The following is a 54,434-nucleotide window of genomic DNA, read 5'->3' on the forward strand; positions in this document are numbered from 1 at the left end:
AACGTGGTGACCCACACCGACACCACACGCTACGGCAAGGCCGAGGCGACGGCCTGGGACCGCATGCACCCCCGCCGCCCGGCACCGCACCCGGTTCTTCGACCACCGCATCCCCTCCCTCTACGCCGGCCGGTACCGGATCGACAACCGGCAGATCCTCCGCGCCGTCGACGGCGCCGACCGCGTCATCGATGCCACGCCGCAGCCGTTCGACGTCGTCCAGCCGCGCTTTTCCGTCAGCCCGGCCGGCATCAACGCACGCTTCCCCGTGCCCGACGCCGTCGGCACGTACAGCCAGACCCTCCCGCACCTCAACCTCGACGCCCCCGGCCTGCCGTGGAGCCGCCGGCTCGGACCGGACCACCCGGGCGACGTCCCCTGGACGGCCTTGCTGTTGTTCCGGGAGGACGAACTGCCCGAGGACCGCGAGGCCGTCGGCACCGTCGCCGTCGGGACCGTGCGCGAGTACCTCGACGGCCAACTGGGCCCCGGCAAGACCCCCGTCCTGCCGCCGGAGAGCTTGCGGCCCGACGAGTACGACGAGCACTGTGCGACGGTCCTGGTCCCCGCGGCGCTCTTCGACGCGGTCGCACCGCTGCCCGTGGAGATGGGTTACCTCGCCCACGTCCGGGAGGGCGGTCCGCCCGACGCCACCCGCGCCGGGGACGACCCGGAACCGGACGAGAAGGAACTCAACGCGGTCGTGGTGGCGAACCGGTTCCCTGCCGCCACGGGCGGCCGGCACGTCGTGCACCTCGTCTCCCTCGAAGGCTTCGACGCGTATCTGACCGCCCCGGCCCCGTCCGAAGGCGTCCGGCTGACCTCCCTCACCTGCTGGACCTTCACCAGCGAGGCGGACTCCGGCGTCGGCTTCGGCGATGTCTGCCAGAACCTGGCCACCACCGACGGCAGCACTCCGCGCCCCGAAGCGGAGCTGCGGCTGCGGGTGCCGGCCGCCGCGCCGGACCGGCCAACGGCCCCGCAGCAAGAGGCCCTCGACCGGATGGCAGGCGGCGCCGTCGCGCTGCCGCAGCGCCTGGAGACCGGGGAGCGCACCGTCGCCTTCCACCGCGGCCCGCTCACCGCCCGGCCCGCCCACGAACTGCCCGCCCCGGCGGCGACCCGCCTGGAATCCCCCGGCGAAGCGCTCATCTACCTGGAGAAGTACGGGGTCTTCGACACCGCCTACGCCGCCGCCTTCACCGCCGGACGCGTCCTCGCGCTGGCCGATGACCGGTTCCGCAGCGCGCTGATGGCGTTCCGGTCCGCCGCCCGCACCGCCGTACGCCGCCTGGCGGCCCACCCCGAACTCGCCGACCGCGCCGCCGTGTCGGCCCGTTCGCTCACCGCGCCGCCGGCCTGCGCATCCTTCGACCGGATGCTGCTGGACGGCGACGGCGCCCGCTTCACCCGGGCGGTGGACGGGGCCGGGCCGGATCTGCGGGCCGGCCGGCGCCGGTCCCTCGCCACCGGCGTCCGCCGCACGCCCGCGGATCCGCGGGCGCTGCTCGCCGAGCCGGGCGTTGCCGAGGTCCTGACCCGCGCCGCCGCGGACGAGTTCACGACCGTGACCGGCTGGCTCGACCGGCTGCGGCGGCTGGAGATGCTCGGGCTGGAGCACCTGGTGCCCGACGACCGGGCCCTGCCGCCGGAGAGCATCCGTTTCGCCTACGTCGACCCCTGCTGGATCCGGGCCGCGGTGGACGGTGCCCTCAGCATCGGCGTCGGTCACGCGCTGGACGCCGATCTCAACGCACTGGCCACCACCGGCGGACCGGTCCCGGCCTGCGCGGTGCTGCTCCACTCGCACCTGGTCCCCGACTGGCCCCGCACCATCGTCACCGCCTACTCCGGCGGCACGCCCGTCGAACCGCTGCGCAGCGCCGTCTACGGCACCGACATCCAACTGCTGCTCTACCCCCGCCTGATCGACCGCTTCGAGCTGGCCGAACCGCCGCGCGGGATCTGCTTCGGCATCGGCGACGTCGGCACCATCGAGCTCCGCGAGATCAGCGGAGACCGCATCGGCTACCCCAAGGGCGAGTTCCCCCGGCCGGCCGGCTTCGGCCGCTTTCTGCGCCCCGGCGGCCGCGATGTGCTCAACGTCCACGGCAGCGGTGACGCCCTGGTGCCCGCCCTGTCCGCGGCGCACGGGGTGCCGCGGATCTCGTCCGCGCAGTTCGCCCTGCAGTTGATCAACGCCCCGCAGGTGCAGACCTTCTCCCGGCCGTGACCGCCACCCGCTGAGCGACGAACGAAAGGACCCACCGGACCATGTCCGTGGACACCACCCTGGTCGTACCGGTCGAGGTCGCCGCCCTGGCCGTCAACCGGCAGACCCGCGACACCGGCGACGAGCACGTGATCAACCGCTGGATCACCAACTACAAGGACATCGGCGACGGCGTCCCGCCCGAGCCGGAGCCCTTCTCCAGTCCCGAGGAATGGACCGGCCGCGAGGACCGGCTCGGCGTCTACCTCCAGTGGGAGCTCCCCGCCGCGCTCACCCGCGGCCGGCACGACGAGGAGGAAGGCGTCGGCGACTTCCCGCTCGTCCCCAACCGGTGGCTCGTCGTCCGCCACACCGACACCACCCGCGCCCTGACGGCGTGGGTCGTCGAGAGCGACTACCTCGACCCGATGGACGGCACCGTCTCCTTCCAGGACCCGGACAGCGCCGAACCGGCCGCCACGCTGATCGGCAAGTGCCACGAACTCACCGGCCCCTGGCGCGAACCGGCCACCGCGCACGCGCCCTTCCTCACCGCGATCGGCCCCGGTCTGCTCACCTTCTCCGTCTTCCAGCCGTACAACACGAACGTGTTCTCCCTGCACGACACGCTGGAGGGGGTGGCGGACACGGAGCGGCTGAGCTACTTCGTCGCCGGCTGGTACGCCGATCCGGACAGCGACATCCTCGCCGGAGCCGACGACCTCACGGCCCTCCTGGACCGCTTGCAGTGGACCAGACCCCCCGGTTCCGGCAGCGGCATCCGCACCTCCGTCTACACCGGAACCGTGCTCGGCCTGGACTGGGACCTCACCGGCCCGGTCCCGGAATCCGACTGCCCCCGCCGGGGCGACGTCACCGCCATCGTCGCCAACAGCGTCGCCGAGGCGGCCGCCGAGCTGGGGGCCCAGGCCGCCGGCGACGGAGCCTTCGACGCACCGGAGGCGGAACTCTTCCGCGCCTTCCTCCTCGGCGGCATCGACGCCCTCGACGAACGCGACCGTCCCGAGGCCGACATCCTCACCGACCGCCGCGCCCATGACACCGGCTTCGGCCCGGTCCCGGGCGGCTACCGCTGGTTCATCGGGGAACGCGGTGACGACCCCGGCCGCGCTCCCACCCCACCGGCCGCCCGCGCGGAAGAGGCGGCCACCGTCGCCGAACTCAACCGCAAGCAGGCCGAGCACGATGCCACCGAAGCCGCTCTCGACGCCGCCCGGGAACGCCTCTACCACCTGTGGTGGCTCAGCCAACTGCCGCGGCAGTCCGACGAGTTCCGCGACCGGATCGACGACGAACTCGACCTTGAGTACGCCGAGGGCGCCGCCGGCCAGGTCGCCGCCCTCGCCCGCCGGCTCGCCGAACAGCGCCGCACCGTGCCCTGGGGCAGGACCGAGGACGAGCTGGCCGCGCGGACGGCCGCCCTCTACCCCGCCCACGGTCCGCGCGCCGCCCGCCGGCTGATCCGCGTCCCCGCGCAGGACTACGACTACAGCGCCGACCCGGTCCTCGCCCTCGACGGCGCCCACCTGCACGCCCCGCTCACCCGGGACACCCCCCTGCCGTGCCGCACCCCCGAGCGACTGGTCACCCGCGCCTCGGGCATCACCACCGCCGACGTCGCCGACGTCGCCCGCCAGCTCGACCTCACCCACCAGCCCGCCTGCTTCCCGGCCCTGCTCAGCGAGTTCCTCATCCTCGACCGGGCCCTGAGGACCGGCGCGATCAGCGATGTCACCGGCACCCTGCCCGCCTACGGCACCACCGCCTGGCGCATGCCGTGGCAACCGCTGTACCTGCTGTGGAAGGCCGAGTACTTCCCGCTGCCGTTCCGCGAAGGCGACACCGACCACTGGGCGTTCATCGAGCGCTCCCGCTACCAATGGCAGGGCACCGGCGAACCCGGCACCCCCCTGGTCGTCTCCGGACGGCAGACGCTCGCCCCCGCCGCCGGGCACTGTCTCGACGGCGCCCTGGAGAGCTACGCCCGCCTCCGCGCCGGCCTCCCCGCCGACACGATGCGCCGGCTGCGCGCCGGCGCCCGAGGCCGTGACCTGCTCTCCCAGACCCTCGACGGGTTCGGCGCCGCCCTCGCCCAACGCCGGCCGCTCTCCGGTCTCCAGCCCACCGGGGAGACCGCCGCGCTCATCGGCAACGGCGACTACCCGCCACCGGACCCCGGCGGTCTGCCCGCCAGCGACTGGGACGAGTGGCCCCCCTCGACGTTCCAGGAACTGCGCGCCGGCCAGCTGGCCTTCCTCGACCTGGCCGTCGTCGACCGGTTCGGCCGCGCGGTCAACCTGATCGGCGACCCGAGTCACTTCCGGCCCGAGATGTCCCGCACCATGCGACCGGCCCACCCGGTCAGCGGCTACGACAGCGAACGCCTCGTCGAACTCGGCCCGCGGTTGCTCCAGCCCGCCCGGCTGCGCTTCGGCTTCCTGTCCGCCGCCGAGGACGACGACGTCGACCTGACCCCCGGTGCCAACCCCGTCTGCGCATGGCTGCTGCACAACCGCCTCGACAGATCCCTGGTCGTGTACGCGCCCGACGGCGCCGCACTCGGCGAACTGCGGGTGACGCTGAACGACGCCGGACGGCGCGAGGTCTCCTGGTCGGTGCTGCCCGGCTCGGAGGTGACCGACTTCGACCAGCTGCGGGACCGCTCGCGGCACGCGCACGCCCTGCTGGACGCGGTCCGGAGCCGTGGCCCGCAGACCTTCGACGCGTTCCGGGCCACGGTCGACCGGACCCTGGAGACCATCGACCCGGACGGCCCCGCCGACCCGGGCCTCGGCTTCTTCCTGGGCCGGCCGCTCGCCCTCGTCCGCACGCGGCTGACCATGGACCTGCACGGCCCGCTGCGTACCGATGTCAGCTGGCGGGCCCTGTTCGACCCGCCGCGGCAGGACCTGCCCGACCACCCCTGGGCGATCCGCCTCGGCGAGGCCGGACAGACCGACGACGGCCTCGTCGGATACGTCCTCGACGACGATTACGACCACTTCGAGACGGTGATCGACCCGGCCGGGGGCAGCGGCGAGTATCTGCGGCCGATCGGCGACGACCCCAGCCTGCACCTGAACTTCGGCGACCACCGCACCGCCGTCGCCACCATGCTGCTCGATCCGCGCGCCGCCGTGCACGCCACCACCGACATCCTCGCCACCCGGCGCGTCCTCGTCCCCCAGGAATTCACCGACCGGGCCGTCGCCCGGATGACGGTGGCCTTCCGTACCGGCCCCCTGCTGGCCGCCACCACCGGACTGCGGGGCGACCGGGACGAGGTCGAGGAAACCGTGCTCATGCCCACCCCGGCCGGAGTCGTGGGCACGTGGACCTGGACCGAGCGGCGCGGCGACGCCTGGGAGCAACTCCCCGTCCTCAGCCAGGACCAGTACGACCTGCCGCCGGCCCGGCCCGAGCTCCGCTCCGGCTTCCTCACCCTCGACGACGCCGCCGCGCACAGCCGCACCGACCGCTGAGACCGCATCACCACGCAGGCCGCGCCGCTCCTCTCCTCGGCAGCGGACGGCGCGGCCCCTGACGGTTGAAGGAGCATTCGATGAGCCTGGTTTCCCCGACCCGCACCGTAGACACCACCGCCAACGAACCCCTGCTGGCGTACACCGTCACCACCAGCCCGGACCCGTTGAAGGCCTCGCCGGAGAATCCCCAGGCGCCGGAGGAGACGGGAGAGCTCCAGATCGTCGGGTCACGGCACAGCGGTACGCCCGCGGACGTGCAATGGATCAAGGTCAAGGTTCCGGCCGGGCCGATGTCGCCGGACCTCGCCACGGACCTGGCCAAGGTCACCCCGCGGATCAGCCTGTCCGGCTGGACGGCCCGGCTGGACGCCGCCGCGAAGGAATTCGTCTTCTCCCCGTCGGCCGGCCATGCGCCGATCGGCCCGGAGACCGGATTCACCATTCAGCTGTCCGATATCCCGGTCAACCGGAAGGTCGGTACCTCGCCGATCACCGTCACCGAGAGTTCCCGCACCGGAACGAGCGCTTTCCAGTCCCGGGCCACCACATTCCACGTGGGCAAATTCCCCGCGGACTTCTACCTGCGCAACCTCATCTGCACGCCCCTCATCATCAACAACGGCGGCGAGGTCACCTTGACCTGGGAGCGCTCCGCCAACGCCACCTATGAGCTGCTGTACGGCGACACCAATCTGGATGTCACCAAGGACACCAGCAAGCGCATCACCAACGTGAAGTCGGATACCACGTTCTATCTGCGGGGCACCACAGGCGACGCCTCGAACCCCGTGGTGCGGATCCTGTCCGCCCAGGTATCCGTCATCAAGCCGGACCTGGAGATCGGCAACCTCACCGTCCACGGCACCACCCGGCTCAACGGCGCGACCACCACCAAGGACCTCACGGTCAATACCGCAAACACCCTGCACGTCCGGACCATCGAAGGCAGTGGTGCCTACGGGTCGCTCGCGATCGGGGGCCGGCTGACGCTCTCCACCGAGGGCCGCGAGGTCAATGTCCTGAGCAAATTCACCGTCGCCGGCACCACTCAGCTCAATGGGGCCACCACCACCAAGAACCTCACCGTCGATCCCGGGGCCGACGGATATCTCTGGCTCAAGACGGGCCGCCTCGACACCGCCGCGGGAACGAACCTCAATGCCTACGGCGCCGTCGGAATCTTCAAGAACAGCTCGCAGACGCTGCATTCCAACTACATCTCGTCCGGCTTTCGAGAAACCACGTACCGGGCGGATGGTGCCGGTTTCCTCACCGTCGTCCTGACGTGTCTGTCCTTCACGTCCAACACCGGCTGGCGAGAGCTCAATGCATACTTCGCCGCCAAGGCGACCACCGCCGGCGTGACACATACCATCGCCGTACCGCAAGTGACGTTCAGCGGTTCGCCGTCGGCGACGAACCAGATGTCCGTTCCCGTCGCAAAGGGCGGCACCGTCAAGGTGTCCCTCAACAACACCAAGCTCCCCAATGGCGCCGGGAACGGCTTCATCTCCGTGTACTGGACCCCGCTCGGCGGTGGTCCCAACCTGACGCAGGTGGCGGCTGCCGATATGCCGGAGGAGGACGAAACGGCTGAGGAAGAGGTCTTCGAGACCTTCACCGCGGACGCCGGCGCAAAGCCGTCGGAAGGGTGACGGGGCCGCGCGACGCATACTGGAACGATGCTGTACGCGGAAATCGAGATCGGCTCGTTCCTCAAGGCGCGCCGCGCGGCGCTCGACCCGGCCGAGCTCGGCCTGCCCGGCGGGGTGGGCCGACGCCGGGTGCGCGGGCTGCGGCGCGAGGAGGTCGCCCAGCTCGCCGGCATCAGCGTCGACTACTACACCCGGATCGAACAGGGCCGGGCGCACGCCATCTCCGACTCCGTCCTGGACGCCATCGCCCGGGCGCTGCGGCTGTCCGGCGGCGAGGTGACGTATCTGCGCAACGTCGCCGTGCCCCGGCGCCCGGGCGCCGTCGATTGCCGCCCCGCCGCCTTGGGCCCCACGCAGACCGTGCGCCCGGAGATCCGGCAGCTGCTGGACGCGATGGAGACCACGGTCCCGGCCATGGTCATCGGCCGCGGCCTGGACATCCTGGCCTGGAACACGCTCGGCGGCCGCTTCGCCTTCGACCTGGAGGCGCTCGCCCCGGACCGGCGGAACACCGCGCTGCTGGTCTTCCTCGACCCGGTGGCGCGGGCGCTGCACCCGGACTGGGAGGCGAAGGCCGTGGAGGTGGTCGGCAATCTGCGTGCCGACAGCGGCCGGCACCCCGACGACCCGCGGATCTGTGCGGTGGTCAATGAACTCCTCGACCACAGCGCGGACTTCCGGCGGCTCTGGGAGACCCAGGCGGTGTACGAGTGCCTGCGCGGCACCAAGCGGCTCCTGCATCCGCACGTCGGCGAGCTCGTGATCACCTTCGAGAGCTTCCGGCTGAGCACGGACCCCGACCAGTCCCTGGTGACGTACACGGCCCCGCGCGGGTCGGAGACGGAGCGCCGGCTGCGGGAGCTCGGGGCGCGGGTGGCGGAGGAGCAGCGGGCCATGGCGGCCGCGGGGGCGGACGGGTAGCTACGGCGGACGGCCGGCCGCCGCGGGGCGCTCAGCGCCTGGGGGCCAGGGCCTCCCACCGCACCGTGACCTCGCCCTGGCGGCGGCGCCGGGGGTCGCCGGCCAGCGGCCAGTCCGTGGCCAGAGCCTGGACGGCCGCGCGCCACCGCTGGCGGGCGCCCAGCGCGCCCAGCGGGGCGGCCGTGGCCCAGGCACGGTCGAAGTCCCGGAGGAAGGCATGCACCGCTTCGCCCGGGACATTGCGGTGTATCAGCGCCTTCGGGAGGCGTTCGGCCAGGTCGGAGGGTGTCCGCAGGGAGCCGAGCCGGGTGGCGAAGGTGACCGTGCGCGGCCCCTCGGGACCCAGCGCCACCCAGACGTGCCGCCGTCCTATCTCGTCGCAGGTGCCCTCGACCAGCAGCCCGCCGGGGGCCAGCCGCGCGCACAGCCGCCGCCACACGGCGGCCACCTCGTCCTCGTCGTACTGCCGCAGCACGTTCGCCGCCCGTATGAGGACCGGTGCCCCGGTACGCGGGCCCGGCAGCGGCACCTCGAAGCCGCCGTGGACGAAGTCCAGCCCCGGCCGCTTGTAGGACCGGGCGGCCTCGACCCGCGCCGGATCTATCTCGATGCCGACGACCCGGGCGTCCGGCCGGACCGTACGCAGCCGGCCGAGCAGCTCGACCGCGGTCCAGGGCGCCGCGCCGTACCCCAGGTCGACCGCCACGGGGTCGGCGGCGCGGCGCAGCGCGGCACCGTGTTCGGCCGCTATCCAGCGGTCCATGCGGCGCAGACGGTTGGGGTTGGTGGTCCCGCGGGTGGCGTTTCCGACGGGTCGGGACGGTGCGGAGGCCGGGGCGGCGAGGACGGAGGGGCGGCGGGCCATGCCGTCGAGAGTATGGGGTGGCCGGGAGCGGGCCGCCGCCGCGGTACCGCCGGCCACTCCGGCCGGCCGCGCCACCGAGGTGCTGGGCCGGCCCCTCCTTCCGACGAACCGCCCCGCGGTACCTCCGACCTGCCCTGAGTCACGCTTTGGCAAAGTATGGGTGAAGGGCATCGGACGGAAATGGATGACCGGGGTCTGTTGTTGGACGGGGTCGGAGGCGTGCCGCCCGCCCCGCCTAGGAGGTAGCTCGACGTGAGCCCATACGTGTCCCGGCTCCGCAGCCGTCCCCATGGCCAGTTCCCGGGCCAGGCCCGGCTGCGCCTGCCCGGCGCCACCCGCCGCCCGCGCCGGGTGGCCATGCTCAGCGTCCACACCTCCCCGCTGCACCAGCCCGGTACCGGCGACGCCGGCGGCATGAACGTCTACATCGTCGAGCTGGCCAGGAAGCTCGCCTCGATCAACATCGAGGTGGAGATCTTCACCCGCGCCACCACCGGCACCCTCCCGCCCGCCGTCGAACTCGCCCCCGGCGTCCTCGTACGGCATGTGGACGCCGGCCCGTACGAGGGCCTGGCCAAGGAGGAGCTGCCCGCGCAGCTGTGTGCCTTCACCCACGGCGTGATGCAGGCCTGGGCCGGCCAGCGGCCCGGCCATTACGACCTGGTCCACTCCCACTACTGGCTGTCCGGCCATGTCGGCTGGCTGGCCGCCGAACGCTGGGGCGCCCCGCTGGTGCACGCCATGCACACCATGGCCAAGGTCAAGAACGCCGCCCTCGCCGACGGTGACACCCCCGAGCCCGCCGCCCGGGTCATCGGCGAGACGCAGATCGTGCGCGCCGCGGACCGGCTGATAGCCAACACCTCCGAGGAGTCGGACGAACTCGTACGGCATTACGAGGCCGAGCCCGACAAGGTCGCGGTGGTCCACCCCGGCGTCAACCTCGACCGCTTCCGGCCCACCGGCGGTGCGGTCGCCGAGAGCCGGGCCGCGGCCCGGGCCCGTCTCGGCCTGCCGCAGGACGCGGTCATCCCGCTCTTCGCCGGCCGCATACAGCCGCTGAAGGCGCCCGACATCCTGCTGCGGGCGGTCGCCGCGCTGGTGAACGAGGACCCCTCGCTGCGCTCCCGCCTGGTGGTGCCCGTCGTGGGCGGCCCCAGCGGCAGCGGGCTGGCCAGGCCCGAGGGCCTGCAGAAGCTGGCCGCCCGGCTCGGCATCGCCGATCTGGTGCAGTTCCGCCCACCGGTTGGCCAGGAGCAGCTCGCCGACTGGTACCGCGCCGCATCCGTGCTGGTCATGCCCTCGTACAGCGAGTCTTTCGGGCTGGTCGCCATCGAGGCCCAGGCATGTGGCACCCCGGTCGTCGCGGCCGCGGTCGGCGGTCTGCCGGTGGCCGTACGCGACGGCGTCAGCGGCTTCCTCGTCGCCGGCCACGACCCCGCCGACTACGCCCGCGCCCTGGGCCGTTTCGTCGCGGACCCGGCCCTGCCCGCCCGGATGGGCACGGATGCCGCCCACCACGCCCAGTCGTTCGGCTGGGACACGGCCGCCGCGGCGACCGCCGAGGTGTACACCGCCGCGATGCAGGAGCGACGCCGTCACCTACGATCACCCCATGGCTGACGACGCGCGACAGGTGATCGAGGCGACTCTGGACGACGCCGGCCTGGAATGGGAGAGCCCCACCGACGGCACCTACGTCGTCAAACTCCCCGGCACCCGCAAGCTCTCCACGACCTGCTCGCTCATCGTCGGCAGGCACTCCCTCTCCATCAACGCCTTCGTCGTCCGCCACCCCGACGAGAACCACGACGCCGTGCACCGCTGGCTGCTGGAGCGCAACACCCGCCTGTACGGCGTCGGTTACGCCATCGACAAGCTCGGCGACATCTACCTCGTCGGCAAACTCCCGCTCGCCGCCGTCACCCCCGACGAGCTCGACCGCATCCTCGGCACCGTCCTGGAAAACGCCGACGGCAGCTTCAACACCCTGCTCGAAATGGGCTTCGCCACCGCCATCCGCAAGGAGTACGAGTGGCGGGTCTCCCGCGGCGAATCCACCCGCAATCTGGACGCCTTCGCGCATCTGACCCAGGGGCGCGGACGGTCGGCGGGCTGAAAGCCGCGGGCGGCCGGCGGACTGACAACGAGAAGTATCCGGAGGCCGGAAAACGAGAAGTATGGGGCGGGATATTCCACGCCCCATACTCCCGCTACCGAGAAACCCTCACGGCTCCCGGTCCAAGGCCCTAACCCAGGAAGTGCGTCACCAGGTTGGAAATGATCGGGCCGATGGCCGAGACGAGGGAGCTAACCCAGTCCATGTCCGTGTCCTTTCTGTGCAGGGATCGAACCGTGTGCTCAATCCCCAAAAACCCCTGTTCTCCATTCAGGCACCGCAATACGCACCGGGGCGCCACCGGGGTACGCAGAATCTGAACGGCCGATGTGCACCTCGGCCAGGAGTTGCCAGAACCGTAGCACCCGAATGTCGCCCTTTTGAAGCGCGTTCCGCCGATTTCCTTCGGGCGTTTCTTTCGGTAACACCGTGTATGCGACGCGTTATGCTTCCGCCCTCTCCTCAATAAATCCAGGCCCCTCGGCACCCCCTTTCTTAAGGATTCCTGAATTCCTGAAGAGGTCCTGAATTCCTGAAGGAATTCTGAAGGGTCCGGAAAAGCAAAAAAGGACCTGACACCGGATCGGCCGGTGGCAGCCAGGCGGCCAGGCGCGCAGGCGGGCGGGGCGGGGCGGCGACTGCCTCCGCGTCGGCGGACGCACCGGCCGCCGGGCCGCGGCGGCTCACGACACGTCAAACACCAGGAGCTCTCAGCGAACAAACCCGCCCCGGCCTGCCGTTCGGCCTGACGGGTCAATTACGCATGCAGTCCACCCGGAAAGCTCAGCTCGTCGCTCGTGGATGACGTGCTTGCGCGAGAAAACGTGGCATAAAGGCTGACTGTGGGTCATATCACTACTGTGAGTCAGATGGCCGACGCTGTGTCTCCCTTCGCAGTAGGCAGAAAGGAACATCTCCTATGCGCACTGCCCGTACCCTGTTCGCCTCCGCCGTCATCACCGCGGTGTTCGCGGTGACTCCGACCGCGTTCGCCTCCTCCGCGGTCGAGGGTCCCGCCACGGACAGTGGATCCTCGGTGGCGAGCACCCGCCACGACGATCGCTGGAGAGGTGACGACCACCGCTGGGGTCGCCACCACGACAAGTGCAAGCACCACCACCACCGGCGTCACCACCACCGCCACTACCGGCCGATCGGCGGCATCCACACCGGCGGCGGAGCGATGGCGCACACCTTCCGCTGAGCCGACTCCCTCCCGCTCGTGACCGACGGAGACGGGAGTGAGCCGTGCAGGACGCCGCCGGGGCCTCGAATGGGCCCCGGCGGCGTCGTCATGAGCGGACGCGACGGCCGCGTCGTCATGAGCGGACGCGACGGCCGCGTCGTCATGAGCGGACGCGACGGCCGCGTCGTCATGAGCGGACGCGACGGCCGCGTCGTCATGAGCGGACGCGACGGCCGCGTCGTCATGAGCGGACGCGACGGCCGCGTCGTCATGAGCGGACGCGACGGCCGGCCCCGCCGTCGGCGGCTACGGGATGTCGCGCCGCACTGACGCCCCGGGCGGTGTGCGGGTCCGGCCCCGGCAGTCTCCGTAGCAGCAGCCCGTAGCCCACCGCGGCCACCGTGCCGACGGCCGCGCACCCGGCCCACAGGGCGTCGGCTCCGTAGTGGTCGATGACCGTGCCGCCGAGCAGAGGGGCCGTCAGGGAGGCGATGGACCAGGACAGTGCGTACATCCCCTGGTAGCGGCCACGGCCGTGCACCGGCGAGAGGCGGATCACCAGGCCCATCTGGGTGGGGGAGTTGATGATCTCGCCGAGGGTCCAGACGGCGACGGCGACCGCGTACATGGCGACCGAGCCCGCCAGCGCCGTGAGCCCGAAGCCGTAACCGGCCAGCAGGGCCGAGCCGACCAGGAGCATCGCCGGGCTGCGGTGCTCGATGAACCGCGTCACGGGGATCTGCAGCAGGACGATCAGGATGCCGTTGACCGCGATGACCATGCCGAAGTCCGCGCTGGAGAAGCCGTCCTGACCCATCGACACCGGCATCGAGACATACGCCTGCTGGAAGAGCAGGGCGAGCAGCAGATTGAGGCCGACGACGGTCATGAAGCGGCCGTCGCGCAGAACGGTGCGCAGCGAGACGGCCCCGGGCGCCGGACCGCCGGCGGCGCCGGCCGGGGCGTCCGTGCCGGGGCGGGTCTCCGGCAGTTTCCGGAAGACGACCAGGGCGCAGGCCAGGACGAGCGTGGACTCGCCGAGGAAGAGGGCCAGATAACCGTGCTGGGCGATGAGTCCGGCGGCGGTGGAGGAGATCGCGAAGCCGAGGTTGATCGCCCAGTAGTTGAGGGAGAAGGCGCGGACGCGGTCCTCGGGAGCGACGATGTCCGCCATCATCGCCTGCACGGCGGGGCGGGAGGCGTTGGACGCCATCCCGACCACGCACGCCACCCCCGCGATGGCCACCGGGTCCGTCAGGAAGCCGAGCAGCGCCACCGAGGCCGCCGTCGACAGCTGCGCGATCAGCATCGTCGGCCGGCGGCCGAGCCGGTCGGTGAGCACGCCGGCGCCCACGGACGACAGCACCCCGCCGAGTCCGTAGAGCGCGCCGACCAGGCCCGCGTACGAGGCGGAGTAGCCGCGCTCGACCGTCAGATAGAGGGCGAGGAAGGTGGCGACGAAGGCGCCCAGCCGGTTGATCAGGGTGCTGGTCCACAGCCACCAGAACTGTCGGGGGAGCCCGGAGACGCTCTCCACGGCGGCGCGTCGCAGACGGGCCGGCAGGGTCGGCCCAGGCGGCGGTATGGATGTGGGCATGACAGTTCCCCCGAGGAATGGTGCGGCGTGGTGCGGTGTGGTCGTGGGTCGTGAGAGAGGCGGGTGGCGCCTGCGCGGCGACCGGCTGGACGTAAGTGGCGCAAGCGACCAGGGCAACCTACTTTCGGGGCGGTCCGCCTCGCCACTCAATTGACCGGAAGTGTCAACCGTCATCCGGGAGCCCAGGTTCTGGACCGCCGCGGGGCCCTCCCCGGGGTTCGATTACGCTCGACGCCATGGCCGACGCACCGTACAAGCTGATCCTCCTCCGCCACGGCGAGAGCGAATGGAACGCGAAGAACCTGTTCACCGGCTGGGTGGACGTCAATCTCAACGAAAAGGGCGAGAAGGAGGCAGTCCGCGGCGGAGAGCTGCTCAAGGACGCCGGCCTGCTCCCCGATGTCGTGCACACCTCCCTCCAGAAGCGCGCCATCCGCACCGCGCAGCTGGCCCTGGAGTCCGCCGACCGCCACTGGATCCCGGTCCGCCGCAGCTGGCGGCTGAACGAGCGCCACTACGGTGCGCTGCAGGGGAAGGACAAGGCGCAGACGCTGGCCGAGTTCGGCGAGGAGCAGTTCATGCTCTGGCGCCGCTCGTACGACACCCCGCCGCCCGCGCTGGAGGACGGCACCGAGTTCTCCCAGAGCGACGACCCGCGCTACGCCGACATCCCCAGCGAGCTGCGCCCGCGCACCGAGTGCCTCAAGGACGTCGTCACGCGCATGCTGCCGTACTGGTACGACGGCATCGTCCCGGACCTCCTCACCGGCCGCACGGTCCTGGTCGCCGCGCACGGCAACAGCCTGCGTGCCCTGGTCAAGCACCTCGACGGCATCTCCGACGAGGACATCGCCGGCCTGAACATCCCCACCGGCATCCCGCTCGCCTACGAGCTGGACGCCGACTTCCGCCCGGTCAACCCCGGCGGCACCTACCTCGACCCGGAGGCCGCCAAGGCCGCCATCGAGGCAGTGAAGAACCAGGGGAAGAAGAAGTAGCTTTTGTGATCATGCCTCCCACCTGCGCGTTCGGCGCGGATGGGAGGCATTTTCATGCGTTGGAACCTCTCTGAAACCTCAGTCCGTGGGGTCCTGCGGCCGGAGGGCTCGCCCGAGGGCTTTCCGGGCCCGGTCTCGACTGCTCGGCATGAGGTGCGCGTACACCTTGAGGGTCAGGCCGGGGTCCGAGTGTCCGAGGTACTCGGCAAGAGCCTTGATGCTCTCCCCGGCGTCCAGGAGCACGGACGCGTAGAAGTGCCGGAGCGCGTGCATGCCGTGCTCCCGGGCGGCGGCGTGCTCGCGGCTCTTGGCCTTGGGGATGACACCGGCCTTGGCGAGCGCGGGCTTCCAGTGGTCTTCGTTCAGCGACGTACGCCAGACGTGCCCGCCGTTAGGGCCCGTGAAGATGAGCCGCCGCGTCACCGGCTGGCCGTTCGCTCGCATCCAGGGGAGCTTGATCTCCACAGGCGGGAACCGCTTGATGTGCTCCTGTAGCGCCTCTGCCACGGGATCGGGCAGCGGCACGTCACGGAGCTTGCCGCCCTTCGGGGGAGCGAACACGGCCTTGCTCAGGCTCAGCTTGAGTTGCTGCACCACGTGCACGGTGCCGTTGTCGAAGTCGATGTCATCGATGGACAGGCCGAGGATCTCGCCTTGCCGCAGGCCGCACCCTGCACCGACGTCGACCATGGGCCGGAAACGCTCGACCATGGCGGCGCGCATGGCGAAGACGCGCTCAGGCTCCCAGGGGACGACCCGGCGCGCACCGATGGCCGGCGGGGTCACCGTGCGCGAGTTGCAGGGGTTCCGGCGTAGGCATCCGTCCTCTACGGCGGCCGAGAGCACGGCGCGGACGTTGGAGAAGATGACGCGCGCGTACGCGCCGGACATGCCGGACGCTTCGAGCTGCGTCACGAACTCACGGATGTGGCTCGGCTAGAACGATCCGAGCTGGCGCGACCCGATGCGGGGGAAGGCGTGCAGCTTGAGCTGAGACTCCATCGAGGCACGAGTGTTGGGGTCGCCGCTCTGGCTCGCGAGCCACTTCTCCGCGAACTCTTGGAACGTCGTACGGGACGCGTTCGGGTCGATGAAGTCGCCGCGGGCCACGTCGGCTTGCATGGCGCTCAGCCACTGCTCGGCGATGCGCTTCTGTCCGTCGGGGAAGGACTTGTTCTTTCGCTTGCCGTCGGGCGTGAGGTAGCGGGCTTGGTAGCGCATCCCTGTGCCGTAACGGTCGGTCCTGACGCGGACGGTCTTGCCGTCGGCGTCGGTGGTGGTCTTGATCCAGCGGTCGAAGATGTGGCCAGCCATGCGGGCTGACTCCCTTCTCGGTAGCAGCGGCACGGCGGGCCTGGCGGGGCTCGTCCGGCCGGTTTCGGGGTGTGCTGGGCCAGGCCCGCTACTTGCTACGGGCCTGATCACTGGGGGTTTGGGCTGCTAGCGGGGCTGCTACCGGTAGCGGGTGTGACTGCTACCGGGAGCACCTGTCGGGCGGGTCTCAGGGAGGCGGAGACAGGGGTCTCGGGTGGCTTCCTGAGGGGGTTTTCGGGGGTGTTGGAGGCGTGCCTTCCTGCCTCCCTGAGAGGCCGTATGTGCTGGTCAGGCAGAGGGAGGCGGGCAAGGGAGGCGGTCAGGGAGTTCTCCCTGCCCCCCTCGGCCGGCGGGTCGTGCCTCCCTGCCGCGCGGCGTGCGTCGGGGCACGGCGGGGAGGTAGAGACAGGGGCTTGGGAGAGCTTCCAGAGGGGGTTTTCGGGAGGCTTCCGGCGGCGCCTCCCCGCCTCCCCGAATTGTTGTTTGTGCTGATCAGCGTGGGGGGTGCGGGCCGGGGAGGCGGTTGGGGAGTTCTCCCCGCCTCCCCGGCCCGCGGGTGCTGCCTCCCCGCTCCGGCGGCCGGGTCTCTAGCGAGCGGGGCGAGTCGTCCGGCAGGTGCGTCCGGGCCGGAAGGCGTTTCCCGGAGCCGGGTCGCTAGACGCTAGATCGCAGGCCAGAGGCGGGATCAGCCGCTAGCGGGGGCGCTAGACCTAGCAACCGTGCCCGCTAGGTCTAGCAACCCTTCACGCCGCGTCGGGGAGGGTGCTCTGCTCGGCCACCCAGGCCCGGACGGCGGCCGGGTCGTAGCGCAGGTGTTTGCCGACGCGGAAGCCGGGCGGTCCGATGCGCTTGCGGCGCCACTGGTAGACGGTCTCGACGCTCGGGAGGCTGAACATGGTGACCAGGTCTTCGGGGGTGAGGTAGCGGTCCGGGAGGCCGCCGCGCAGGGCGGCGCGCGGGTCGGTGGTCTCGGTGGTGGCCATGGCGCTGATGACTCCTCGTGTCCGTGGGAGCGGTGCGTGGGAGTGGTGCCGGTCGCAGTCCTAGAGAGTTGGTGTATTTCAGCGTCCGCAGCGTCCCAGCGTCCGCACGGCCTTGTTGTCGCAGGCCAGTGGAGGTGAGGGTTGCGGACGCTAGTGCGGACGCTGCGGACGCTGGACGGCTGTAGCGTCCACAGCTTCGACGTGTCCGGGCCGCTGGTGTGCGGCCCGGCCCGGCGGGTCTTCCGGCTACGTCAGGGCTGTTCAGGCGGGGTTCTGCCCTCCCCAGTGGGCGCCGCCTCCGGCCAGAGAGAGGCTTGGTCGGGCGCGGACGCTGGCTTCTGTTCGTCGGGTGCGCGGGAGAGGATCAGGAGCTTGTGTCGGTGCCGGTCGCGGCTACGTTGCGTGTCGTCCACGGTGATTCCGATGGACCGCAGCAGCGGCGCAAGGCGCTTGACCCGGCCGCCGGCGCGGGTGGCGTCCTTGGGCCAGTTCGGCGGCCGGACCAGCGGTGCGGGCAGCACTTCGAGCAACTGGGCGGCCGTGCCCTGCCACGTCCCGGCCTTGTCGACCAGAGCCGCGATGGCCATGGCGAACGGGTCGCCTTCCATCGCATCGGTGGCGACGTTGGCGGAGGTGGCGAGATAGTCGTCCAGGGTGTTCCAGCCCTGGGTCTGGTCGACTGCCGCGAGCACGCGTGCGAAGTCGGCCATGCGCGGCATGGAGTCCAGCTGCACCGACGGCAGCACCGCGAGCGCGCAGGCGAGCACGTCGAACAGGGCCCCGAGTACGGCAGGCCGCACGGCCGCGAAGGTGGCGTCCAGTTCCTCTTCGGAGCGGCGCCGGGTGGAGTCGATGAGCTGCAAGTCCAGCAGCAGCACGCGTTCGGCCAGGTCTCCGGCGAGAGCTCCCGCGTCGATCGTGGTCATGGCCAGCACCCGCTTGAAGGTGAGCACGACCACGTCGTCATCGGTGTAAAGGGCGCGGTCGACCACACCGTCACCAGTCACGGCCTTGCACAGAGTGTCCGACAGCCACGGCGGGATGGTGGAGATGTTGTCCAGGCACAACGCCCACGAGCTGAACGCCTGCCGCGACCACGCCTTTTCGTCCCGCGGCTGACTGCGCTTGGCGGCTGGCGACGGGTCGATGAGGTTGATGAACATCTGCGCGGCCTTGGACTTGCCCGTGCCCTGCTCGCCCTTGCACACCAGCGCCGGGTGCGGGATGTCCGGGATCCAGGCCGCGACCAGCCAGGCCACGAGCTGATGGAACGCAGACTCGTCCATGTTCAGCAGCGCGTGCAGCTTGGCCAGGCCGTCACCGTCCAGCACCGGTTCGGGCATCGGGGCCATGGCACCGGAGCGGCGGAAGAGCACCGGGGCGCGGTCGACCACCTGCCAGCCCAGACCGGTCACCACGACCGCGCGGCCGTCGGCGCTGCCCAGGTCGACCACGATCGCGCCGTCCGGGGCCCGGCCCACCCGCAGGTTCACCGGTACCGGGTCGCTGTCCTCGGCCATGCCTTCCAGGACCGTCATGGCGTCCGCGAGCGCGGACTGTGAGGCGACCTCTCCGGGGTAGGCGTCCGCGAACTGCCGTGCCAGACGCTGGCGCACACCGGCCTTGCCCCTGAGCGGGAGGGCGATGTTCGGGCCGTTCACGGCGACCGCGTAGGGGCGGCCGTCGGTGGACATCACGAACCGGTACTGCTCGCGCGCCATGGTCACGATCCGTGCGGCGGCGGGCGGCTTCTTGTCCTCTCCCGCACCGTGCGGTTGCCGTGCGGGCGTGCGGTCCGCACGGGCGGATGGGTGTGCGGGCGTGGTGTTCACGGTGCGGCCCACCGTGTTCACGACACGGGCCGCCCCGTCCACGGTGCGGTCCACCGTGTTCACGACACGGGCGGCCCCGTCCAAGGTGCCGTTCACCGTGTTCACGGGTCGGGTCGATCCGTTCACGGGACCGTTCGCGGTGTTCACGCGGGAACCTCCTCTCCGGTCGGGCCCGCACACACCCGCACGGGTCGGGGCGCGCGCAGGCAGTCGGGCCGCACGGTCGACCGCACACAGGCGTGCCGGGTCGATTCGTGCAGGGTGGGGGTAGACCGTTCGCCCGTCGGGTCGACCGGTCGGGGCGTGACGCCGGGTGTGACGCGGGGAGTCACGCTGGTCAGAGCCGTGTGGTGGGCGGCGGCGATTCGGGCCAACAGGGGCCAGTCGACCGGGCGGACGATCGGTGCAGTCGGGTCGGCCCACGCCAGCAGGACCAGGGCGAGCGAGAGCGGGAAGCGGTCGGCTTTGGCCTCGTTGCAGGGTCGGCAGGCCAGCACGAGCGAGGAGACCGACCAAGAGCGCCACAGGCTCACAGGGGCGATGTGGTCGGCGCTGGCTTCTCGGAGCTCTCGGAAGGGACGGCGGCAGTAGTAGCACTGCCGGCCGTCGCGGGCGGCGAGCTGCTGCTTGCGGGCTCGCCGCCGGTGCGCGTTCAGGTGCGGAGGACGCTGGCTCACGCCGCCACCGCCAGGTCACCGGCGGCCGTCGCGCGGAACAGCCCGTACGGGCGGCGCAGGACGACCAGACCCTCCGCGCGCAGCGCGTTCATGGCGGCACGCACGGTCTTCGCGGAGCACTGGAAGCGGACAGCAAGGTCGCGTGACGCCGGCACCCGCTCGCCCGGCGGCAGGGCTTCCACCTCGCCGCGCAGCGTCTCCCTCAGCGCGCGGGCAGCAGCGCCCTTCTCACGGAACGCGCCCTGGCCTGTGACCTGTCCGGCCGTCTTGAGCGAGGTGGCGCAGGAGTACATGCCCATGATCAGGTTGCGGTCGACTTCCAGCCGGGCGGCGATCTGCTTGCTGTCCAGGCCCTCGCTCAGGTGCAGGAGCAGGACCTGACGCGGCAGGTCGTCGATGCGCAGCAGCGCCTCACGCCGGGTGTCGTCCAGTGTGGCCAGTGCCTCACGCTGCCAGGCCGGAAGGGACTCCAGCCGGACAGGCTCGCGCGCCATCTCCGGGTGGCGCATCTGAAGCCGCACCAGCGCAGCGTCGACCAGCCGACGGCCGGTCGTCATGCTGCACCCCAGCCGGTCGCCCAGGACCAGGTTCGGGCAGCCGTCCAGCCGCAGCAGCAGCGCCTCGCGCTCCCGCTCGGGCAGGTCGGCCAGCAGCCGCAGCAGCTCCTCGGACGGATCAGCGAGGGGGCACTGCTGGCACTGCTCCTCCACCATCGGGGCCAGGACGTAGCAGATGACCGGGTCGCTGAAGTCAATGGGCCGCTCGTGCGAGGACGACCGCTTGAAGTGCTTGCCGAGCTGCGTCTTTACCCGCGCGTAGAGGATGAACCGCGTGTCGCTCTCGCTCAGAGGCTGCTCGCGCAGCAGGTCCTTTGCGCCCGTTCGCGAGATCTCGACCCATGCGTTCTGGGCGATGTCCTCCGCCAGCGTCTCCGCCGAGGCGAAGCTGAAGCCGTAGTTGATCAGCTTGCGCCGCGCGTAGCCGACCAGGTGGGCACCGTGCCGCTCGTACAGAACGCCCAGGCGCTCCGACTGCTCGGCCGTCAGCGGAATGTCCTCACCCTGACGTAACCGCCGGCCACCGGGACCATTGCCCTGTCGCGTCCCCTGCTCGGCCCTACGTTCCGCGATGGTTCCAGGCATGATGGAAGTACCCCTTCAAGGGTCAGGGAGCGGCTATCTGCTTGGCGGTAGGAGCCGCTCCTTGCTGTTTCCTGGCCTTGACCAGGACGTTTCGCCGTTCAGCGCACGCCAGACAAGCGGTCTCCGATCGACCGATCCGCCCGGCGGGCACATCCCTAAGGTTCCCTAGGGCACCCTAGGGTGCCAAGCGGTACGCTAGGGAAGTCATCGACTGAGACAAGGGAGCTGACGTGATGTCGGATCAGGCCGACAATCGGGCGCCGTATGCGCAGATTGCCGCCCACTACACGGAGCTGATCACGTCCGGTGCGCTGGAGCCGGGCACGCTTCTGCCGAGCATCAAGAACCTCGCCCAGGAGTGGAAGGTCAGCACCGCGACCGCCGAAAAGGCGTTGCGGAAGCTTCGTACCGATGGGCTTGTCAGGGGCATTCACGGGATCGGGACAGAGGTGCTCGACCGCCCCTCTCCGATGTCTTCGGGATCCCAGCGGCAGGACCGAGGCCGCCGCAACGGGTCAAGCTGGGGATCCGGCGAACGGTCCGACTCCCACCAGGCCGCCGTGGTGCCGGCACCCGCAGATGTGGCGCGCGCACTGGACATCACGCCCGGTTCGGATGTGATCAGGCGACGTCGCGTGTATCGCGACCGGCATGGCATCGTCGCGCACTCCACATCGTGGATTCCCGCCCGCTACGGGAAGTTGGTCCCAGAATTGGCGACGAGCGAGCGCTTGACTGGCGGAACGTCGCTACAGCTCATCGCGCAGGCCACCGGCCGACCGATCACTCACAGGATCGACACCGCGTCAGCGCGCCTACTGACGTCCGAGGATGCGGAACTCCTGGAGCTGGACCCCGCGAAGCCGCCGGCGGAACCCGTAGTCGTGATGACCGCGAAGTTCGTCGACAGCGAGAGCAATGTTGTGGAGTACGGCGTTGACCTTGGGGGCCCTGGCCGTACATGGCGCACCGAATCGGAAGTTACCCAGTGACGGCCGCCAACAACGGCTCCCGGCCGCTCTGCGTGCTGATGGCAGGACTCCCCGGCTCCGGCAAAACGACGCTTTCCCGCGTACTCACCGCCCGCGGCTTCGTACGGCTTTGCCCTGACGAAGAGATGTTTCGTCGACATGGCGTGTACGGGGTCGACTTCCCGCGAGGCGTCTTCCCGACTCTCGAAAAGCCGGTACTGGAAGAGATCTCCAAGGAGCTCCGCGACCAACTCCGGGCCGGGCATGACGTGGTGGTCGACCACGGCTTCTGGACACCGGACGACCGTGCTCGTTGGCGTTCGATCGCGACCGACGCCGGCGCAAGCACGGTGCTGGTCTACCTGGAAACGAGCCACGAAGAACTCTGGGCCCGCGTGAGCAAGCGGAATGCCCAGCATGAGGCCGATCCGAACTCGATCTACTTCGCCGAAAGCGACCTGCTCCGCTACCGGACCCGGTTTGTACCCCCCGGGCCAGAAGAGCCCCACCTTGTCTATGCCGGTGACCCCGAGTCGGTGCTCAAGGTGTTGGAAGAGAGATAGAAGGTGCGGCCTGCGGCCGCGCGACCCTTGGCAGCTCGCTCCGCTCGCGCGCGGCGGCCAACAGCGGTCCAAGCGCCGTCGCGCACCGCGTCGCGAGACCGCGTTGAAGAGACCACCCCCAGCCGCCGGGGGTGGTCTCTTCGGCATTCCGGAGTCGTCAGCGTCCGCAGCGTCCGCAAACCGCCCCCGCTAAGTGCCGTCTTGACCTGCTAAAACACGCTCTTAGTAACGGAGCGTGCCCGGACGCTGCGGACGCTAGCGGACGCTAAACATTTTGTTTAGCGTCCGCAGGAAAAGTACAGGTCAGAAGGGGTGAGCGATGCCCGGCGGACGCTGCGGACGCTATTTTTCTCAACTCTCTAGGAGAGAGGATAGGGACGGCTTTTCAGGGGGGCGGGATCGCGGTGTAAACGGCCGCCCACCCCCTCCTGAAGAGCCGTGGTAGCAGTCCAGGCCGGGGGGGCGATGGGTTACGCCGCGCGGCGTCTGCCCGCCTGGACTGCCACCAGACGGCCTTTACCGGCGGGGCAGCCAGAGCCTTGCCCCGGAGGGTAAGCGCCGTCCTCACGCGCGCACAGAGAGCGCCTCAGCCGCGAACGGCGCTGACTGTGGACGCCCTGCACAAGCAAGAAGAGCACCACGGTCCAGGCGTGCTCCTCTTGCTCTTCGGCGGCAACGCCGCCGCCCGATGGTCGCGCCGCGAAGCGGCTCCTTCTTGCCCTTCCCGATGCGACTGCCACCGAGCCACTTGTCGCTTGTCGCCCCCTCATGCGTACATCGGCCCCAGAGACTCGTATGGGGGGCTACAAGCGCTCTGACCTGCGAGCCGACAAGCGACAAGACAAGACAAGCGACACCAGACGACAAGCGACGCGACAAGCGGCAAGGCGTCGACGGCCTGTACCCAGCCGGAGTTGGGAGCTCCCGACGAGCCTGGCGCCGGCCGACGTGCGAGCGCGCCGAGCGCCAGTCATTGGGTTAGTTCCGATGCGGCGACGGAAGGATGCGGACATGCCCAAGCCGAAGGGTTTCACTGCGTGGCTGAAGACCCATGCCGATCAGCACAACGCCATCGGGGATCTCGCTCGGGACGTCTCCGCTGATCCAGACTGGCCCTCATGCAAGGGAAGGCAGGGCCAACTTGACTACCTTGAAGAATGCGGCGCCATCGAGGCGGTCGCCGCCCCCTATTTAGGCAGATTTTCGGCGGGGTCCGGAATATTTGGGCCGAAATTGCCCCCGGACTCGCCCGAGGGGCCGGCCGGTCCGGGGCCCTCACCTCCAGGGCCGTCTTCGCCGATGACAACGGTTGTGGGGCCGTCGTCAGTAGGGCCGTCATTGTCGTCTTTGGTGGGGCCGTCGTCGTTAGGGCCGTCATTGTCGTCTTTGGTGGGGCCGTCGCCCTCGGTACCCGCGATGGTGTCGTCGTTGGTTCCCCAAAAAGCGCTGGGGTCACGCTCCTCGGGGCCAAGATCGATGTCTTCCGGTACAACCTCCCCATTGGGTTTGACGGTATTCCGTCGCCCGCGGCCGGAGGCGTCGATGGTCTCTGTGATGACCGTCGACTCGCCCGTCGGAGAGATCCGAGATGTCGTAACAGTCAGATTGCCATCGCGGTCGCCCACCCAGCTCTGGCGTTCTTCGACCTCTCGGCCGCCGTCTTCAAGGTACGTCCTTTCCGCGTGTCCCGAAACTGTACGATTGTCAAGGTCGATCTCCTTCTCCACCTTCTCGCGAAACAAGATTTTCCCCGAACTGCCACCCGGAGAAAACTCTATGATGGTTGTTTCACGACTTTCCGGAATTCGCTCACCGTGGAGGGGGCCCTGACTTTCATGGGTCGTCACCGTCTTGACGATTTGACGGCCGCCGACGTAGTCGTCGGTTGTGGTGGTCGTGATACTTCCGTCTTCATTCCACCGGTTGTCTTCCCGGCTCCTTACGGGCGCTGTTTTGTCGGACATGACACACCTCTTGCAATTGGCCAGTCTTCACCTCAATCTTCTCACCGCGGGGCGAGTGGTGCATCTTGGCGTGGTCCGCGCCCCGGGCATTTTCGTCTTGGAATCCCGTTTGTGAAGCCATTGACGAACCAGTCCGCCCGCAAACCGGAATGTAGATCATGCCGTCCGGGCCGGGAAAAAGAGAAGTCTATGCGGCATGGAGGTGGAAATTCCCGAAATTGAAGGAGTGATGTGGATCACCGAAGAAGAAGACTTTCAAGGCATCTAATCTGTACAAAGTGCAGCAGACAGCGTCGAAGCCAGAAGTCGGGAATTAGGCCCGATCTTTTTCCGAGTGGCCGGCGGAACGACTTTGGCCGGGAGCTACTTTGGCGCGGGTGATCACGGCCCCGTAAGCTTTCGGCGCGCAGGGCAGTCTGTGGACTTGCCCGGAAAGCACGACGTTGGGGCCATGACCTTCGAGGCTCGAACGCGCCTGGACTCAGTACGAGGCATACCAGGCAGCCCAGAGCGATGCCTGAGCGGTCGACGGACGGCACCCGCCGGGTCGGAGCCGGAACCTGTCTGGAACCTCCGAGGTCAACAAGCAACGACAGACGACGACCACCAACAACCACCCAGCCGCAGGCCAGTTGAGGTGCCCACCCTGCTGACCAGCCCCAAAAAACGGGCGGTCGAAACCCAGGGGAAGAAGAAGTAGCACCCGCCGTCGAGCCCCCTGCCTGCGGATTTCTCCGTCGGTGGGGGGCTCGTTGCGGTGCGGGGGCGGGCGGCCGCCCGGGGTGCGGCTCGACCCGGCCTACCGCGGCCCGCGGGCCGCGGTAGGCCGGGGACGACGGGACCGAGACGTCGGCCACGGCAGCGGCCCCGACCGGAAGATCAACCGGTCGGGGCCGCCGTCGAGCTGTGCCGTCGGGGTCGCGCTGTGCCGTCGGGGTCGCTAGCAGCCGCCGCCGCACTGGCACGGCCCGCCCGACTGGCAGCCGCAGCTGCAGCCGGGACCGCAGCCGCAGGCGCCGAGCAGCGGGAGCCGTGGGCGCTCGACGGCCGTCGGGTCGTCGGCGTGGGGCGCAGGGTTGGGGGAGTCCGCCATGGGTGCCATGCATTGCCTCCTAGGGGTCACCTGGTGCCCATTGCATGCCCGGGCGAGCAGGCGCGTCAACGGCGCGCGGAGGCATGAGTCAACCGCGCGCGGTGGCACCGGAAATGGACTCCCGCCCTTCGCCCGCCGCCGCGGTCAGGCGCCCTCCACCGCCGTCGACGAGGCGATCTCGTCGGCGTGCTCGCCGGTGACGAGGTAGACGACCCGCTTGGCGACGGAGACCGCGTGGTCCGCGAAGCGCTCGTAGTAGCGGCCCAGCAGGGTCACGTCCACGGCCGTCTCGATGCCGTGCTGCCAGCGGTCGTCCATCAGGTGCTGGAAGAGGGTGCGGTGCAGCATGTCCATCGCGTCGTCGTCCTGCTCCAGCTGGAGCGCGAGGTCGACGTCCTTGGTGATGATGACCTCGGCGGCCTTGGCCATCAGGCGCTGCGCCAGCTGCCCCATCTCCAGGATGGTGGCGTGCAGATCTTGCGGTACGGCCGTCTCCGGGAAGCGCAGCCGGGACAGCTTGGCCACGTGCTGGGCCAGGTCGCCGGAGCGCTCCAGGTCCGCGCTCATCCGCAGCGAGGTGACGACGATCCGCAGGTCGGTGGCGACCGGCTGCTGCCGCGCCAGCAGGGCGATCGCCCGGGCCTCCAGGTCGCGCTGGAGGTCGTCGACCTTCTCGTCGGCGGCGATGACGGCCTCGGCCAGCTTGAGGTCCGCGTCGAGAATCGCCGTGGTGGCGCGCCCGATCGCGGAGCCGACGAGCCGGGCCATCTCGACCAGGCCCTCGCCGATCGAATCAAGCTCCTCGTGGTACGCGTCCCGCATCTGTGACCTTCTCTCGCATCGAGTGGTGGTGTGGGAGGTGGCACGGGGTACAGGTGACCTCTGCCCACGCTCTCACGGTCGGTGCCCGCACGAGCCGGATCCCAAGAGGGCGATGGCCCACAGAGCAACCACTCCGCGGTGCCGGTGTACCGGCGGGGCCGACCCCGCGGTCACTCCGGGTGTCCGGTCGCGCGACGGTGCGGAATTGCTCCGGCACCCGCACCGTCACCCTGCGCGCGCCGCGCGACCTGCGGTGCCACCGGGGGTGAACCGGCACCGACACGAAGGTGAATTCTGGGCGACGCATCGCCTGCCGCGGGGCCGGCCGCGCGGTTCACCTGGCCACCCTCCGGCCGGGCGCGGATCGCGCGGCGTATCCCCAAGGGACACCCGGCCGGCAGCCGCCCGCCCGCGTCCGACCTCCGGAGTGAACCAGCGCGGACGCCACGGTGAACTCTGGGCGACGGGTGCTGGGGCAGCGCCTCGCAACCCTGGGGAAGTGTCCGACCCGGCGCATAACCTGGAGTCATGAACGTGGATGCGGCCGTCGCCGCAGTGGCTGCGATCGCCGGGCTCTGCACCGGCGTCTTCGCCATGCTGGCGTTCCGCTGGAGCGAACGCGACCAGGCCAAACCCACCCGTACCTCCCTGCACACGGACGCCGTGCTGCCGCCCGGGGTCGACACCGTACTGTCGGTGCTCCGCTCCTCGGCCGTGGTGCTCGACGAGGCCGACGCCGTCGTCAAGGCCAGCTCCGCCGCGTACGCCCTCGGGCTGGTCCGCGGCGGCAAGCTCGCCGTCGAGCCGATGATGCAGATGGCCCGGGACACCCGGCGGGACGGCGAGATACGCCAGGTCGAGCTGGATCTGCCTCGCCGCGGCACCGGCCGCGGCGAGGCGCTCGCGGTCTCCGCCAGAGTCGCCCCGCTCGGCTCCCGGCTCGTCCTGCTGCTGGTCGAGGACCTCACGGAGGCCCGCCGCATAGAGGCGGTCCGCCGCGACTTCGTGGCCAACGTCAGCCATGAGCTCAAGACGCCCGTCGGCGCGCTCTCGCTGCTCTCCGAGGCCGTGATGGACGCCAGCGACGACCCCGAGGCCGTCGAGCGCTTCGCCGGCCGGATGCAGAACGAGGCCACCCGCCTGACCAACCTCGTCCAGGAGCTCATCGACCTCTCCCGGGTACAGAACGACGACCCGCTGGAGGACGCCGAGCCGGTCCGGGTCGACGAGCTGGTCGCCGAGGCGATCGACCGCTGCCGCCAGCAGGCCGGCGCGAAGCAGATCACCATGGCCACGTCCATCGGCGGGCCCGACGGGTCCGCTGCCCGGATCGGCGGCGGGCGGCGCGAGGGCGGCACCGCCGACCTGAGCATCTGGGGAAACCGCGGCCAGCTCGCGGCGGCCCTGGGCAACCTCGTCGAGAACGCCGTCAACTACTCCCCGTCGCGCACCCGCGTCGGGATCGCCGGGCGGCGGGTCTCCGCCCCCGGCGGCGACCTGATCGAGATCGCGGTGACCGACCAGGGCATCGGGATATCCGAAAAGGACCGGGACCGCATCTTCGAGCGGTTCTACCGCGTGGACCCGGCGCGCTCGCGCGCCACCGGCGGGACCGGCCTCGGTCTCGCCATCGTCAAGCATGTGGCCGCCTCGCACGGCGGGGAGGTCACGGTGTGGAGCGCTGAGGGACAAGGCTCCACCTTCACCCTGCGTCTCCCGGAAGCCGGGGCCGTACGCGACCGCGAACGGCCCGCCGACCTCTCCGCGGAGGGCCTCGACGACGAGGACCGCCCGTACGAGACCTTCAACGATCCGCTCCCTGCACACCCAGCCCCGGAGGTCCTTCCGTGACCCGAGTGCTCGTCGTCGAGGACGAGGAATCGTTCAGCGACGCACTGTCTTACATGCTTCGCAAGGAGGGCTTCGAGGTCGCCATCGCGGCTACGGGCCCTGACGGACTGGACGAATTCGAGCGCAACGGCGCCGACCTCGTCCTGCTCGACCTGATGCTGCCGGGCCTGCCCGGCACCGAGGTCTGCCGCCAGCTGCGCGGCCGCTCCAACGTCCCGGTCATCATGGTGACCGCCAAGGACAGCGAGATCGACAAGGTCGTCGGCCTGGAGATAGGAGCCGACGACTACGTCACCAAGCCCTTCTCCTCCCGCGAGCTCGTCGCCCGCATCCGCGCCGTGCTGCGCCGCCGCGGCGAGCCGGAGGAGGTCACCCCGCAGGCCCTGGAGGCCGGCCCGGTCCGGATGGACGTGGACCGCCATGTCGTCACGGTCTCCGGCGGCAAGGTCGATCTGCCCCTCAAGGAGTTCGACCTCCTGGAGATGTTGCTGCGCAACGCCGGCCGGGTGCTGACCCGGATGCAGCTCATCGACCGGGTCTGGGGCGCCGACTACGTGGGCGACACCAAGACCCTGGACGTGCACGTCAAGCGGCTGCGCGCCAAGATCGAGCCCGACCCGGGCGCGCCGCGCTACCTCGTCACGGTCCGCGGCCTGGGGTACAAGTTCGAGCCGTAAAAACGCAGCCTGAGCAGCTCAGCCGGCGCCGCCCGGGCGGGCCAAGCCGTAGTACGCGTCAGGGGCGCCCCTCCGAGCCGGAGGGGCGCCCCTGACGCGTTGCTGCGACGGGCCGGCGTCAGTGACCGCCGGGCGTCATCAGGGCTTCGCGGAACGGGACGGGCTGGCCGAACCGGACGGCTTGCCCGACGCCGAGGGCTTCCCGGAGCCCGACGGGGACGGCGAACCGGACGGCTGCGGCAGCTGGGAGGGCCCGTAGCCCGCGAAGTAGCTCTTCGCCGGGACGACATAGGCGTTGATCCCGACCTTGCCGGCCGCGCTGAAGGCGAACGTCAGCGGCTGGGCGTTCCCGTCCTTGACGGCCTCCCGGCCGCTGGCCAGGACGGCCGAGGCGTCGCCCTTGCCGCCGATCACGATGGAGCCGCCGGCGGGCACGGTGACCGTGCCCGAGCGGGAACCGGCCGGCGAGAGCTTGGCGGACTGGCCGGTGCCGTCGACGGAGATCGCAGTCAGCTTCTGGTCCTTGGTGCCGCTGTTGAACACCGTCGCGGAGATCACGGCCGGGCCCTTGGCGTTCACATCGGGCTGGGTGATGACGGACGCGTTCTGGATCTTGATGTCGCCGACGGAGGTCGCGGCGTTGTCCGGCTTGACCTGCAGCGTCTGGGCATCGTTCCCGGCCCCGCACGCGGACAGCGTGGCGATCGAGAGCGAAAGGACGGTGGCGGCGAGGACGCCGCGTCGAAGGCTGCGGCTCACGGCGGCGGCATCTCCTTGACGAGCTACGGCGGCCGAACTTCGTGCCCGGTCGCGGATGGACGGCTGGGGCGGCACTGCGTACGCGTCATGACGACGGGTGCGTAAAGCCGCCCTAAGGGTGTGTCAGCGCCGCTAGGTTACCGAGCCGTCCTCACGCCGCCGCACCCGACCCGCCCCCAGCGCACTCAGGCCCCGTCACCGCTGCTCGCGCCCGGTTTGAACGGCACGGGGAACGAGCCCCGGAACGGACCGGAGAGCGGCCCACGGAAGAGGACACGGATCGCTCCACCGACGGAGCGCACTTCGCCGCACAGATCGCCGCACAGTTCCGGCCGCACAGTTCCGGACGCACCACGAGAACGCGCACCGAGAACGTGGCGGAAATTCGACGAGCGGCCGTTCGGGTGAGGGCAGCCAGACCCCCCCGGTGAAAAGCAGTATTCGCAGAGAATGTGAAGGCCTCGCGGAATTGATCACACTCATCGACCGTCGGCTGTTGATCAATTCGGGAATCGCTCGGGAGAGGTCCGTGAGCGGCCGAACGGAGTAGCGGAACTCGCTCATGCGGATCTGCGCAAATCGGGACGTTCGACCTCTCGAACCCCGCCTTCTCGGTACGTGACGGGCATGTTTCCACTCACCCGTGCAGCCCCTCCGACCTGCGAATACCCGCCTTCCGCGACCCCTCGCAGCACGTTCCGGTTGCTGTTGTCAAGCCCCGAGATATGCCCTGACCTGCGAAAACGCCATTCAGAACGGCCCGTTCCCGTGTTAGCATGGATAGCCACGGAAGGGGTACCTGTCACATGACGTTCAAGGTTGGCGACACCGTGGTCTATCCCCATCACGGGGCCGCGCTGATCGAGGCCATCGAAACTCGCCAGATCAAAGGCGTGGACAAGACCTACTTGGTGCTGAAGGTCGCCCAGGGCGACTTGACTGTTCGTGTGCCAGCGGACAATGCGGAGTTCGTCGGCGTACGCGACGTGGTTGGTCAGGACGGGCTGGACCGGGTCTTCGAGGTGCTTCGTGCACCGTATGCCGAAGAGCCGACGAACTGGTCCCGTCGCTACAAGGCAAATCTTGAGAAGCTCGCTTCCGGCGATGTGATCAAGGTTGCCGAAGTGGTGCGCGACCTGTGGCGGCGTGAGCGTGAGCGTGGGCTTTCCGCCGGTGAGAAGAGGATGCTCGCGAAGGCGCGCCAGATTCTGGTGAGCGAGCTCGCCCTCGCGGAGAACACCAACGAGGACAAGGCCGAGGCCCTGCTCGACGAGGTACTCGCGTCCTGACGACGCTGTGTGTGGGTCAAGCGTGTGCTGGTCAAGTGTGTGTGGATCATGCATGCGCGGGTCACGCTTCCGCCGACGAAGTGTCCGGCGCAGCGACGACAGCGCCGACATAGTAATGCCGCGGTGCCCGAGTGACGACCGCTTCCCAAGTGGAGTGGTCCGTTGCCGGGCGCTGCGGCATATCTGCTGGCGGATCGGCGATTCGCTGAGATCGCCGACGGATCGCCGATTCACTGTGGCGTGCCGGGCCCGGGCGGCTGTCTCGACCGCGTCACGGAAGGGTCCGGTCGAGGCGTCGTGCCCGGCACTACCCCATGCTCTACGAGCGGGGGGCACTCCCAGGCCATACCCACCCCGTCCGAGGAAACAAACCTGTCTGCGTCAATTCCGGGCTCGCCCCGGACTCCGGAGCCATCGATGTCAGATCCCTCCCGCCCGGCCCGTACCGCCGCGGTGATTCCCGCCGCCGGCCGCGGTGTCCGGCTCGGTCCCGGCACCCCCAAGGCGCTGCGCACGCTGGGCGGCACCCCGATGCTGGTGCACGCCGTCCGTGCGATGGCCGCCTCCCGTGCCGTCTCACTCATCGTGGTGGTCGCCCCACCCGACGGCGCCGCCGAGGTCAGCCGCCTCCTGCACGAGCATCCGCTCGCCGAGCGCACCGACCTCGTGGTCGTCGCCGGCGGAGAGACCCGCCAGGAGTCCGTACAGCGCGGTCTGGCGGCGCTCCCGGACACCGTCGAGGTCGTGCTGGTGCATGACGCCGCGCGGCCGCTGGTGCCGGCAGACACCGTCGACGCGGTGATCGCGGCCGTGCGGGCCGGTGCGCCCGCCGTCGTCCCCGCGCTGCCGCTGGCGGACACCGTCAAGCAGGTCGAGCCGCAGCCGCCGGGCACCCCCGAGCCGGTGGTCGGCACCCCGGAGCGGGCCCTGCTGCGTGCCGTGCAGACCCCGCAGGGCTTCGATCTGGCGACACTGCGCAAGGCGCACGACACCGTCGTCGAGGGCGAGGGCGCCACGGACGACGCCGGGCTGGTCGAACGGCTCGGATCGCCGGTCGTGGTCGTTCCCGGCCACGAAGAGGCATTCAAGGTGACCCGGCCGTTGGACCTGGTCCTGGCCGAGGCCGTACTCGCCCGCAGGAGGGCCACCGATGGCTATGTCTGAGCAGCGTGCGACCGGCCCCGCCGCCGGGCTCCCCGGGCTGCCGCTCGTGGGCATCGGCACCGACGTGCACGCCTTCGAGCAGGGCCGGGAGCTCTGGTGCGCCGGGCTGCTCTGGGACGCCGCGGAGAGCGACGGATACGGCCTGGCCGGCCACAGCGACGGCGATGTGGCCGCACACGCGGCCTGTGACGCGCTGTTCTCGGCGGCCGGCGTCGGTGACCTGGGCGCACACTTCGGCACCGGCCGCCCCGAGTGGTCCGGCGCCTCCGGTGTGACGCTGCTGGCCGAGGCCGCGCGGATCGTCCGGTCCGAGGGCTTCACCATCGGCAACGTCGCGGTGCAGGTCATCGGCGTACGCCCCAAGGTCGGCAAGCGGCGGGACGAGGCGCAGAAGGCGCTGTCGGCGGCCGTCGGCGCGCCGGTCTCGGTCTCCGGGACGACCTCGGACGGACTGGGGCTGACCGGCCGCGCCGAGGGCCTTGCCGCGGTCGCCACGGCGATCGTCTTCCGTACGGCCTGACACCAGGGACGGACACCACGGCCTGAGGCCACGTTCCGGCACGAGGTGCGCCGCGGCGCCCGGCATTCCCCCGTATGGCGCGGGAATTCCGGGCGCCGCACGGGTGTTGGGGGAGGATCGGAGTGTTCGTGTCCACCGGAACGGCCTGCAGGAAGGACCCCTCGTGACTGCCACCCTGTCCGACGACCTCAAGAAGCTCCTGGACTCCCCGGTCTTCGTGACCGTGGCCACGATCCAGCCCGACGGCAGCCCGCAGCTCTCCCCGGTCTGGGTGAAGCGGGACGGCGACGATCTGCTGTTCTCGACGACCGTCGGCCGCCGCAAGGAGGCCAACATCCGGCGCGACCCCCGCGTCTCGGTCCTCATCCAGCCCTTCGACGCGCCGTACACCTACGCCGAGGTGCGCGGCTCCGCCTCGCTCACCACCGAGGGCGGGCAGCAGCTGATCGACGAGCTGTCGCAGAAGTACACCGGCAAGCCGTACGCCGACTTCAATCCCGCCGCGGCCGACGACGCCCCGCGGGTCGTGGTCCGGATCACCCCGCGCAAGGTGGTCGGCAGCATCTGACCGGACGCCGGACCCGCCGGAGACGCCGGGCAATACGACTATGACTGCCGGGCAATTACGGCGAATCGGACGGTTGTCGCGGATCCCTTCCCCCGTGGCCCAATGGGTCGCGGGGCACTGCCTCGTTCCGACTACCCTGGTTCCGTGACGATTCGCCTGTACGACACCAGCGCCCGGCAGATTCGCGATTTCACCCCGCTCGTGCCGGGCTGTGTCTCGATCTACCTGTGTGGCGCGACCGTGCAGGCCGCCCCGCACATCGGGCACATCAGGTCGGGACTGAACTTCGACATCATGCGCCGCTGGTTCGCCCACCGCGGCTACGCCGTGACGTTCGTGCGCAATATCACGGACATCGACGACAAGATCATCAAGAAGTCGGCCGAGCAGGGCCGCCCGTGGTGGGCGGTCGGCTACGAGAACGAGGTCGCCTTCAATACGGCCTACGACGCCCTCGGCTGCCTGCGTCCGACCTACGAGCCGCGCGCCACCGGCCACATCCCCGAGATGATCGAGATGATGCGCGGCCTCATCGAGCGCGGCCACGCCTACGCCGCGGACGGCAACGTCTACTTCGACGTGAAGTCGTTCCCGGGGTATCTCCAGCTGTCCAACCAGGAGTTGGACAACCTCCGCCAGCCCTCCGGCGAGGGGGAGACCGGCAAGCGGGACCCGCGCGACTTCGCGATGTGGAAGGCCGCCAAGGAGGGCGAGCCCAGCTGGGAGACCCCCTGGGGCCGCGGCCGCCCCGGCTGGCACCTGGAGTGCTCGGCGATGGCCCACAAGTACCTGGGCGAGGCCTTCGACATCCACGGCGGCGGCATCGACCTGATCTTCCCCCACCACGAGAACGAGATCGCGCAGGCCAAGGGCTTCGGCGACGACTTCGCCGCGTACTGGGCGCACAACGCCTGGGTCACCATGAGCGGCGAGAAGATGTCCAAGTCGCTGGGCAACTCCCTGCTGGTCTCGGAGATGGTCAAGCGCTGGCGCCCGATCGTGCTGCGCTACTACCTGGGCACCCCGCACTACCGCTCGATGATCGAGTACAGCGAGGACGCGCTGCGCGAGGCGGAGTCCGCGTTCGCGCGGATCGAGGGCTTCGTGCAGCGGGTCGTGGAGAAGGCCGGGCCGGTCGAGCCGGCCGCCGAGGTGCCGCCGGCCTTCGCCGAGGCGATGGACGACGACCTGGGCGTCCCGCAGGCGCTGGCGATCGTGCACACCACCGTCCGGCAGGGCAATGCCGCGCTGAGCGCCGACGACAAGGAAGCGGCGGTGGCCCGGCTGGCCGAGCTGCGGGCGATGCTCGGCGTGCTCGGCCTGGACCCGCTGGACGAGGCCTGGTCGTGCGACACGGACCGCGGTACGGACCTCCACGGCGTGGTCGACTCGCTGGTCCGCCTCGTTCTCGACCAGCGCCAGGCCGCCCGCTCCCGCAAGGACTACGCCAGCGCCGACGCCATCCGCGACCAGCTCCAGCAGTCCGGACTCGCCATCGAGGACACTCCCTCGGGCCCCCGGTGGTCGCTGTCCTGACCCCCGTCCCGCCCGCTGCCGGCCACCCGGATTCGACCGCCCCGGTGGCCGCGGGCGACACTCAATCCATACGTACGTACCCACTCCACGTCGCGAGACGTCGAGAGCAGTGAAGAAACAGGTGACCCATGGCCGGCAACAGCCAGCGCAGGAACCGCCGCACGTCCAACAAGAAGGGCGCGCAGGTCGGCAGCGGCGGCAAGCGGCGCCGGGGCCTGGAGGGCAAGGGCCCGACCCCGCCCGCGTCCGCTCGTAAGGGGCACGTCAAGAACCGCGTCGCCAACGCCAAGGCGAAGCAGGCCGCGGCGCGCCGCCCGGCGCCGCGCCGCGGTGGCGCCAAGGGCACCGCCGAGCTGGTCGTCGGCCGTAACCCGGTCTTCGAGGCGCTGCGCGACGGGGTGCCCGCGACCAACCTCTACGTCCAGCAGTTCATCGACACCGACGAGCGGGTGCGCGCCGCACTCCAGCTCGCCTCGGAGCGCGGCGACGTCAACCTCATGGAGGCGCCGCGCCCCGAGCTGGACCGGATGACCAACGGTCTCAACCACCAGGGCCTGGTCCTCCAGGTCCCGCCGTACGACTACGCCCACCCCGAGGACCTGGCCGCGGCCGCCTTCGACGACGGTGACGACCCGCTGATCGTCGCGCTCGACGGCGTCACCGACCCGCGCAACCTCGGTGCGGTCGTCCGCTCCGTGTGCGCCTTCGGCGGCCACGGCGTGGTCGTGCCGGAGCGCCGCGCGGCCGGCATGACGGCCGGCGCGTGGAAGACCTCGGCGGGCACCGCGGCCCGGACGCCGGTCGCCCGCGCCACCAACCTGACCCGGACCCTGGAGTCGTACCAGAAGGCCGGTCTGACGGTCGTCGGCCTGGCCGCCGACGGCGAGCTGGAGCTCCAGGACGTCGAGGCGCTGGACGGCCCGGTCGTCATCGTGGTCGGCAGCGAGGGCAAGGGCCTGTCGCGGCTGGTCGGCGAGACCTGTGACGTACGGGTGCGGATCCCGATGCCGGGCGGCGCCGAGTCGCTGAACGCCGGTGTCGCGGCCGGTGTCGTCCTGTGGGAGGCGGCGCGCCGCCGCGGCTGAGTCCAGGTGCCCCAGGGCGGACGGTGCGGACCGCGCCACACCCTGGGGCAAGACCTGACCCACCGTAGATCTTTGCGGAATCCCGTGATCTTTTGACGGGTCTCGGACAGATCGACCCGGTCAAGGCAGTGTCTTAAGCGCGGGTCACTCGGTTAGATGAGCGTGGACACCAGAACACCCCGCACGCCTACGGGGGGACGCTCGCCGGGCTTCGATGACGAGCCGGGCCTGAGCTCGGTCAAGGTGCCGTGCGATCCCGCGCAGGTCATCGTCAACCACGCCAGCTTCCGCGTACAGCTCGCCGCGCCCGCGGAGCGCCACGCCGTGGCCGACTCCGCGCACATCCCCGCCCTCCGCAGCTCGGCCGCCGGTGCCAGACGCCGGGCACCCGTGGTGTGGAGCGGCCGCACCGCACCGGGCGGCACGGCCGGCGCCACCACCCAACTCCTGCACGCGGTGCGCGACTCGGGCATCGGCCTGGACGGCGGCCAGGGCGAGGACATCGGCACGACCCAGGTCCTGCCCCGGATCCGCCTCGGCGACGGCGCCCCCGCCCAGACGGTGATCGGCCAGCGCGGCCCCACCGAGCCCGACTCCCTGCTGCGCGGCGTACGCCCCGTGGGCGGCGCCTACGACAGCGACCACCCCTACCGGAACACCCCCTACCGCGACCACGGCCGGCTCGACGACGGCTACGACGACGCCTACGACGACGACCGGTTCGAGGCACCGGACGGCTACGACCCCGGCGGCAAGCGGCGCGGCGCCGAGTCCGTGCGGCATGCGTACTACCCCGGCCGCCGGATGAACCTCGGCGTCGTCCTCCTCCCGCTGCGGATCTTCCTCGGCCTGATCTCCGTCTACGCCGGCATGGGCAAGCTCTGTGACCCCGTCTACTTCGACGGCGGCGAGCGGGGCTCGATGGTCAAGTGGCTGCAGTCGCTCGACCCCTGGGCGCTGGCGGTGCCGCTGCGGGACTTCGCGGTCTCGCACCCGGTCGGCGCCGGCCTGACCGTCGCCTTCCTCCAGGTAGTCGTCGGCGTCCTGACCATCTGCGGGCTGTGGCAGCGTGTCGCCGCGTCGATCGGCACCCTGCTGTCCGCGGCGCTGCTGATGACCGTCAGCTGGCGGACCGTCCCCGCCTACGACGCCCCCGACATCATCTACCTCGCCGCCTGGAGCCCGCTGATCATCGCGGGCGCCCCGGTCTACTCCATGGACAGCCGGCTGGCCGGCGAGGCCTGGCGGCGGCTCGGCCCCCGTGTCGAGGTCGCCGACCTGCGGCGCCGGGTGCTGCGCCGCGGCGCCATGATGACCGCGATGGTGGCCGGACTGACCCTGCTCATCGGCTCGCTGCTCGGCGGGGCCGTGCGGTCCGCGACGGTGGCGACCGTCCCGCGGCCCGGAGAGCCCGCGATCAACAACCTGCCCGGCTCCCCGCTGCCCCGCCCCGACAAGCACACCGCCCGGCCCGGCAAGCGGCACCCCGGCAGCGCCGCACCGCGCCCCGGCACGCCCTCCGCGGACGCCTCGCGCAAGGCCCACAAGCCCGGCACCCCGTCGGCATCGGCACCCGGCACCGGCCGGTCGTCCGGCAGCACCAGCGGCCTCTCCCAGCAGCCCGGGGCGACCACCAGCGCACCCCAGCAGAACCCGCCGACCCGCCACGCTCCGGTACCGAGCAGGGTGCCCACCAGCGCGGGCGGCACCGGCGGCGGCACCACCGGCACCGGAAGCTCCGGAAACGGCGGCTCCGGAGGCGACTCCGGCCGCGACGCCCTGGGCGGCCTCCTGGGCTGACCGGTCCCCCCGCCCCTGTCCCCGATCGCCCCGCTCGCTCCGTACGGCCCATTTCCCTCGGCCAGTACGGGGGAGGGCGGAGTGGTCGGGGACAGGCATGTCTTAAGGCACGTACGAGGCACGTACGAGGCACGTACGAGGCACGTACGAGGCACGTGCAAGGCATGTACGGGGCGCCGGAAGGCGGCGGAGGACGCGGCGGTGAGGATGTAGCGACCCAGAACGTGGCGACCCAGAACGTGGCGGCGAGCGAGAGGCGACCAAGGGGAGCCCGGGGAGTACGGGGAGCCCGGGGAGTACGGGGCGCGTGGCGACGGGCGGGCCGTGCCGGTACGGGACGCAAGGAAAGCCCCATGGGCGAATGCCACCCTCAACGCGCGTGCAGCGCCCTCAACGTGCGCCGCCCGCCCCTGCGCCGCCCCGCCCCTGTGTCGCCCTCAACACCCCTGCGCGCTCAGCTCCTTGGCGGCCTCGGTGAGGTCCTTGGCGGTGTCGATGGCACGCCAGTAGGCCCCCTGGGGGAGCGGGAAGCCGGCCAGCCGGCGTTCGCGGGCGAGGCGCGGGAACGTGGTGCGCTCGTGGTCGCCGCGGGTGGGGAGCAGGTCCGTGAAGGCGGCGGAGAAGACGTACACGCCGGCGTTGATGAGATACGGCGAGGGCGGCGACTCGATGAAGTCCAGGACGTGCCCGAACGCGTCGGTCTCCACGGCACCCCAGGGGATGTGCGGGCGGGCCAGCGCGAGGGTGGCCTCGGCATCGCGTTCGTGATGGAAGGCGGCCATCTCGCGGAGCGGGAAGCGGGTCCAGATGTCGCCGTTGGTGGCGTACCAGGGCTCGTCCGGGCGGGGCAGCGAGCCGGCTGCGTACTTGAGCCCGCCGCCGCGGCCCAGGGGCTCGGTCTCGACAACGGTCGTGACGCGCAGGGGGAGTTGGGCGTCGGCCAGCCAGTCCTGGAGGACGCCGGCGAGATGCCCGCAGGAGACGACCACGTCCGTGACGCCTTCGGCGGCCAGCCAGTTCAGCTGATGGCCGATGATCGGGGTCCCGGTACCGGGAATCTCGACCATCGGCTTCGGGCGGTCGTCGGTGTACGGGCGGAGACGTGAGCCCTGGCCGCCGGCCAGGACCACGGCCTGCGTGGGGTGAGGATGCTGGGCACCTGTCATGGTGCGCACCCTATGCGGTGCGAGCGGGGGTCACTGGGCGGCGGCGACGCCGGTGGCGAAGGAGGTGTCGCAGACCGGGCGGGAGAAGGCCTGGGCGCGGTGTGCGGCGCCGTACTTGGCGACCGCGGCACGGCCGAGGTCACGGGCGATCGAAGCGCAGTGCTTGGCCAGCGAGGGGCGCTTGGTGGTCGCCTCCTGGAGGTGGGTCAGGGCGGTCCCCGGATCCTTCTCCTGGAGCTCGACCAGGAGGCGCTTGCGCAGGGCCTCCTCGGGGGTGCTGTGCGCGGCCGTGGTGGCGGCGCTTCCGGAGGAGGCGGTCAGCACCTGTGAGTCGGTGGCCGTCGATGCCCAGGGGACGCGGGTGACCGCGAGGGTCCCGGACAGCACGAGGACGACGGGAAGGACCAGGGCGAGAGTTCTGCCGATGCGGCGGGCTGCGGAGTTCACGGTCGAGATGGTAGCGAGGAGTGATGATTTGGCGACATTTGGTCACCATATCGAGGGATGTAATGGCCCGTCGGTGCGGTACTGATGTTGACGCACTGGTAGGAAAAGCCCGGTTATGTCCCTGTAGTGGCAATGCCGCGTAGTCGGGCAGCACAGCGGCGGCGGTACCGAGTGCTACCCCGGACCGCCGCCGCTCTCACTCCATGCCCGTCCCGATGTCAGTCGGTGAGGCGCTCCCCGGACGACGTCGAGAAGACGTGCGTCTCGCCCGGCCGCGGCACGACGTGCAGCCGGGTGCCCTTGTCCGGGACCTGCCGGCCGTGGACCCGTACGACCAGGTCCTTGACCTCGCCGCCGACCTCCGCGGTGCCGTACACATAGCCGTCGGCGCCGAGCTCCTCGACGACATTGACGGTGATGGCCAGACCGGCCGGTGCGTCCGCGCTCTCCTTGGACAGCGCCTGCGCGGCGGCGCCGTTCTGCTCGACGATGTCGAAGTGCTCGGGGCGCACGCCCACCGTCACCGTCCGGTCACCCTTGTCGGCGGCCGCGGCCAGCGCCTCGCGGTTGACCGGCACCACGCTGTTGCCGAACTTCACGCCGCCGTCGGTGATCGGCACCTCCACCAGGTTCATGGCGGGCGACCCGATGAACCCGGCCACGAACAGGTTCGCCGGCCGGTCGTACATGTTCCGCGGCGAATCGATCTGCTGCAGCAGACCGTCCTTGAGCACGGCGACCCGGTCGCCCATCGTCATGGCCTCGACCTGGTCGTGCGTGACGTACACCGTGGTGATGCCGAGCCGGCGCTGGAGGCCCGCGATCTGCGTACGCGTCTGCACCCGCAGCTTGGCGTCCAGGTTGGACAGCGGCTCGTCCATCAGGAAGACCTGCGGCTCACGGACGATCGCCCGGCCCATCGCGACGCGCTGCCGCTGACCGCCGGACAGCGCCTTGGGCTTGCGCCCCAGGTACTCGGTCAGGTCCAGGATCTTGGCCGCGTCCTCGACCTTCTGCCGGATCTCGGCCTTCGGCACGCCGGCGATCTTGAGCGCGAAGCCCATGTTGTCCGCGACCGTCATATGCGGGTAAAGCGCATAGTTCTGGAACACCATGGCGATGTCCCGGTCCTTGGGCGGAAGGTGGGTGACATCGCGGTCCCCGATGCGGATGGCGCCTCCGTCGACGTCCTCCAGCCCCGCGAGCATGCGCAGGGAGGTGGACTTGCCGCATCCGGAGGGGCCGACCAGGACCAGAAACTCGCCGTCCTCGATGGCGATGTCCAGTTTGTCGACGGCGGGCTTGTCGGAACCCGGGTAGATACGGGTTGCCTGGTCATACGTGACCGTAGCCATGGTGAAAGTCCCTTCACCGGCAGGAACGTGCCGGACGATCCGAGTAAAAGGAGTGGTGTAGTCCACTTATATGGACTCTCCGTGACGTTACCCGGGCCCGGCCCCGGTGTCAGTAGCCCGGCAGTCACGAATTGGGGACGGGCATCCGGCGAGCCTGGGTACACTGCTTCACGCACGCCTCCTTAGCTCAGCTGGCCAGAGCACCGCTCTTGTAAAGCGAAGGTCGTCGGTTCGAATCCGACAGGGGGCTCTGAGCGTGCCGCGCTGACCTGGGGTTTCTCCCCAGGGAGGCGTTCTATTCGGCCTCGGACTCCTCGTCCGGGGCCGTTTGCGTGCGCGGTGCGTGAGCGGATGGGGCAGCAGGGCCGCGCTCAGCCGCGGATTTTCCGGCACCGTTTGTCACGGCTTCAGGTTCGGTTCCGGGTTCTTCGTCCGCTTCGGTCGTGGTGGTCGGCTTCGTCGGGCGTGCGCGGGGGACGAGGCGGGCGGCGGCCTCGGCGATTGCCCGGTCGGTCTCCGGCAGCAAGCTCGTGTAGGTGTCCGCCGTGATGGCGATCGAGGAGTGGCCGAGCATCTCCTGGATGTCCTTCAGGTCGGCCCCGGCCGCGTGGGCGAGAGTCGCCGCCCCATGGCGCAGGTCGTGGAGCCGGATCGGCGGGAGGCCGATCTCCTCGCACAGCTCGATGAAGCGGCGGGTGACGTTGGCGGGGTGGAGCATCTCGCCGTTCTCCTTGGTGAAGACGCGTCCGGTCTCCGCCCAGGCGCTGCCCCACTCCTCGCGGTCCGCGTCCTGCTGGATGCGGTGCCGTTTGAGGGCCCGGACCGTGTCTGAGTCGAGCGCGATCGTCCGAGCGCCCGCGTCGGTCTTGGGATCGTCCTCGTACACCTCCCAGCCGTGCACGACGAGTTGCTTGGCGACGGTGATGCGGCCGTCGTCGAGGTGCGTGTCGGTCCACCTCTGCCCGCACGCCTCGCCTCGCCGCAGTCCACGGAAGACGATCAGGTGCCACAGCGCGTAGAGGCGGTCCTCGGCGACGTGGTCGAGGAAGAGGCCGGTGTGCTCCGGCGTCCAGACCATCACGGGCGAGGGCTTCTCGCCGGTGCGCTTCCAGTGGAGGATGCGCTCCTCTGTCCACACCAGAGCCTTGGGGCGCTTGCCGGCCTCCAACTCGACGTGGGAGGCCGCGTTGAAGGTAATCAGCTGCTGGGCGATCGCAGCGTTCAACGCGGCTCGCAGCGTGGAGCGGATGCGCTGACGCGTGGCTGGAGTGACGACGCGGCGGAAGGGATCCATCTCAGCGATGGCAGCCTTCAACACCTGGCGGCGGGCGCGGTGGACGCGACCCTTCCAGGGAATCTCGGCCAGGTCCTCAATTGCCCTGCGACGGGTGGCATTTGCCTCGGTGATGTCGACGTTGGCCTCGGCGATGGCCTCGAACATCTCCGACAGGTGGCTGACGCGAAGACGGTCAAGGCGGAGGTGTCCGATCCGCGGTTTGAGGTGGAGGCGGATGTTGCCCTCGTCGCGGCTGATGGCACTCGGTCGCCCCTTCTTGCCCGCCAGCCACATGTCCAGCCAGTCGCCGACAGTGAGGCGGCTGGTCAGGTCCAGGCCGTGGCTGAGGCGCCGCCGGGTCTCTTCGACGTTCGGCAGGGGCGCCTTCTCGTCCGCCACCTTCTCCAGCAGCTCGGCGATCTGGGCCAGGCCCTCGGGGTCGTCGGCGTGGGAGAGCCCGAGCAGGGCGCGTATGTGGTTGAGGTCGGCCTGTGCGGCTTTGAGGGTCTCGTAGCCGGCGCGGCTGAAAGAGCGGCGGGTGCCGTCCTCGCGGGGCGGGAGTTCCTGGCGTATGGAATACGAGCCGTGCTTGCGGCTGGTGAGCTTGGGGCAGTTCTTGCCGAGCGGCTTGCCGGTCTTGGGGTCGCGGCAGTAGCAGCGGCGGTGGGTGGAGCCCTTCAAAGGCGTTCCTCCGGGGTGGCGTTGGCGTCGGCTTCGGGTGGGTCGACGTCGTTGAGTGCGGGTGGGAGGACGGGCGGGGTGGCTCCGTCGTCGCGGAGGTCCCGACGGAGGTGGCGGAGGTTGTACTTGGCCGAGATGGCCTGGTCGGCGTACGTGGTCCGCTTGCGCTCAGCTTCTTCCTGCCGGGCACGGCTGGTTGCCGTCTTGACCGCGAACCGTGCCTGCTCTTCTTCATCGAGTGCGGCCAAGGCGGTGCGTACGAGGCTGGCGTGAGCTTCGAAGTCGGGCACGAGGCCCGCGTCGTAGCCGGGCACTTCCTGCTCGCCGGTGAAGCGCCGCAGGGCGTCCCAGGTGGGCACGAGGTCCTGGAACGGCAATTCCTGGGTCTGGTCGACGTACCCGACGGGGAAGATCAGGCATGCCGGGTAGGTCTCCAGGGCGGCGGCCAGGACCATGACGTCCACCAGCGGAAGGCTGGCCCGGCGTCCGGACTCCATGTTGGCGATCACGTTGCGTGGGATGGGATGCCCGAGCCTCTCGCACTGGTCGGCCAGATCCTGAGCGCTCCACCCCATCTCCTTCCTTCTCCGCCGGACTTCGCCGGCCACGTTGGCCTTGATCCGGTCCTCCCACTCGGGGAAGTCGTCCTCATCATCATCGCTACCGTGTTGTGTCACTCAGACACATTAGCTTGAGGATCCTGGTTGGTGGTCGCCTGGAGACGGACGTGATGACCGCGTTCGCCGACGGCTGTACCGAAAGGGATGCCGCATGCGCGAAAACGCCGCTGCCGGACGAATGAACGGGATGAGCCGGGAAGATCTGCTTGCGCTTCCAGTAGCCGTTGACCTGGAGACCAGTAATCGCGCCCTGGGGCTCGGCCGGAGTAAGGGCTATGAGCTGGCGAAGCGGGGTGCGTACCCGTGCAAGGTCCTGCGACTCGGCAACGCCTATCGCGTCGTCACCGCAGATCTGCTGGATCTGCTCGGGTTGGCGGCGTGAAGGGGCGGCAGCGTAGCAGGCGATTCTGCGTTGAGCTGACACAGAATCGCTGGACTGTGGGCAGGGGTGGACGTACGGTCCGTGTTCCCTCGCGATGGCCTGGTGTCCGCGAGACGGGGAGGGGCCTCCGGCGGTGCAACGCCGGAGGCCCCAGCAACCCCGAACGGCCCGTCAAGAACCAACCCGGCGGCAAGGGCGCGCAAGCCCGCCACCGCCAGACGAGGAGCTGCCCTGTGGAACATGCGGGAGCCGAGCCCTATTCCGACTCCGACAAGCCTGTATGGCCGCCTGTTGCCGTCCCCGGCCAGCCTAGTGACGCCCCTTCCGTGCCGTCGCCGGGCGAGCCGCCGACCGTCATACCCGACCCCGCCCCGGTCTCCGAAGGCGAGCAGGTGCTGACGGAACTGCGGGAGCAGATCCGTCGGTATGTCGTGCTGCCGAGCGAGGAAGCCTTCACGGCGGTAACCCTGTGGGTTGCGGCGACCCATCTGCAGACCGCATGGCAGCACGCTCCGAGGCTGGCCGTCGTGGGGCCGGCCAAGCGGTGCGGCAAGTCGCGGCTCCTGGACGTGATCACCGAGAGCGTCCACGACCCGCTGATCACGGTCAACGCCTCGGCTGCCGCGGTCTTCCGGTCGATCACCGACGCCCCGCCGACCCTGTTGGTCGACGAGGCCGACACGCTCTTCGGCTCGGTGAAGGTCGCGGAGAAGAACGAAGAGATGCGCGGCCTGCTCAACGCGGGACACCAGCGCAACCGACCCACTCTCCGGGTCTCCGGCCCCAACCACGAGGTCGCGAAGTTCCCCACCTTCGCGATGGCAGCCCTCGCTGGCATCGGCGACCTGCCTGACACGATCATGGACCGGTCGATCGTCATCCGGATGCGGCGCCGCAGGCCGGGCGAGAAGGTTGCGGAGTTTCGCACCTTCCGTGACACCCCGGCCCTCCACGCGCTGCGCGACAGGTTCGTCGCATGGCTGGCACCGCTCCACGCCGACGCGATGGAGCTGACGCCGACCATGCCGGTCGAAGACCGCGCGGCTGATACCTGGCAGCCTCTGGTGTCCGTCGCCGACCTCGCGGGAGGTCAGTGGCCTGACCTCGCCCGCACCGCCTGCCGGGTCACGGCCAAGCACGAGGCCGAGCAGGACCAGGACAGCAGCAGCCTGGGCATCCGCCTCCTGGCCGACATCCGCCGCGCCTTCGCCACCGAAGGCAATCCACCGGCGCTCCGCACCGGTCGTCTCCTCGACATCCTCAACCAGGACGACGAGACGCCCTGGCCGGAGCACACCGCCAACGGCCTGACTCCTCGCGGCCTGCAGATCCTGCTCAAGGAGTACGGCATCAGCTCGGCCACCCGCCGCTTCCACGGCAACGTCCAAGCCAAGGGCTTCACCCGCCTGCAGTTCGCCGACTCCTGGGCGCGCTACTGCCCCGAGCCCACGCCGGAACCCACGACCGGCGCCTGACCCGGCACGACTCGTCTCGACTCGTCTCCACGCAGGTCAGCGCGGGGACGAGTCGGAGACCTGCAACGAGTCGACTCGACATCACCGACGCACCCGTACCTGCCCTGACCAGGCGTGTAACGAGTCGCGACGAGTCTCCTCAGGCCACGGCCACATCAGCCCCGCATTTCCTGGAGCACCACGCTTGCCTTCACCGCTCAACGCCCCCTCCGCTTCCCCGGTGCCGCTGACCGTCGCGATCCGTGCAGGTGTGGCGCTACTGGCCGTGGCGGCCTTCGCGCTCTCCTACGACGCCCTGCGCCAGATGGCCGCCGCCAGCCACATCCACCCGGCGCTCACCTATGCCTTCCCGCTCGTCATCGACGGCTTCATCGCCATCGGGATCGGCGCCCTGCTCACCCTGCGGCAAGCGCCTCTATCCGCCCGCCTCTACGTCTCGGCGCTGGTCGGCATCGCGACCGCCACAAGCATTTGGGCCAACGTCCTGCATGCCATCCGCCTCAACGAGCAGGCCCGCCACACAGGACTTGCCCTCGACGACATCACCGTCGGCGTGATCTCTGTCATCGCCCCACTCGCCCTGGCCGGGGCCGTTCACCTTTACCTCCTTGTCGCCCGGCGCCCGACCGCCGCCGACGGCCACGACAGCGAGGGCCACAGCGACAACAAGGGCCACACACCAGTCTGGGGAAACAAGGCCAGTGCCACAGCACCGCCTCCCGCTACGAACGTCAACGCCGTGGATGGGCCGGCGATCAAGCAAGTGGCGGTGACCGCGCAGCAGCACGGTAGGCGCGGAGGGAACCAGCCAAGCCTTTCCCTGGAGCAGGCCATCGACATCGGCCGCACCGCCCCCCTCGGCCGGGCCGGGCGCGTCTCGCGCCGCCACATCGAAAAGGCAATCCGGGACAAGGGATTCGGCATCTCCCGCAGCCGCCTGGATGAAGTCAAGAACCTGCTGCAGGCCGAACTCGACGAAGCCGCCGCATGAACCGGTTGGCCCCCATAGCCCTCGTCGTCCCCGCCCGCCTCTCCCGCGCATCAGCACGAGAGGGGCGGGCCCTCACTCCCACCGTTTGCAGGAGCCCACATGCACGACGTCGATGACGAACCCCAGCTCCCCTCAACACAGCAGACGATCACCACCCCAGCTTCAGACGCAGCAAGTTGTCGGGTAAGGAGTCCTTACCCGGCCTCCGCCCCAGAGGGGGCGGAGGCAACCGGCGCCGAGGGGGCGCCGGAGTCGGCCGGCCCAGGGGAGCCGACCGAAGGAGGGGCCAGTCAGTCCTCACCGAGCGCACCGCAGACGCCTGCCCCTCATCGTCGTCTGCGAGAGCCGCAGCCGCGTGAGAAGCGTGTGTATCCCCGCTACAGCGACAACGAGTTCGGCCTCGTCCAGAAGGCCGCTGAACTGAGTCACATGGCGCTCGGCGGCTACGTGGCCGAAAGCTCGCTCGCCGCTGCCCGCTCCGATGCCCCCACCGCTGCGGTCGCCGACTATCGCGCCGCGGTCAAGACGCTGATGGATGCCAACCGCCAGCTCGCCATGGTCGGCAACAACCTCAACCAGCTCACCCGGCACCTCAACGAGGACGGTGCCTGGCCCCACCACGACACCGTCCAACGGCTCCTGGACCACGTCGAGACATCGATCGCTGAAGTGGACGACGCCATCGTTCACGTGACCACGGGTCGGTGAGCCGTTGATACCCAAGATCATCCTCGGCAAGGGCCCACACGCCACGCGCCGCACGATCGGCTACCTCTTCGGCAAGGGCCGGGCCAACGAGCACATCGACCCCCACCTGGTGGCCTCCTGGAACGACTTCGCCCCCGACCCCGGCCGCAGCCCGCACCGCAACCCCAAGGACGTGGCGGACCAGCTCGCCGCGCAGCTCGACCAGCCCGTGAAGATGCTGGGCGACAAGGCACCCAAGCACACCGTGTGGCACTGCCCCGTCCGTGCCGCCCCCGAGGACCCGATCCTGACCGACGAGCAGTGGGCGGATGTGGCGCGCCGGATCGTGGCCGCCGCCGGCATCGTGCCCGACGGGGATGAGGAGGCGTGCCGGTGGGTGGCGGTGCGCCACGCGGACGACCACATCCACATCGCCGCCACATTGGTGAGCCAGGACGGCCGGCGTCCGAGCCGCGGCTACGACCAGCGCGCTGTCCAGAAGGAGGCCCGCAGGATCGAAGTGGACTACGGGCTCAGGCGGCTCAAGCCGGGTGACGGCACCGCTGCTAAGCGCCCGACCAGCAAGGAGCACTTCAAGGCCAAGCGCCACGGCCAGGACGCGACAGCACGCGAGGTCCTGCGCCTCCGGGTACGCCGCGCGGTGGCAGCCGCGTCCAGCGAGGCCGAGTTCTTCGCGTTGCTGGAGGCGACGGGCGTGACCGTGCGGCCGAAGGCCGGGCCTTCCGGCGATGTCCTCGGCTACAGCGTCGCCCTGCCCGGCGACGTCAACAAGGTCGGCGAGCCGGTGTGGTTCTCCGGCTCCACCCTCGCCAGCGACCTCTCCCTGCCCAAAGTCCGCCAACGCCTCTCCGACACCGCCCCCGAGCCGATCGCTCCGCGGCCGGGCGATCCGTGGCACCAGGCCACAGCCGCCACGGAACGCATCCCCAGCCACCTCACCTTCGGCGATGACCACGCGGTCCAGGGACAGCTGGTCGCGCTCGGCGCGGCCCTGGACCTTCTGCCGGTCACCGCACCGTCCGCAGCGAAGGCCGAACTGCAGCTGGCCGCAGCTGCCTTCGAGCGCGCCACCCGCTCTCGCATCACCGCCGACCGCGACAGCGCACGCGTCCTGCGCCGCAGCGTCCAAGCCATCTGGCGTCATCCCGATGCGGCGGGCGACGGGTCGGGGCCGGCGATGCTGCTGGACGCCGCGCTCACCGCAGTGGCCTTCGCGATCCACTGGCACCGCACGCACCAGCACGCCCAGCAGGAGGCGGCAGCCCAGCAAGCCCTCGTCCACCTCCAGGCCGCCTACGGAACGGTCATCGAACCCGCACTCGGCGACCTCGCCCGCCGCGCTCCTGGCCAGCAGACCAAGCACCGCTACGCCCACCACCTCCGGCGGGCCGTCCCCGAACACGCCGAGCGCATTGTGGAAGACCGGGCCTGGGATGCACTCGCCACCGTGCTTGCCGAAGCAGAGAGGCAGGGCCACAACGCGGCCACGGTCCTCAATCAGGCACTCAGCCAGCGCTCCCTGGACGACGCCCGCCACCCCGCCCGCGCACTGACCTGGCGCATCCAACGCCTCGGCCAGCGCCACGCCTCCGGCCCTCGGGCGCAGGCCGCCATGGCCCGCAGCACCGCGCTACACCCCACCGCGCCGGCCTCAGCAGCAGCCGTCCCGTCCTCGCAGCGCTCACCGGCCCGACGACGCTGATCCGGATCGTGGGTCCTTCAGCCGACTGAGGTGTTGCCGTACGTCGTCGGCCAGGTCTGCGTAGAACGGCACTCGGGGAGCGGCTTGGAGGATTTCCGTGCAGGCGGTCAGTTCGCCGATCCGGCCGGGCGGGGTGTCCAGTACGTCGGCGAATTCCTTGCGGATGCGCTCGGCGACGTCCGGCACGGGTAGGGAGTGCAGGTAGAGGGTTGCGGCGTCGTAGCCGATGGGTGCCGTGCCCCAGCCTTCCCAGTCCAGGAGGGTCAGTGCCGGGCCGGTGAGGTTGGCCCAGTGGAGGTCGCCGTGGGCCGTGGTCCAGGTGATCTCGCCGGGGGTGACGCCGGTGAACTCCGGGACGCGGCGCCGGATGTACTCCTCGCGCACCGCCTGACGGTCTGTGCCGACGAGCGCGATGTGTGTCAGGGCCAGGTGGAGGTCCTGCCACCAGATGTCCGGGAGATCGGCGTGGTGGTGGAGTACCGGGCTCTTGGCCACGGGCGGTGCCGCGACGAAGTCGTAGTGTTCTGCCCGGTAGTCCCAGCCGTCCGTCGACCAGTCGCGTAGACCAAGCAGCCGGGGCCGGGGCACTGCGGATGGGAGGGACCGTTCCGCCTCCCGCGGGCCTTCCCACAGCTTCCCGCCGCTCTTCCCCTGGGGATCACTCACCAGCCGCAGCCATGCGACCCCCGTAGGCGTGTAGACAGCCCCGGAAAGCGTCCTTCCCTCGTATCCCCACACCTCTCCGCCCGTGGTGTCGACGAGGCCCATCAGGGCGCAGGCGTGGCCGCGGGCGGAGAGCATGCGGTCCCTGACGGCAGGCTCAGGGGCAGTGAACATCGTCGGCTACCTTCTCCGGCTGACGGCGGCGGCACCGGCCTCGACCAGCTCGGAGATGAGGGCTGAGACGTGGCCGAGGGGGAGCCCGGAGCTTACCGACAGTTCGCCCAGGGTTGCGGCGCTTCCGTCAAGGAGAAGCTTGATCACGGCGAGGACCGGCCTGCTGAACGTCCACTCCTGGCCGCCGGCGCTGAACACGACGTGGCCGATCTCGTCCACGCCGTACCAGGCTCCGGCGGCGGTGAGCCTGACGCTCAGGCTCTCGTCCGCGGGGATGCCGTCCACGAACGGCAGTGACGGCATCGGCCGGCCCGGGTCCGTGCTCCCTCGGGCGTTGATGAACTCCTCGATCACCCCCTCGTGCAGGGCGTCGGCGAACTCCTTGCGCAGGGCTTGGAGATACGTGGTCCGTTCGTCCGGAGGGGCGAAGTACGGCAGGTTCGCACGGATCGTGGTCGAGACCCGCAGCTGGTCCGCGAGCCACGACAGGAGGTCCGCTCCGGTGGTGGGCTTGAGCCCGCAGGTCAGGTGGAGGGACCGGCCCTCAGTGGCAGCGACGGCGTGCCACCAGCCCCGGGGCAGATAGAGCATGTCGCCGGCCTGGAGGACGATCTCCGCGACCGGGGCCCCGGTTGGTGGCTCAGGGGCCTCGGTGTCGACGCGCAGGGGGTCGATCCGGGTGGCGCCGTAGATCTTCCACCGCTTGGCGCCTTCGAGTTGGACGACCACCACATCGTGGTCGTCCCAGTGCACGCCGAAGCCTTCCTTCGGAGTCCATGAGGCGTAGAGGTTGACCTGCACGTCGGTACGGAAGTGCCGCTCCAGCGCGCTCGCGAGGTCTTCCACACCGGGGTGCAGTGCGTCGACGGCGTCCAGGACGAGCGAGGCGCCGTCCTTCAGCTGGTGGTGCAGGTTGGCGGGCTCGATCCGGTGCCAGACCGTGTGGCGCTTGGACACCACAGGGTGGGCGTAGCTGTGTTGCGGGATCTGGCTGCCGTCGTTGAAGAGCCGCAGCCGCGGGGGTTCGAGACGGTGCCGGGCGATGATCTGGTTGAGGTCGTCCCAGGTAAACAGGTCCGAGAAGTCGCCGACGCGCGGCCAGAGGCGATAGGTGCGGCCGAACGCCTCGGCGGGGAAGTCCCCGCCGAGGCTCCGGACCGCCGAGGAGATGGCGGTCATCTACGGCTCCGATCAGTCGTTGCCGTCGCCCTTGCCAGTGCCGCCGCCGTCGCTCAGCCGGTCCTGGCTGCGGGCGGCCTGCACGGAACGCTTCGAGACGATCAGGTCGTTCATCGCATGTTCCTTTCTCTTCGGTTCTCCCACCGGGGTTCCGGTGGGAAATCTGTGGACGCCTAGACGGGCGGCGCCGGGTCGGTGTCGGGTGCGGAGGCTGGGGCTGTCAGGGTGCGGTCGGCGTCCTGCTGCACGGTCAGGGCCAGGAGCGTGAGGGTGGCCGATGCACCCAGCAGCCACAGGCGCCCCAGCCAGATGTCCAGCCGCGGCTCACCGCTGCGGTGGCGGCCCCTGGCTCCGTGCTCGGACCGCGTCACCTCATGCCCCCTGGTTGTGGTGGATCTGGCGGAGCAGCTGCTGGACGGACCGGGCCAGCGACTGAAGGCGACGGGCGGCCGACACCAGTCCGTCGCCAGGCCCGGATCGCAGCTGGATCTGGGCGTTGTCGATCTGGGCGTGTTCCCGGTACCAGGCGACCTCGCCCGGCCGGTGTACTTGGACGTGCTCCTTGGCCTGTTCGACCAGCGGGTCGAGATGTCCCTTGAGGGTGTCGATCAGCCGGAGGACTTCGTCATACGGGGGAAGGACGATGGTGGAGCGCAGAGCTGCGGCGATGTCCGCCTGGATCTGGTCGATGCCGTCGGTGCCTGCCGGGCGCAACTGACCCGGCAGCGGCTGCTGATCGGCACGGGTGGCATCCATGGTGCAACTCCTCGAAGACGGTGGTGGTAGTCACCACCGCCAGGGGCGAGGAGAGGCCGGCCTTACACGGCCCCTGGCGGCTGAGTACGAGTCAACCGCCGGAGCAACAGGCAGATCCGCAACCGGGTTGCGAGGTAGTAATCCCTTTGCGGGTGGGTCAGTTGACGGCTACGCCCGCGCGGCCGGCGAACGCCCGGACCCCCGGGAGGGTCCGGTCATGCCGGAGCAGACCGCTGGCCAGGTTCTTGACCGACCCGCGCCGGATCTCCTGTGGTGCGGCCCGCTCGGCCGCCAGCAGCGCCCGGTAGCACTGCTCGGGCTTGCCCCACTGGTCGAAGCACCGGGCCACGTCAGTGAAGAAGCGCCCCTGCCGCTCGGCGGTCGGCAGGGCCGCGGGGTTGATGGTCCTGGCCAGATCGATCGCCTGCCCAGCGTCACCGAGCAGGTAGTGGACGGAAAGCTGGTGCAGCAGCACTTGCTGGGTACCGGTGTCCGTGCGGGCCTCGGGGCTCGTCCGGCCGATTTCGGCGGCTTCGGCGGCCTCGCCGATCAGCCCGTGCGCGGTGGGCCGATCGCCCATCTTGGCCGCCGTGTACGCGGCAGTGGCCAGCAGCGAGACACTCGCGGCCAGCCGGGCGGTCTCGGGGGTGCTGCGATCCCCACGCACGCCCTGCGCGGCCCTGACGGCGATATCAGTGGCGCGTGCGAGGTGACCTTGGCGGCGCCACGCACTGGACACCATCCGGTGCGCCTCGGCGATCGTCAGGGCATCGCCGCCGATCCGCGCAGAGGTCAGCGCACGGTCCGCAGTGATCGCCACCAGACCGTCCTCGCCGAGCTTGATGCACAGCCGAGTGGCGATGTTGTAGAGGTCGGCGACGGCAGTGGCCGACAGCTCCGCCGGCTCCAGGCCCTGAGCTTGCGCGATCCTGCCGGGCAGGTTCCGGGCCAGCGTGTCGTAGCGGGCGGCTCGGAATTCCTCTCGGGACACCTTCACTTCGGCAGCGACGCCGGCCGGTGACACCTCACTGCGCTTCGGCACGGTGGCATTGCCGTAGAGCAGGTGATCTTCCAGTGGCGCGAGGGTGCTGGCCTCGGCTGGAGAGGCACCGGCCAGGGGGGTGGTGAAGACCACCGCCGCAGCGGCCAGAAGTTCGCGGCGTCGCACGGGGTCGTCCCCCTCCTCTGGACCAAGATTGCGATCAACCCTAGCCGAGGTGGGCCTACGCCGGGTCGATGTCGGCGCTGGCCCGGACGGTGCGACAGCGAGAAGCTCGGACAGGGGAATATCCAAGGCATCAGAGATCTGACGCAGCGTATCCAGACTGTTGACCGGGATGACATCCCGTTCGACCTGAGACACCCAGCTCTCCGACCGGTCGATCATCGCAGCCAGGTCCCGCTGCGGCCATCCCTTGCGCCTGCGCGCCTTGGCGATCGTCTTACCGAGTGTGAGTTCGCTTCCCGCCACTGGGCACGCCCCCGAAGTCCCGTATCCCCATCGAGTGAGCATGCAACGGTACTGGCGGAAGAGGCCCTCCTGTAGGGGCGAGGCAGCCAAAGCAAGGCCACATGTCGGCTGGCTCCGCGGGCGACGGCGCCCCGAGTCGGCATGCCGGGCGATCCGTCACGCTGCAAGGGCAACCACGACCTGAAGTAGCTCGGCTCGCCTTCACTCGGCACCCCGGTCAAGATCACGACCCCGTGCTGGCCACCTCACTGAAGGACACCATCCGCTTCGCGCAAGGCGTCTTCGGTTGAAGCCAGCGGTACCAATCAAGCTGTCGGGGCCACAATCACCGGCGGCAGCAGCCAGGGCCGCACGCCCCGGAGCGGTTTGCCAGTCGCCCGACGCTCAGAGGGCTGCTTCGCTACCGTGGCTATGTGGCCTCGATGAACATGCCCTCAGCGGGCCAACCACTTGCGCCGGTCTATCCCTACAACAAACCGAGCCAGCCTGTCCGTCTGTACGACGGTCCGATCGGCGGTCTAGCAGCAACTGACGTTCCTGGCCGCGTCGAGCTGACCTGCTCCAATGGCTTCAGCTTTGAGTGGGAAGTTGACGACTGCGCCTCGCCGGACTTCGCTAACCGCGACGAAGTGCCGCTGACACTCCGCCGCTCGCTGGGCGACATGACCATGTCGGGCGTACCCCGCAACATCGGTGGAGGATGGTCGAACGGGGCGTCATTCGGTAACCCTAAATCTCCATTGACCCGCGTCGTTGTTCATTGGTTCAACCTGCCCAACTGGCACGGCCCGCTGGGACTAGTGGCGAAGACGACCAGCGAAGAGCGGGAGTGGTCAGGCCGTTGGGTGCATCAGGCGAGCGGCTGGAAGATCACGCTCGATGTTCGCCCTGACTACCAGGAGATTTGGCGCGATCTCCATACGACTAATGTGTATGTGATGACGCACGTCATGGAGGTGCGTCGTGCCGATGGCTCGCCCTTCACAGCTGACGAAGTCGAGCCCGCGCTGACCGCGATGCATGTTGGGATCTCGTTCGCACTCGGCCGATGGGCCGCGCCCATGCTGCCGGTCGGCGAAGACAGCGACGGTCGCGTGGTGTGGGAGCAATGGCAAGCCTCCCACTGCGACCCAGCGCGTAGAAGCAGTGATGGCTGGTGGTACGACCAAGATCACAAATCGCTCGGCGACTTCTTGGATCTCGTGATCGATGCCTTTGGCGACCCTGACAGACTCGCGCCGCTGCGCTTTCAGATGATGTACGCCATCTCCGCCATGCGGAGCCGTGACTTCGTTGAGCCCCGGATCATCATGGGTACGGCCGGCCTGGAACACATCATGTGGGAGCGCCTCGTCCTCAACGGCGCCCTGACCAAGCAGCAGTACAAGCACCGCCCGGCACACGACCTGCTGCGCGAGGTGCTACGTGATGCCCAAATCCCCGTCGGTATTGACGCCGACCTTCTGCCGACGGCCACGCAGTACGCCGCCCGCGTGAAGGCCGACAGGAAGATAGACATCGATGGTGCCGATGTTGTGACCTGGGTCAGAAATCGACTGGTACATCCACAAGAGTCACAGGAGCTGGTCTATCGATTGGAGGGCCTGACGAAGGACGCATGGCTCCTCGCTCGCCATTACCTCGTGTTACTTATCCTCAACTCTCTTGAATACAAGGGCAGTTACAGGGACCTCACCCGAATCCGTGGGTGGGTGGGTG

Annotated in this window: 44 protein-coding genes, 1 tRNA gene and 1 pseudogene; 26 read left to right on the forward strand and 20 right to left on the reverse strand. The window is 70.0% G+C overall.

Going from position 1 to position 54,434, the window contains the following annotated elements; translation table 11 throughout:
• Positions 1 to 268 precede the first annotated feature (268 nt).
• From EST92_RS10585 to EST92_RS10605, 4 genes are all read left to right on the forward strand, one after another.
• Positions 269 to 2,233 (forward strand): hypothetical protein, encoded by a 1,965-nt coding sequence (locus EST92_RS10585; protein ID WP_254068758.1) that lies wholly within the window; start codon positions 269 to 271, stop codon positions 2,231 to 2,233.
• A 41-nt stretch (positions 2,234 to 2,274) separates the two neighbouring features.
• On the forward strand, positions 2,275 to 5,715 hold the full coding sequence (locus EST92_RS32105; protein ID WP_254068759.1) for a hypothetical protein: 3,441 nt from the start codon (positions 2,275 to 2,277) through the stop codon (positions 5,713 to 5,715).
• Positions 5,716 to 5,795: 80 nt separating this feature from the next.
• Positions 5,796 to 7,373, forward strand: a complete 1,578-nt coding sequence (locus EST92_RS10600) for a hypothetical protein (protein ID WP_129280691.1) — start codon at positions 5,796 to 5,798, stop codon at positions 7,371 to 7,373.
• A 27-nt stretch (positions 7,374 to 7,400) separates the two neighbouring features.
• Complete coding sequence (locus EST92_RS10605; protein ID WP_129280692.1) at positions 7,401 to 8,294, forward strand: helix-turn-helix domain-containing protein; 894 nt, start codon at positions 7,401 to 7,403, stop codon at positions 8,292 to 8,294.
• A gap of 31 nt (positions 8,295 to 8,325) precedes the next feature.
• Here EST92_RS10605 and EST92_RS10610 read toward each other — a convergent pair whose 3' ends face one another.
• Complete coding sequence (locus EST92_RS10610; RefSeq protein WP_129280693.1) at positions 8,326 to 9,159, reverse strand: class I SAM-dependent methyltransferase; 834 nt, start codon at positions 9,157 to 9,159, stop codon at positions 8,326 to 8,328.
• A gap of 252 nt (positions 9,160 to 9,411) precedes the next feature.
• Here EST92_RS10610 and mshA point away from each other — a divergent pair, with 252 nt between their 5' ends.
• The 3 genes from mshA to EST92_RS10625 all read left to right on the forward strand — a co-directional run bounded on the left by mshA (position 9,412) and on the right by EST92_RS10625 (position 12,482).
• Positions 9,412 to 10,782, forward strand: a complete 1,371-nt coding sequence (gene mshA / locus EST92_RS10615) for a D-inositol-3-phosphate glycosyltransferase (RefSeq protein WP_129280694.1) — start codon at positions 9,412 to 9,414, stop codon at positions 10,780 to 10,782.
• A complete protein-coding gene (locus EST92_RS10620) occupies positions 10,775 to 11,278 on the forward strand; it encodes a YbjN domain-containing protein (RefSeq protein WP_129280695.1) in 504 nt (167 codons plus the stop codon). Before mshA ends, EST92_RS10620 begins: the two co-directional genes overlap by 8 nt.
• A 919-nt stretch (positions 11,279 to 12,197) precedes the next feature.
• Positions 12,198 to 12,482, forward strand: a complete 285-nt coding sequence (locus EST92_RS10625) for a hypothetical protein (RefSeq protein WP_129280696.1) — start codon at positions 12,198 to 12,200, stop codon at positions 12,480 to 12,482.
• A gap of 250 nt (positions 12,483 to 12,732) precedes the next feature.
• On the opposite strand, the gene EST92_RS10630 is transcribed toward EST92_RS10625, so the two are convergent.
• Positions 12,733 to 14,061, reverse strand: a complete 1,329-nt coding sequence (locus EST92_RS10630; protein WP_129280697.1) for an MFS transporter — start codon at positions 14,059 to 14,061, stop codon at positions 12,733 to 12,735.
• A gap of 236 nt (positions 14,062 to 14,297) precedes the next feature.
• Here EST92_RS10630 and EST92_RS10635 point away from each other — a divergent pair, with 236 nt between their 5' ends.
• Positions 14,298 to 15,059: a phosphoglyceromutase gene (locus EST92_RS10635; protein WP_129280698.1), complete on the forward strand. Its 762-nt coding sequence runs from the start codon at positions 14,298 to 14,300 to the stop codon at positions 15,057 to 15,059.
• A gap of 78 nt (positions 15,060 to 15,137) precedes the next feature.
• On the opposite strand, the pseudogene EST92_RS10640 reads toward EST92_RS10635, so the two are convergent.
• The 5 genes and pseudogenes from EST92_RS10640 to EST92_RS10660 all read right to left on the reverse strand — a co-directional run bounded on the left by EST92_RS10640 (position 15,138) and on the right by EST92_RS10660 (position 21,007).
• Positions 15,138 to 16,373 (reverse strand): annotated as a pseudogene (locus EST92_RS10640) (site-specific integrase).
• A gap of 743 nt (positions 16,374 to 17,116) precedes the next feature.
• Positions 17,117 to 17,356 (reverse strand): helix-turn-helix domain-containing protein, encoded by a 240-nt coding sequence (locus tag EST92_RS10645; protein WP_129280699.1) that lies wholly within the window; start codon positions 17,354 to 17,356, stop codon positions 17,117 to 17,119.
• A gap of 251 nt (positions 17,357 to 17,607) precedes the next feature.
• A complete protein-coding gene (locus EST92_RS10650) occupies positions 17,608 to 19,293 on the reverse strand; it encodes an ATP-binding protein (RefSeq protein ID WP_254068760.1) in 1,686 nt (561 codons plus the stop codon).
• A 38-nt stretch (positions 19,294 to 19,331) separates the two neighbouring features.
• Positions 19,332 to 19,865: an HNH endonuclease gene (locus EST92_RS10655; protein WP_129280701.1), complete on the reverse strand. Its 534-nt coding sequence runs from the start codon at positions 19,863 to 19,865 to the stop codon at positions 19,332 to 19,334.
• Positions 19,862 to 21,007 carry a sigma factor-like helix-turn-helix DNA-binding protein gene (locus tag EST92_RS10660; RefSeq protein ID WP_129280702.1) on the reverse strand — a complete coding sequence of 382 codons (1,146 nt, stop codon included), beginning with the start codon at positions 21,005 to 21,007 and terminating at the stop codon, positions 19,862 to 19,864. The genes EST92_RS10655 and EST92_RS10660 overlap by 4 nt, the downstream gene beginning before the upstream one ends.
• A 233-nt stretch (positions 21,008 to 21,240) precedes the next feature.
• Here EST92_RS10660 and EST92_RS10665 point away from each other — a divergent pair, with 233 nt between their 5' ends.
• Positions 21,241 to 21,999 (forward strand): GntR family transcriptional regulator, encoded by a 759-nt coding sequence (locus tag EST92_RS10665; RefSeq protein ID WP_129280703.1) that lies wholly within the window; start codon positions 21,241 to 21,243, stop codon positions 21,997 to 21,999.
• Positions 21,996 to 22,541, forward strand: a complete 546-nt coding sequence (locus tag EST92_RS10670; RefSeq protein ID WP_275540871.1) for an ATP-binding protein — start codon at positions 21,996 to 21,998, stop codon at positions 22,539 to 22,541. The genes EST92_RS10665 and EST92_RS10670 overlap by 4 nt, the downstream gene beginning before the upstream one ends.
• 1,187 nt (positions 22,542 to 23,728) lie before the next feature.
• Here the strand turns inward: EST92_RS10670 and EST92_RS31115 are convergent.
• Positions 23,729 to 24,505, reverse strand: coding sequence for a hypothetical protein (locus tag EST92_RS31115; RefSeq protein WP_154073968.1), 777 nt, complete (start codon positions 24,503 to 24,505; stop codon positions 23,729 to 23,731).
• A 1,237-nt stretch (positions 24,506 to 25,742) separates the two neighbouring features.
• Positions 25,743 to 26,420, reverse strand: a complete 678-nt coding sequence (phoU, locus tag EST92_RS10680; RefSeq protein WP_129246551.1) for a phosphate signaling complex protein PhoU — start codon at positions 26,418 to 26,420, stop codon at positions 25,743 to 25,745.
• Between the two features lie 528 nt (positions 26,421 to 26,948).
• Here phoU and EST92_RS10685 point away from each other — a divergent pair.
• Positions 26,949 to 28,271: an ATP-binding protein gene (locus EST92_RS10685; RefSeq protein ID WP_129246549.1), complete on the forward strand. Its 1,323-nt coding sequence runs from the start codon at positions 26,949 to 26,951 to the stop codon at positions 28,269 to 28,271.
• A complete protein-coding gene (locus EST92_RS10690; protein WP_006603892.1) occupies positions 28,268 to 28,948 on the forward strand; it encodes a response regulator transcription factor in 681 nt (226 codons plus the stop codon). The genes EST92_RS10685 and EST92_RS10690 overlap by 4 nt, the downstream gene beginning before the upstream one ends.
• Before the next feature lie 138 nt (positions 28,949 to 29,086).
• Here EST92_RS10690 and EST92_RS10695 read toward each other — a convergent pair whose 3' ends face one another.
• Entirely contained in the window at positions 29,087 to 29,707 is a 621-nt protein-coding gene (locus EST92_RS10695; RefSeq protein ID WP_129280706.1) for a DUF461 domain-containing protein, read from the reverse strand.
• An 806-nt stretch (positions 29,708 to 30,513) separates the two neighbouring features.
• Between EST92_RS10695 and EST92_RS10705 the strand changes: the two genes are divergently transcribed.
• The 7 genes from EST92_RS10705 to EST92_RS10735 all read left to right on the forward strand — a co-directional run bounded on the left by EST92_RS10705 (position 30,514) and on the right by EST92_RS10735 (position 37,669).
• Positions 30,514 to 30,996, forward strand: coding sequence for a CarD family transcriptional regulator (locus EST92_RS10705; protein WP_003953493.1), 483 nt, complete (start codon positions 30,514 to 30,516; stop codon positions 30,994 to 30,996).
• Positions 30,997 to 31,413: 417 nt separating this feature from the next.
• A complete protein-coding gene (gene ispD / locus EST92_RS10710) occupies positions 31,414 to 32,160 on the forward strand; it encodes a 2-C-methyl-D-erythritol 4-phosphate cytidylyltransferase (RefSeq protein WP_129280707.1) in 747 nt (248 codons plus the stop codon).
• The gene (gene ispF, locus EST92_RS10715) at positions 32,153 to 32,680 is read left to right on the forward strand and encodes a 2-C-methyl-D-erythritol 2,4-cyclodiphosphate synthase (RefSeq protein ID WP_129280726.1); all 528 of its coding nucleotides are present in this window, start codon (positions 32,153 to 32,155) and stop codon (positions 32,678 to 32,680) included. The genes ispD and ispF overlap by 8 nt, the downstream gene beginning before the upstream one ends.
• Positions 32,681 to 32,843: 163 nt before the next feature.
• Positions 32,844 to 33,248, forward strand: coding sequence for a PPOX class F420-dependent oxidoreductase (locus EST92_RS10720; protein ID WP_129280708.1), 405 nt, complete (start codon positions 32,844 to 32,846; stop codon positions 33,246 to 33,248).
• A 144-nt stretch (positions 33,249 to 33,392) separates the two neighbouring features.
• On the forward strand, positions 33,393 to 34,784 hold the full coding sequence (gene cysS / locus EST92_RS10725; RefSeq protein ID WP_129280709.1) for a cysteine--tRNA ligase: 1,392 nt from the start codon (positions 33,393 to 33,395) through the stop codon (positions 34,782 to 34,784).
• 128 nt (positions 34,785 to 34,912) lie between these two features.
• Complete coding sequence (gene rlmB, locus EST92_RS10730; protein ID WP_129246538.1) at positions 34,913 to 35,869, forward strand: 23S rRNA (guanosine(2251)-2'-O)-methyltransferase RlmB; 957 nt, start codon at positions 34,913 to 34,915, stop codon at positions 35,867 to 35,869.
• A 156-nt stretch (positions 35,870 to 36,025) separates the two neighbouring features.
• A complete protein-coding gene (locus EST92_RS10735; RefSeq protein WP_254068761.1) occupies positions 36,026 to 37,669 on the forward strand; it encodes a DoxX family membrane protein in 1,644 nt (547 codons plus the stop codon).
• A gap of 437 nt (positions 37,670 to 38,106) precedes the next feature.
• On the opposite strand, the gene EST92_RS10740 is transcribed toward EST92_RS10735, so the two are convergent.
• The 3 genes from EST92_RS10740 to ugpC form a co-directional block, all read right to left on the reverse strand.
• A complete protein-coding gene (locus EST92_RS10740) occupies positions 38,107 to 38,835 on the reverse strand; it encodes a nucleotidyltransferase family protein (protein ID WP_129280710.1) in 729 nt (242 codons plus the stop codon).
• Positions 38,836 to 38,865: 30 nt separating this feature from the next.
• Positions 38,866 to 39,282: a hypothetical protein gene (locus EST92_RS10745; protein WP_129280711.1), complete on the reverse strand. Its 417-nt coding sequence runs from the start codon at positions 39,280 to 39,282 to the stop codon at positions 38,866 to 38,868.
• Between the two features lie 218 nt (positions 39,283 to 39,500).
• Positions 39,501 to 40,637, reverse strand: a complete 1,137-nt coding sequence (gene ugpC, locus EST92_RS10750) for a sn-glycerol-3-phosphate ABC transporter ATP-binding protein UgpC (protein WP_129280712.1) — start codon at positions 40,635 to 40,637, stop codon at positions 39,501 to 39,503.
• A 176-nt stretch (positions 40,638 to 40,813) separates the two neighbouring features.
• Here ugpC and EST92_RS10755 point away from each other — a divergent pair.
• Positions 40,814 to 40,887: transfer RNA gene (locus EST92_RS10755), tRNA-Thr, on the forward strand.
• 45 nt (positions 40,888 to 40,932) lie between these two features.
• On the opposite strand, the gene EST92_RS10760 is transcribed toward EST92_RS10755, so the two are convergent.
• Together EST92_RS10760 and EST92_RS10765 are read right to left on the reverse strand one after the other, a co-directional pair.
• Positions 40,933 to 42,594: a tyrosine-type recombinase/integrase gene (locus EST92_RS10760; protein WP_129280713.1), complete on the reverse strand. Its 1,662-nt coding sequence runs from the start codon at positions 42,592 to 42,594 to the stop codon at positions 40,933 to 40,935.
• Positions 42,591 to 43,271: a helix-turn-helix transcriptional regulator gene (locus EST92_RS10765; RefSeq protein ID WP_129280714.1), complete on the reverse strand. Its 681-nt coding sequence runs from the start codon at positions 43,269 to 43,271 to the stop codon at positions 42,591 to 42,593. The genes EST92_RS10760 and EST92_RS10765 overlap by 4 nt, the downstream gene beginning before the upstream one ends.
• Before the next feature lie 94 nt (positions 43,272 to 43,365).
• On the opposite strand from EST92_RS10765, the gene EST92_RS10770 reads away from it, so the two are divergent.
• From EST92_RS10770 to EST92_RS10790, 5 genes are all read left to right on the forward strand, one after another.
• Positions 43,366 to 43,596, forward strand: a complete 231-nt coding sequence (locus EST92_RS10770) for a hypothetical protein (RefSeq protein WP_129280715.1) — start codon at positions 43,366 to 43,368, stop codon at positions 43,594 to 43,596.
• Between the two features lie 326 nt (positions 43,597 to 43,922).
• Entirely contained in the window at positions 43,923 to 45,071 is a 1,149-nt protein-coding gene (locus EST92_RS10775) for a DUF3631 domain-containing protein (protein ID WP_254068762.1), read from the forward strand.
• 184 nt (positions 45,072 to 45,255) lie between these two features.
• Positions 45,256 to 46,062 (forward strand): DUF2637 domain-containing protein, encoded by an 807-nt coding sequence (locus tag EST92_RS10780; protein WP_129280716.1) that lies wholly within the window; start codon positions 45,256 to 45,258, stop codon positions 46,060 to 46,062.
• 366 nt (positions 46,063 to 46,428) lie between these two features.
• Complete coding sequence (mobC, locus tag EST92_RS31595; RefSeq protein WP_174243980.1) at positions 46,429 to 46,770, forward strand: plasmid mobilization relaxosome protein MobC; 342 nt, start codon at positions 46,429 to 46,431, stop codon at positions 46,768 to 46,770.
• A 4-nt stretch (positions 46,771 to 46,774) separates the two neighbouring features.
• Positions 46,775 to 48,472, forward strand: a complete 1,698-nt coding sequence (locus tag EST92_RS10790; protein ID WP_129280718.1) for a relaxase/mobilization nuclease domain-containing protein — start codon at positions 46,775 to 46,777, stop codon at positions 48,470 to 48,472.
• On the opposite strand, the gene EST92_RS10795 is transcribed toward EST92_RS10790, so the two are convergent.
• From EST92_RS10795 to EST92_RS10815, 5 genes are all read right to left on the reverse strand, one after another.
• Positions 48,452 to 49,309 (reverse strand): hypothetical protein, encoded by an 858-nt coding sequence (locus EST92_RS10795; RefSeq protein ID WP_129280719.1) that lies wholly within the window; start codon positions 49,307 to 49,309, stop codon positions 48,452 to 48,454. The genes EST92_RS10790 and EST92_RS10795 overlap by 21 nt on opposite strands.
• Positions 49,310 to 49,315: 6 nt before the next feature.
• Positions 49,316 to 50,488 (reverse strand): cupin domain-containing protein, encoded by a 1,173-nt coding sequence (locus EST92_RS10800; protein ID WP_129280720.1) that lies wholly within the window; start codon positions 50,486 to 50,488, stop codon positions 49,316 to 49,318.
• Between the two features lie 173 nt (positions 50,489 to 50,661).
• Positions 50,662 to 50,859 carry a hypothetical protein gene (locus tag EST92_RS10805; RefSeq protein WP_129280721.1) on the reverse strand — a complete coding sequence of 66 codons (198 nt, stop codon included), beginning with the start codon at positions 50,857 to 50,859 and terminating at the stop codon, positions 50,662 to 50,664.
• Between the two features lies 1 nt (position 50,860).
• Entirely contained in the window at positions 50,861 to 51,244 is a 384-nt protein-coding gene (locus EST92_RS10810) for a DUF6415 family natural product biosynthesis protein (RefSeq protein WP_129280722.1), read from the reverse strand.
• A 157-nt stretch (positions 51,245 to 51,401) separates the two neighbouring features.
• Positions 51,402 to 52,715 carry a helix-turn-helix transcriptional regulator gene (locus EST92_RS10815; protein ID WP_161981729.1) on the reverse strand — a complete coding sequence of 438 codons (1,314 nt, stop codon included), beginning with the start codon at positions 52,713 to 52,715 and terminating at the stop codon, positions 51,402 to 51,404.
• Between the two features lie 413 nt (positions 52,716 to 53,128).
• Between EST92_RS10815 and EST92_RS10820 the strand changes: the two genes are divergently transcribed.
• Positions 53,129 to 54,434 (forward strand): hypothetical protein (locus tag EST92_RS10820; protein WP_135789047.1); only part of this gene is annotated, 1,306 nt, incomplete at its 3' end.

The organism is Streptomyces sp. TM32, assembly GCF_004122755.1.
Lineage (GTDB): Bacteria > Actinomycetota > Actinomycetes > Streptomycetales > Streptomycetaceae > Streptomyces > Streptomyces sioyaensis.

What these genes read in the sequence shown, in the direction of transcription:
- EST92_RS10705 (WP_003953493.1), top strand. Translation starts at nt 30,514, where the DNA reads ATGACGTTCAAGGTTGGCGACACCGTGGTCTATCCCCATCACGGGGCC.
- EST92_RS32105 (WP_254068759.1), top strand. Translation starts at nt 2,275, where the DNA reads ATGTCCGTGGACACCACCCTGGTCGTACCGGTCGAGGTCGCCGCCCTG.
- EST92_RS10740 (WP_129280710.1), bottom strand. Translation starts at nt 38,835, where the DNA reads ATGACAGGTGCCCAGCATCCTCACCCCACGCAGGCCGTGGTCCTGGCC.
- EST92_RS31115 (WP_154073968.1), bottom strand. Translation starts at nt 24,505, where the DNA reads ATGTCCGACAAAACAGCGCCCGTAAGGAGCCGGGAAGACAACCGGTGG.
- ugpC (WP_129280712.1), bottom strand. Translation starts at nt 40,637, where the DNA reads ATGGCTACGGTCACGTATGACCAGGCAACCCGTATCTACCCGGGTTCC.
- EST92_RS10635 (WP_129280698.1), top strand. Translation starts at nt 14,298, where the DNA reads ATGGCCGACGCACCGTACAAGCTGATCCTCCTCCGCCACGGCGAGAGC.
- EST92_RS10625 (WP_129280696.1), top strand. Translation starts at nt 12,198, where the DNA reads ATGCGCACTGCCCGTACCCTGTTCGCCTCCGCCGTCATCACCGCGGTG.
- ispD (WP_129280707.1), top strand. Translation starts at nt 31,414, where the DNA reads ATGTCAGATCCCTCCCGCCCGGCCCGTACCGCCGCGGTGATTCCCGCC.
- phoU (WP_129246551.1), bottom strand. Translation starts at nt 26,420, where the DNA reads ATGCGGGACGCGTACCACGAGGAGCTTGATTCGATCGGCGAGGGCCTG.
- EST92_RS10665 (WP_129280703.1), top strand. Translation starts at nt 21,241, where the DNA reads ATGTCGGATCAGGCCGACAATCGGGCGCCGTATGCGCAGATTGCCGCC.
- EST92_RS10600 (WP_129280691.1), top strand. Translation starts at nt 5,796, where the DNA reads ATGAGCCTGGTTTCCCCGACCCGCACCGTAGACACCACCGCCAACGAA.
- EST92_RS10795 (WP_129280719.1), bottom strand. Translation starts at nt 49,309, where the DNA reads ATGTTCACTGCCCCTGAGCCTGCCGTCAGGGACCGCATGCTCTCCGCC.
- EST92_RS10735 (WP_254068761.1), top strand. Translation starts at nt 36,026, where the DNA reads ATGAGCGTGGACACCAGAACACCCCGCACGCCTACGGGGGGACGCTCG.
- EST92_RS10645 (WP_129280699.1), bottom strand. Translation starts at nt 17,356, where the DNA reads ATGGCCACCACCGAGACCACCGACCCGCGCGCCGCCCTGCGCGGCGGC.
- EST92_RS10800 (WP_129280720.1), bottom strand. Translation starts at nt 50,488, where the DNA reads ATGACCGCCATCTCCTCGGCGGTCCGGAGCCTCGGCGGGGACTTCCCC.
- rlmB (WP_129246538.1), top strand. Translation starts at nt 34,913, where the DNA reads ATGGCCGGCAACAGCCAGCGCAGGAACCGCCGCACGTCCAACAAGAAG.
- ispF (WP_129280726.1), top strand. Translation starts at nt 32,153, where the DNA reads ATGTCTGAGCAGCGTGCGACCGGCCCCGCCGCCGGGCTCCCCGGGCTG.
- EST92_RS10770 (WP_129280715.1), top strand. Translation starts at nt 43,366, where the DNA reads ATGCGCGAAAACGCCGCTGCCGGACGAATGAACGGGATGAGCCGGGAA.
- EST92_RS10605 (WP_129280692.1), top strand. Translation starts at nt 7,401, where the DNA reads ATGCTGTACGCGGAAATCGAGATCGGCTCGTTCCTCAAGGCGCGCCGC.
- EST92_RS10630 (WP_129280697.1), bottom strand. Translation starts at nt 14,061, where the DNA reads ATGCCCACATCCATACCGCCGCCTGGGCCGACCCTGCCGGCCCGTCTG.
- EST92_RS10685 (WP_129246549.1), top strand. Translation starts at nt 26,949, where the DNA reads ATGAACGTGGATGCGGCCGTCGCCGCAGTGGCTGCGATCGCCGGGCTC.
- EST92_RS10610 (WP_129280693.1), bottom strand. Translation starts at nt 9,159, where the DNA reads ATGGCCCGCCGCCCCTCCGTCCTCGCCGCCCCGGCCTCCGCACCGTCC.
- EST92_RS10660 (WP_129280702.1), bottom strand. Translation starts at nt 21,007, where the DNA reads ATGCCTGGAACCATCGCGGAACGTAGGGCCGAGCAGGGGACGCGACAG.
- EST92_RS10810 (WP_129280722.1), bottom strand. Translation starts at nt 51,244, where the DNA reads ATGGATGCCACCCGTGCCGATCAGCAGCCGCTGCCGGGTCAGTTGCGC.
- EST92_RS10620 (WP_129280695.1), top strand. Translation starts at nt 10,775, where the DNA reads ATGGCTGACGACGCGCGACAGGTGATCGAGGCGACTCTGGACGACGCC.